Annotated in this window: 40 protein-coding genes, 1 pseudogene and 1 riboswitch (1 of these 42 running past the window's edge); of the genes and pseudogenes, 26 read left to right on the forward strand and 15 right to left on the reverse strand. The window is 59.7% G+C overall.

Features of this window, described 5'->3' with window-relative positions; genetic code table 11:
* Positions 1–497 precede the first annotated feature (497 nt).
* The 8 genes from ACI48D_RS20005 to ACI48D_RS20040 all read right to left on the reverse strand — a co-directional run bounded on the left by ACI48D_RS20005 (position 498) and on the right by ACI48D_RS20040 (position 11509).
* Positions 498–878, reverse strand: coding sequence for an HAD domain-containing protein (locus ACI48D_RS20005; RefSeq protein WP_435573099.1), 381 nt, complete (start codon positions 876–878; stop codon positions 498–500).
* Positions 796–1593, reverse strand: a complete 798-nt coding sequence (locus ACI48D_RS20010) for an ATP-dependent Clp protease proteolytic subunit (protein ID WP_435573003.1) — start codon at positions 1591–1593, stop codon at positions 796–798. The genes ACI48D_RS20005 and ACI48D_RS20010 overlap by 83 nt, the downstream gene beginning before the upstream one ends.
* Positions 1594–1605: 12 nt before the next feature.
* Positions 1606–3492 (reverse strand): TraM recognition domain-containing protein, encoded by a 1887-nt coding sequence (locus ACI48D_RS20015; RefSeq protein WP_435573004.1) that lies wholly within the window; start codon positions 3490–3492, stop codon positions 1606–1608.
* A gap of 754 nt (positions 3493–4246) precedes the next feature.
* Complete coding sequence (locus ACI48D_RS20020) at positions 4247–4483, reverse strand: hypothetical protein (RefSeq protein ID WP_435573005.1); 237 nt, start codon at positions 4481–4483, stop codon at positions 4247–4249.
* 79 nt (positions 4484–4562) lie between these two features.
* On the reverse strand, positions 4563–5009 hold the full coding sequence (locus tag ACI48D_RS20025) for a PGDYG domain-containing protein (RefSeq protein WP_435573006.1): 447 nt from the start codon (positions 5007–5009) through the stop codon (positions 4563–4565).
* A complete protein-coding gene (locus tag ACI48D_RS20030; protein ID WP_435573007.1) occupies positions 5006–6883 on the reverse strand; it encodes a hypothetical protein in 1878 nt (625 codons plus the stop codon). Before ACI48D_RS20030 ends, ACI48D_RS20025 begins: the two co-directional genes overlap by 4 nt.
* 32 nt (positions 6884–6915) lie before the next feature.
* Entirely contained in the window at positions 6916–10548 is a 3633-nt protein-coding gene (locus tag ACI48D_RS20035) for a tetratricopeptide repeat protein (protein WP_435573008.1), read from the reverse strand.
* 46 nt (positions 10549–10594) lie between these two features.
* Positions 10595–11509 carry a hypothetical protein gene (locus ACI48D_RS20040; RefSeq protein WP_435573009.1) on the reverse strand — a complete coding sequence of 305 codons (915 nt, stop codon included), beginning with the start codon at positions 11507–11509 and terminating at the stop codon, positions 10595–10597.
* A 338-nt stretch (positions 11510–11847) separates the two neighbouring features.
* Between ACI48D_RS20040 and ACI48D_RS20045 the strand changes: the two genes are divergently transcribed.
* The gene (locus tag ACI48D_RS20045; protein ID WP_435573010.1) at positions 11848–12138 is read left to right on the forward strand and encodes a hypothetical protein; all 291 of its coding nucleotides are present in this window, start codon (positions 11848–11850) and stop codon (positions 12136–12138) included.
* Positions 12139–12193: 55 nt separating this feature from the next.
* Here ACI48D_RS20045 and ACI48D_RS20050 read toward each other — a convergent pair whose 3' ends face one another.
* Entirely contained in the window at positions 12194–13504 is a 1311-nt protein-coding gene (locus ACI48D_RS20050; RefSeq protein ID WP_435573011.1) for an AAA family ATPase, read from the reverse strand.
* A gap of 236 nt (positions 13505–13740) precedes the next feature.
* On the opposite strand from ACI48D_RS20050, the gene ACI48D_RS20055 reads away from it, so the two are divergent.
* From ACI48D_RS20055 to ACI48D_RS20070, 4 genes are all read left to right on the forward strand, one after another.
* Positions 13741–14184, forward strand: a complete 444-nt coding sequence (locus ACI48D_RS20055; protein WP_435573012.1) for a hypothetical protein — start codon at positions 13741–13743, stop codon at positions 14182–14184.
* 79 nt (positions 14185–14263) lie between these two features.
* A complete protein-coding gene (locus ACI48D_RS20060; RefSeq protein WP_435573013.1) occupies positions 14264–15007 on the forward strand; it encodes a hypothetical protein in 744 nt (247 codons plus the stop codon).
* Entirely contained in the window at positions 15004–16122 is a 1119-nt protein-coding gene (locus ACI48D_RS20065) for a hypothetical protein (RefSeq protein ID WP_435573014.1), read from the forward strand. Before ACI48D_RS20060 ends, ACI48D_RS20065 begins: the two co-directional genes overlap by 4 nt.
* Entirely contained in the window at positions 16119–17492 is a 1374-nt protein-coding gene (locus tag ACI48D_RS20070) for a caspase family protein (protein WP_435573015.1), read from the forward strand. Before ACI48D_RS20065 ends, ACI48D_RS20070 begins: the two co-directional genes overlap by 4 nt.
* Before the next feature lie 31 nt (positions 17493–17523).
* Here the strand turns inward: ACI48D_RS20070 and ACI48D_RS20075 are convergent, their stop codons facing one another.
* Entirely contained in the window at positions 17524–18447 is a 924-nt protein-coding gene (locus tag ACI48D_RS20075; protein ID WP_435573016.1) for a hypothetical protein, read from the reverse strand.
* A 477-nt stretch (positions 18448–18924) separates the two neighbouring features.
* On the opposite strand from ACI48D_RS20075, the gene ACI48D_RS20080 reads away from it, so the two are divergent.
* The 6 genes from ACI48D_RS20080 to ACI48D_RS20105 all read left to right on the forward strand — a co-directional run bounded on the left by ACI48D_RS20080 (position 18925) and on the right by ACI48D_RS20105 (position 28658).
* The gene (locus ACI48D_RS20080; RefSeq protein WP_435573017.1) at positions 18925–22350 is read left to right on the forward strand and encodes a tetratricopeptide repeat protein; all 3426 of its coding nucleotides are present in this window, start codon (positions 18925–18927) and stop codon (positions 22348–22350) included.
* A gap of 241 nt (positions 22351–22591) precedes the next feature.
* On the forward strand, positions 22592–25165 hold the full coding sequence (locus ACI48D_RS20085; protein WP_435573018.1) for an AAA family ATPase: 2574 nt from the start codon (positions 22592–22594) through the stop codon (positions 25163–25165).
* A 43-nt stretch (positions 25166–25208) separates the two neighbouring features.
* Positions 25209–26093 carry a hypothetical protein gene (locus ACI48D_RS20090; RefSeq protein WP_435573019.1) on the forward strand — a complete coding sequence of 295 codons (885 nt, stop codon included), beginning with the start codon at positions 25209–25211 and terminating at the stop codon, positions 26091–26093.
* Positions 26094–26996: 903 nt separating this feature from the next.
* On the forward strand, positions 26997–27302 hold the full coding sequence (locus ACI48D_RS20095) for a hypothetical protein (RefSeq protein WP_435573020.1): 306 nt from the start codon (positions 26997–26999) through the stop codon (positions 27300–27302).
* A 169-nt stretch (positions 27303–27471) separates the two neighbouring features.
* On the forward strand, positions 27472–27786 hold the full coding sequence (locus ACI48D_RS20100) for a hypothetical protein (RefSeq protein ID WP_435573021.1): 315 nt from the start codon (positions 27472–27474) through the stop codon (positions 27784–27786).
* A gap of 359 nt (positions 27787–28145) precedes the next feature.
* The gene (locus tag ACI48D_RS20105; protein ID WP_435573022.1) at positions 28146–28658 is read left to right on the forward strand and encodes a hypothetical protein; all 513 of its coding nucleotides are present in this window, start codon (positions 28146–28148) and stop codon (positions 28656–28658) included.
* A 727-nt stretch (positions 28659–29385) separates the two neighbouring features.
* Here the strand turns inward: ACI48D_RS20105 and ACI48D_RS20110 are convergent.
* From ACI48D_RS20110 to ACI48D_RS20120, 3 genes are all read right to left on the reverse strand, one after another.
* The gene (locus tag ACI48D_RS20110; protein ID WP_435573023.1) at positions 29386–30438 is read right to left on the reverse strand and encodes a patatin-like phospholipase family protein; all 1053 of its coding nucleotides are present in this window, start codon (positions 30436–30438) and stop codon (positions 29386–29388) included.
* A gap of 521 nt (positions 30439–30959) precedes the next feature.
* Positions 30960–32051, reverse strand: a complete 1092-nt coding sequence (locus tag ACI48D_RS20115) for a cellulase family glycosylhydrolase (protein ID WP_435573024.1) — start codon at positions 32049–32051, stop codon at positions 30960–30962.
* Between the two features lie 60 nt (positions 32052–32111).
* A riboswitch (cyclic di-GMP riboswitch) is annotated at positions 32112–32192 on the reverse strand.
* A 209-nt stretch (positions 32193–32401) separates the two neighbouring features.
* Positions 32402–32584, reverse strand: a complete 183-nt coding sequence (locus ACI48D_RS20120) for a hypothetical protein (RefSeq protein ID WP_435573025.1) — start codon at positions 32582–32584, stop codon at positions 32402–32404.
* Here ACI48D_RS20120 and ACI48D_RS20125 point away from each other — a divergent pair, their 5' ends adjacent.
* The 10 genes and pseudogenes from ACI48D_RS20125 to ACI48D_RS20170 all read left to right on the forward strand — a co-directional run.
* A complete protein-coding gene (locus ACI48D_RS20125; protein ID WP_435573026.1) occupies positions 32585–33934 on the forward strand; it encodes an undecaprenyl-phosphate glucose phosphotransferase in 1350 nt (449 codons plus the stop codon).
* 57 nt (positions 33935–33991) lie between these two features.
* Positions 33992–35128 (forward strand): glycosyltransferase, encoded by a 1137-nt coding sequence (locus ACI48D_RS20130; RefSeq protein ID WP_435573027.1) that lies wholly within the window; start codon positions 33992–33994, stop codon positions 35126–35128.
* Positions 35129–35151: 23 nt separating this feature from the next.
* Positions 35152–36468 carry a lipopolysaccharide biosynthesis protein gene (locus ACI48D_RS20135; protein WP_435573028.1) on the forward strand — a complete coding sequence of 439 codons (1317 nt, stop codon included), beginning with the start codon at positions 35152–35154 and terminating at the stop codon, positions 36466–36468.
* A gap of 9 nt (positions 36469–36477) precedes the next feature.
* A complete protein-coding gene (locus ACI48D_RS20140) occupies positions 36478–37785 on the forward strand; it encodes an O-antigen ligase family protein (RefSeq protein ID WP_435573029.1) in 1308 nt (435 codons plus the stop codon).
* A gap of 29 nt (positions 37786–37814) precedes the next feature.
* Positions 37815–39101: a glycosyltransferase family 4 protein gene (locus ACI48D_RS20145; RefSeq protein ID WP_435573030.1), complete on the forward strand. Its 1287-nt coding sequence runs from the start codon at positions 37815–37817 to the stop codon at positions 39099–39101.
* Positions 39098–40543 (forward strand): chain length determinant protein EpsF, encoded by a 1446-nt coding sequence (locus tag ACI48D_RS20150; protein ID WP_435573031.1) that lies wholly within the window; start codon positions 39098–39100, stop codon positions 40541–40543. Before ACI48D_RS20145 ends, ACI48D_RS20150 begins: the two co-directional genes overlap by 4 nt.
* Positions 40540–41445, forward strand: a complete 906-nt coding sequence (locus ACI48D_RS20155) for a polysaccharide biosynthesis tyrosine autokinase (RefSeq protein ID WP_435573032.1) — start codon at positions 40540–40542, stop codon at positions 41443–41445. Before ACI48D_RS20150 ends, ACI48D_RS20155 begins: the two co-directional genes overlap by 4 nt.
* Before the next feature lie 41 nt (positions 41446–41486).
* Positions 41487–42524 (forward strand): cellulase family glycosylhydrolase, encoded by a 1038-nt coding sequence (locus ACI48D_RS20160; RefSeq protein ID WP_435573033.1) that lies wholly within the window; start codon positions 41487–41489, stop codon positions 42522–42524.
* Positions 42525–42557: 33 nt separating this feature from the next.
* On the forward strand, positions 42558–43481 hold the full coding sequence (locus ACI48D_RS20165; RefSeq protein ID WP_435573034.1) for a glycosyltransferase family 2 protein: 924 nt from the start codon (positions 42558–42560) through the stop codon (positions 43479–43481).
* A 93-nt stretch (positions 43482–43574) separates the two neighbouring features.
* Positions 43575–43924, forward strand: a pseudogene (locus ACI48D_RS20170) (cupin domain-containing protein); the annotation flags it as partial.
* A 666-nt stretch (positions 43925–44590) separates the two neighbouring features.
* On the opposite strand, the gene ACI48D_RS20175 reads toward ACI48D_RS20170, so the two are convergent.
* Complete coding sequence (locus ACI48D_RS20175; RefSeq protein ID WP_435573035.1) at positions 44591–47755, reverse strand: EAL domain-containing protein; 3165 nt, start codon at positions 47753–47755, stop codon at positions 44591–44593.
* Between the two features lie 265 nt (positions 47756–48020).
* Complete coding sequence (locus ACI48D_RS20180) at positions 48021–50726, reverse strand: ATP-binding protein (RefSeq protein WP_435573036.1); 2706 nt, start codon at positions 50724–50726, stop codon at positions 48021–48023.
* Between the two features lie 535 nt (positions 50727–51261).
* Here ACI48D_RS20180 and ACI48D_RS20185 point away from each other — a divergent pair.
* From ACI48D_RS20185 to ACI48D_RS20205, 5 genes are all read left to right on the forward strand, one after another.
* Complete coding sequence (locus tag ACI48D_RS20185) at positions 51262–52491, forward strand: aminotransferase class III-fold pyridoxal phosphate-dependent enzyme (protein WP_435573037.1); 1230 nt, start codon at positions 51262–51264, stop codon at positions 52489–52491.
* Between the two features lie 11 nt (positions 52492–52502).
* A complete protein-coding gene (locus ACI48D_RS20190; protein WP_435573038.1) occupies positions 52503–53384 on the forward strand; it encodes a class I SAM-dependent methyltransferase in 882 nt (293 codons plus the stop codon).
* A 1-nt stretch (position 53385) separates the two neighbouring features.
* Positions 53386–54564 (forward strand): ATP-grasp domain-containing protein, encoded by a 1179-nt coding sequence (locus tag ACI48D_RS20195; RefSeq protein ID WP_435573039.1) that lies wholly within the window; start codon positions 53386–53388, stop codon positions 54562–54564.
* A 389-nt stretch (positions 54565–54953) separates the two neighbouring features.
* Positions 54954–56918, forward strand: coding sequence for a DUF262 domain-containing protein (locus tag ACI48D_RS20200; RefSeq protein ID WP_435573040.1), 1965 nt, complete (start codon positions 54954–54956; stop codon positions 56916–56918).
* A gap of 177 nt (positions 56919–57095) precedes the next feature.
* Positions 57096–57671, forward strand: the 5' portion of a protein-coding gene (locus ACI48D_RS20205; RefSeq protein WP_435573041.1) for a hypothetical protein. 336 nt of this gene lie beyond the right edge of the window; only the first 576 of its 912 coding nucleotides appear in the window; its start codon is at positions 57096–57098; its stop codon lies beyond the right edge, outside the window.

The following is a 57671-nucleotide window of genomic DNA, read 5'->3' on the forward strand; positions in this document are numbered from 1 at the left end:
CTAAACTGATTCATGACCTGCCTCCTCAATTTCGGCTCTGAGCCTGGGGGTTCTCCGGAACCTCAAGCTTAATCCGCGTTGTTTGAGGTTCGGCAGGTCAATACATGATGTCTAGACGGTAGCTAGCCCTGCTGGGCGACTTTCACGATGTCACTTTGACGCCATGCCGCCACTGTTTAGTTGGAAGTCTGGGGCATATACGCAGCTAGCGTTATCCAAAGGCTTATCAACAAAATCTGTGGATGGATTTATCATTGAATAACACTCTATCGCGCGGGAGAGAGCCGAGTCGCTGGAAGACCTTCATCAATTTCGCTTGTGCGACGACGCTGTCATTGTGCCGTCAGCTTGCGGTAAAGGATCTCGCAGGCTGGCACAGTCAGTCTAGTAGCGGGATCGATGCGCACCAGGTTGGCCAGGAACGGACGGAATAGCCACGGCTGATCGTCGGCTGACACCCATGTCTCTAGTCCACGGTCGTGGGCGTTCAACCACCCCTAAATCTCGGCCTGACGGGGATATGCTGCGAGCGATGGCGCGACGTCGACGTCATACCACTTTGGCGTGCATCCGACGATACGCGGCGTGATATCGTCGCTGAAAATCGCTTGTAGCTGTCCCAGCGTACGGTTCTCGCGCAAATTGGTAGAAATGACGACATCCACCCATGGGGCGCAGCGCAGCAGTGCTTCAAGCAGGGGACGTCGACAGAGCAGGCGTGCCATGTCGACGGTGTCGGTCGGATGACGTACGCCATCAAGATCCAGAAAACAGAAGCATGGCGTCCCAGCATGTTTAAGCGACCAATCGCTGGTGTGGGGGCGATTGGGGCTGGTGAGCGGCCTGCGGCAACAAGGCCGGTACCTGATCCACGGTATCGATCAGCACCAATGCGTAAGCGTCGACCAGTTCCATCCAGTCATCCGTGGCGAATCGGCTCCGCAGAAATGCTGTATAGGGCTCGGCCGAGCGACGATCGAGGCAAGACGCCCACATGGTTTGCATGTTCTCGGCGGCGGTGAATAAACGTCCCGCTTCGAGGGCGACTTGCTGCTGGACCAGATCGTCCGCCCGTGCTTGCACTAAGCGACAACGTGCTTCCCCCTCTTCTGCCAGCGAAACGATGTCGCCGAAACCCTCCGTCAGATGGGCAACAATCGCCTGTTCGAACGCGGCATCGACCTGCGACAGCATACCGGCAAGTCGCAGTGCGCCGTCTGCTGTGATCATTTGGCCGGGCTCAATCCGTTGCCGGGAGTGGTGAAACAGCAAGGATGATTGACGCGACACGCTCCGTCGGCGCGGCTCGCCCGAGGCCAGCAGCACCGCGGCGGCGCTGCAGGCGCTGAACGACGCCACAGTGGCAAACGTAATCCCGTCCTGGCGGTGTAGGCGCATTCCGTCCAGCATGTAGCGGAGCGAGCCAACTTCGCCGCCATTCGAATTGATGTGGAGGGTGAGATGACGATGCTGGTAATATCGTACCAGCAGATCGAGCCGTTCGCGGAAATCCATCGCGGCCTCCTGGCAAATCGTACCGTTCAGTTTGAGCAGGCCAGCCCGCTCGTTGATGCTGATGACAGCGTTGGGCATGGGGTAATCCTTTCAGTGAGATGCTTGAAGGGTAGGAGGCGCTGCACGACGCAATGCCCAGGTCCCGTTCGCTTGAATCAGGTAGCCTTGGCCACAGCGAAATTCGATGGGGCGATGGACATCGACCACATGCGGTCCCGGCACAGGCGGCTCTGGCAAGACAGAGCGCAACCAGTCGAGCGTGGTCGCGTCAGTGGTGCGCATGATGATCTTGGTGGGCGTGTTGGCAAGCATGATGTCGACGGCGGTCTGCGCCGCGTTGTCGGAACCGAGCGCATGCTTGAGGGATGCCAGCGTCTGCGTGGCGTACAAGGCCAGCCCACGGTATCCCCGGCAGCGGTCCAGGTAAGCTTGTTCGCCGGTTTCCGGGTCGTTCGTGACGAAACGCTGAAACTCGTCGATCACGGTAAACACCGGCCGCTCGCGGTCTTTGCGCGCAAAGACTGCCTCATGCACTTTGCCCTTGACGGCTTTTGCGGCGATACGTGCGCTCTCCTTGTTTTCAGGCTGCATCAGAATGACCTTGCCTTCCTCCATCAGCGCGGCAATGTCGATCGCATCGCAGTCGGGATCCGGCACCGGGTCGAGCTCGACATACTTCAGCAGGCACGCATCGGTCAGCAGTCCCAAGAGTGGTGTGGCGCAAGTGACGACATACATGAACTGCATGAACGAGTCGTCGCCGCCCAGATACATGTCCAGTACCGCCTTTTCGGGTCCGGTAATGCCGAACAGATGGCAAGTGTCGTGCAAGGCGCACTTGCCCGCCTTCAGCCCCTTCGCGCCGCCCTCGCACAGACACTGCAGGATCAACTTGAGTACCACCCAGGAATTGCGCGACTGGCAGGACGGCATGCCCAGTGCCAGCGCCCATTCATTGAATAGCCGTGCTCCCGGTGCGCGCGCAGCCACCTCGGCCTGCAGGCCAAGCAGAGCGTAAATCTTGGTCATCGAGTTTTCATGCCAGTAGGCGTGACTGCCACTGGCGAGATCCTCGAACGGCAGGAAGGCCTCGATCTTCTGCCGACGATCAGCCATGCTGAGCTGGCAATCTAGTGAAAAGAAGCGCACCGGTAAGGTGTTTTCACCGAGTACCAGCAAGCGGTGCAAGGTGCCGGCCCGTCGCAGGTTTTCCTCGATGGGAGAGCGCATTTCCCGCTTTGTGTCGGTGACGACCACATTGGCGTGGCGACCATCCGCCAACCTGTAGGTAAGCGCAGCATTCAGAAAAGGAATTACCGCCGAGACCGTTTTACCTGAGCCGGTCTCTCCCAGTACTAGGACGTTGCGCAAGTCTTCCGGATGCACACGATCCAGCCCAAAGAAAGAGCCATCCTGGCCGAGCTGCAGCGGAAGATCCGTCGGCGTCCATGGGCATGGCGCGCCTTCGGTCGGACCGTCCTGCGCCTGTACAGCCGGGGGCGTGATGACGGCGCTGTGTGCCCGCAGTTCGACCGACGCTGCCGCGTCGAAGCGCCGCAGCAGCAAGAGCAGACGGTCGAACGGGATGACTTCGATCATTCGCCTGAGTGCCTCTGGCCACTGACCGCCGGCAGGCCTGGCGCGGGGCTTGCGCAAGTGCGTCTCCAGCTTTTCGAACTCTAGCAGTCCGAGGGCCGGGCGATATGCCCACTGCTCGAGCAGGTCTGCGAAGTCAGCAAGCGAAACGCCGTACAATCGCGCCTCGTTGCTCACATGGACCAGCACCCGAGTGACCAGTTGCCTGTCATCGATATTGCCTGCGCAGGCGCCAGCACGGTGAGAGAGGGGTGCTGGTGTACTCGATATGGCAATGCGCGCCGCGCGGCGGTAGGCGAGGGATCCGATCACAAGGGGAGTGTTCTCCTGACCGACGCAAAGTGCACTTGGAATACCGTGATGGTGAACGAACTTCGTCATTTGACGCTCCATAAAATTGGGTTGTTGGGTAGTGCAGGTCTTCATTCGGCCGCAGCGGCGCAGCGCCAAGGGTTTCGTCAGGTGCATCGGTCCAAACGCTCCGGACCCTGGGCTTTCAACTGGCCCGGGACGGCGATCGATTGAGGCTGCCCTTGACGAGAAAGTCGACAAGCTTTCGCAACCGCGTGAAAACAGGGCTCGATGGCGTTGTGTACGCATCCGTTTCCTATCAACGTGCAGAGGACTCAAAATCCAGGCAAAGCGCTGCCCTGCATCGCTTCAACGCGACGCATTCGTTCGGAATGGGAGTTGTGAACCGGCCTGTGGCGAGGCGGTTTTAGTGGTGACGGGGGCGTCTGCTAAAGCGCATACGGAGAGGCCCGCCGCGCAGTGATTGATGGCGACAGCGATGCGGATCGACGCGTTGCGGATTCGCCATGCTGTGGTTGGTCATGGATGCTTGCCTTGGTTGGATTTAAGTTCAATGTTATTGAAGAACTTTGATCTTGCCTAGCGAATTTTTGAGTTTGTGCGATGAACCGAATCGCACATCATCTGCGGGCGTTGACGCCCGTTGTCGATTGTTGTTCGCAGCATGTCATAGGGCTTGGTGCCGCGCGATAACGGCGCCCGCGTTAGTGCCGATCGGAGAGCACGCGTGGTTTGCGCCGTAACCTTGCACGCCGACTCGTGGTATTCCCTCGCCACGGCGGACTAAATACAAACGAATGCTTGTCCTCGAAATAATTTTGTTTTAAATGACCCAAGCACGCGAGCGACAACCGATGCCGATCCAGCACAGACAGCCGCCGCCATCAGGACGACCCCACCAAAGACTGCTTCCGGCGACCACATAGAAAAAGGTGCGCATCCCTACGCGCCTCGACGCGCATGCCAACCGCGTTATTGGCCATGCGATGAACAGGATCAGTCCAAAGGACAACGCGATGTAGGCAGCCGAAAGAATGGTGTTGATGATGGCGATTTGCATTTTTATCCTTGACGCTAGCAAAACGGCCGTGCCGCACGTGTTTTGAGTTCAAGGTGTGCGGCTTTTTCGGTGTCGCTGTCTAATGGGTGGCGTCCCCGAGCACCTCGTAGGTCTTGTCGAAAATCGCCCTGGCGACAACACCAAAGTCGCCGGGTCCGTACTGTACCAGCCAGTCGCCCGGTTCCCCATGCAACAGATCGTGCTGGTACCCGACCCGCACGTCGGCCGCTTGTGCCAGGCGCTGCGCCCATATGGTGACCGGCCTTTTGCGGTAGGCGCCGTCTGCGCCCGGCGCGAGCGGCGGTACGGGTTCATAGCTGGCCAAGAAACGCCGCGCCGGCATGGTCCAGCGTTCGCCTTCGATCCCCGTCAGTACCGGATCCCCCTCAGCAAAGGCGACAGCGCCCTCGCGGGTCTGGCACACGCCGGGCTGCGCTGCCCAATGCACTTGCACCGAGATTGGTAGCTTGCGGACGCGCACGCAGCCAGGCGTGTGTGCCAGATCGGTGGAGGAATCGACGATCATGCCGGCAACTCGCTGTCCTGTACCGCGATCAACTCACGCCAGGCTTGCGCCTCGTCCGACATCACGTACGCCGCCTGCAAGGCCGCCGCGCGCAGGTACATCGTGCGTTGCCATGGCGTGGTATGGGGCACGGCGGCAAAGCCGTTAATTACCGTCAGCATGGTTGACAGCTCAGACTCGACGCGGTGCGACAGCGAGCCGATACGTTCGATCTCGAGTTTGGTCTGGATGCCATGCAGGGCCGCCGCGAACGCCGGGAAAAACGCTGTCGCAAACAACAGGGATGGATACTCGGGCCCGTGGAACCACGGGGCGACCAAGTGGTAGACGACGGCAAGCAGCGACAAGCCGAACAGCACACGTGCAGCGTTGTGCATGGTGTGATGCAAAGCGTGCATCCGATGCACTTTGTCGCGGTGGTGCGCGATCTGTCCGCCTTTGCCGTCTCCGATGAGTTCAGCGAGCGACCCAGCCAGCGCCGTTTGGTCCACCTGATGCAGGTCATAGTGCTTGTCCTCGTTTGGTAATCCCGCGACGATCAGTGCGCGTCGTAGCAGCCAGGCTTCGACATGTTGCAGCATGAGCGCGCCTGATCTGGCGTCGGGCACGAAGGGCGCCATCGCAAAGAAGGGCGACAGTCCCAAGAAAGGCCGGGTTAGCGCCAGGTTACGCAACTGCTCGGCCATCAGGCGCTGGCCGAGCCAGCGAGCATGCCAGCGATTGGTTTGCGCACCGCGTACCAACGCTAGAATCGCTAGCAAGACTGCGGCTTCGGCGCCGGGCCAGACGAAGCTTTGCCAACCGTGGTGCGCGACGCCCAGGTGAAGTGCGCCGGCCACTGCAGCCAGGACGGCAAATGCCGACAGCAGGTAGAGCAGCCAAATGCGGCTACGGTGGCGGCCCGCGGCGATGTTGGCGCGTACGTCTGTCCATGCCAGCCGGGCACGCAAGGGCTCCGGCAGCGCCATGTTGTCGGGGGTGCTCGACCAGTGGTCCGTGGCGTCGGCCTGGAACGCTTTGGCCAGCCTGCGTCCATCACGCAGCAGCAGCGCACAGCAAACGCCGTCGATCAAGCCGGCTCGTCTTTCCCACCACCGGGGACGCGCCTTGTCCTTCGCATACATCGCCAGGGTGGCAGTCGCCTGACTGGCCGGCGCGCCGCTGCGCTGGCTCACTTGGAGCGGATCCAGCCACTGGCGGATCGTCGGCGTCAGCGGGTCCCCGATCGGTGCGCTGAAGATGCCTGCATCGTTTGCCAAGGCGTGCTCGAACACGGCATTGGTGAGTTGGAAGCGGCTGCGGCCATCGACCCGGGTGTAGTCGAGTTCGCGCAGCCTGCCCTGCAAGTCGATCCACAGCACCGGGGTGCCCACTTGGATGGCGCGCTGAATCAGTCGCACCACGCCGCCGTTGTTGCCGACTGGCGCAGCACCGTCCCATACCGCCACCAGCACGTCTGCATGGAGCAGCGCTAACTCATCGCGCATGCCGTGGGCTGAGTCATCCTGTGACAGGATATCGTCTGGACAGCCAAAGTGGACGGATACGGCGGCGTGCGCCGCAATGTCAGCCGGTTGCGCTGCGCTGACGACTTGCATGGGAAGGCCTAGTCGATGTGCCGCGAGTCGCGCATGCGCATCCACGCCATCGCAATCTCCGGTCAGCACGCACACCTGGGCAGGCGCACGATCGTAAAGATCCGGGCCGAACAGTTGATCCGCGAGCGCGACATCGCGTGCCGCGGCGAAGCGCGCTAGCACTTGATCCAGGCAAGCCAGTGCCTGGCCACCGGCGCCGGCCAGGCGCGCTTCACGGTGGCCGGCGACCAACACGCTGACAATGCGTGCCAATTTCGGGAATTCTTCAGGAGTCATGTTCATATCATTCGATGGTGATGTCGTTAACGTCAAGCAGCCTGGCTGTCCTGCAGGCGTTCCAGTTCGCTGAGGCAGGCTTGCGCGCGGTAGGCCAGGCCAGCGCTCTGGCAGGCCACCCCCAGCACTCGGAGGGATTCCAGCAGCAGCCAGTGCCGAGGCGGCAGCAGGTGCCGCGCCAGCGCCAGCGCCTCGTCGAACAGCGGCACGGCTTTTGCAGCGTTGCCTTGAGCCAGGTAAATGGCGCCGAAATTGTTCAGTGCATACAGTGAGTCCAAATGGCCTTGCGGATAGCTGGCCCGCAAGATATCCAGGGCATCGGTATAAGCGGCCTCGGCCTGTGAAAAGCGATGGCTTTTCGCATGCAATGCAGCGCAGCGCACCAAGGTATCGGCAATGTCTGGATGTCCGGCAGGTAGCGTCGCGCGCCGACGCGCCAGCACGTCGGCTTGCAGGCGCGCCGCCTCATCCCATTGCCCTTGTTTTTCGCGGATAAAGCCCAGTTGGCCTAACGCCCAGGCGATATCGGGGTGGCCGGGTGCCAATGTGGCCTGTGCCTCGGCCACCGCTTCCATGATCAAGGTCGCGGCGTGATCACGCTGGTCTAGCGCCTCGTAGCACAAACCGGTATTGATCAGCGCACGCAGGCGCGCGTCGTGGCCCGGCGGTACTGCGCGGCGCGCGATCGCCAGGCCTTCATCGAACGCAGCCTTGGCCTTGTCCAACTCCCCCAGCTCTTGGTACAGCAGGCCGAGATTGATCAGGTCCGCACCCAAGTCCAAATGGTTGGGCGCCAGCGTGGCCCGATGCAGCGTCAGCGCAGCTTCGAGCAAGGGCCGCGCCTCGGCAAAGCGACTGAGCGATCGGTACAGGTTGCCCAGGCTTGCCTGGGTCGTGGCAAGCAGTGGGTGCGACGGCGACAGCGTCCGGCGCTGGCTGGCCAAACACTGTTCGTAGCAGGCCGCGGCGCGCTCGTACTGCCCGCTGACCTTGTAAAAATCAGCCAGTTCGATCTGCGCAATTGCGAGTTCCGGGTCACCCGGGGGCAGCAGCCCGGTTCGCATCGACTGCGCTTCGAGGAGCGATACTTCGGCGTCGGCAAAGCGTCCAAGACGCGTCTGGATCACGCCCAACAGCCCAAGGGCGTTGGCGATATCCTGGTTTTCCGATGCATGGGCCCGAAGCTGCACCAAGGCTTCGCCGATGTAGTTCAGCGCTTCCTCGGAACGCCCCTGCGCTTGCAAGCTCAATGCGACACCGTAGAGTGCCGGGCCGCGCGCATCCGCGACAGCGTTCGCCTTGCTTGCGGCAAGCGCCTTGGCGGCACAGTCCTGGGCGGCATCCAGTCGACCGCTGCGGAGGTGGAGGCTGGACAGCGCATACCAACAACGCGCCAGGACTGGCGTCTTGCCGGGATCAGCGGCAGCAGCGATCTGTACGGCCGCCTCGGCCAGCGGGAGCGCGGGCACTACGAACGCCCATTCAGCCAAATGTTCGACCCACCGGCAGGTCGGGTACAGGCCCCTGGGCTCGGCATGCTGCGAACGCTTACGCCCGCCGAACTTGCCGAGCCAGGCAAACCAGCGCGAGACGCGACCGGCCTGGCTGGCCGACTGATATTCGTGTAACTGTTCAGCCCAAGAAATGCCGAGGCGGGCCGCGCGCGTGTTTGTCGACGGCGAGCCTGCACCTAGCGCGGTCAGGGCGTCACGCGCCAGTGGCAGGTCGACGTCGACCAGGCGGTACACATTGCCAATCCAAAGCAATGTGCCCATCAGCAGATCGAGGCGTTCGTGGTCCTGCGGCGCGTGTTGCACCAGACGCAGCGCCTGATACAGGCGCTCGCTGATCATGCGCTGCCCTTCGCCCTCAACGAAATAGCGGATCAGCAAAATGCGTACCGCCACTACTGCCGCCGGCGTGGCGCCGCGTTGGAGCGCCGCATGCATCAGACGTTCACGTCCTTCGTGGCGCAGCAAGTAAGGCCGCAGGATCGCTAACAAGGGACTAAGCCGCGCGGCCGGCAAGCGCGGCTTGCCTGTCCGGGGCGAGATCGGGTCGTTCGGCGCGGCTAGCAAGTCGGCCAGTTCGTTTTCATCCAGGCCATTGCGTGATAGTGCCAGGAAACCGGCAAGCCGTGATACCAGGGCGGGGTGGTTGATGTCGTCGAAGTCGCGGTCCCAGCGCTCCAGAAGGTGGCGGAATAAAGCGTCGGCATCCGGCAATGCTAACATTGTGCGGACGTCGCGCTCCAGCGTTTCATGACGCGCCTGCACCCGCAGTTCTTCCAGCACCATGTACAGAAACAGGGGGGATCCGGCGCGGTCGTCGTTCGCCAGCAGTTCAGTCAGGGCCGGGGCCAACCCTTTACGGTAGCGCGCATTAAAGGCCTCGATCATGGCTTGACGGTGCGCCGGGCTCGCCGGTGCTAGCCCGAGGGTGACGTATCCGCTCTCTGGCGTCCATTCCGGCAAGCCGCTGACAATGGCGACAACGCCTATGGGCCATGGCTGTGTGGCCAGCATGCGCAAGGCCTGGTCGGGTGCATCGAGCAGGTCGATGGCGTCGACAAGCAGGAATACAGGGCTGGCAGGGCCAGCGCCTGCGCGCCGCAACTGGTCGGCGAGGCGGTCCCAACGCGACTTGTTATCGGCGGCACTGGCCGGCTCCACTTGGCCGCCAAGGTGTTCGGTGAGATCGTCGCGCCAGAGACCAATGTCGACACCGCCATCGGCGCCGCTGTAGGACGCGAAGATGCGAGATCCTGGAACGCGGCTCGGCAGCCATACCTCGAGCGCCGCCATGAAGGCGCTCTTGCCTGCCCCGGATGGGCCAGCCAGATACACATGCTGTCGTTGCGCTGGCGCGGCGGCAAGCTGAGCTTGCAACGCGTTCGCCACCGCATCCTGCAAACTTGGCAGCGGTACATAACCAAGCCGTCGTGAGGCGGCAAAGTGCGCATGAGCGTGGGCACGGCGCTGCACTGGACTGGGCGTTGAGGCGGCCGGATAGCGCTGGTCCAGTCCGGCCAGCAGCAGCGCTCGCACGCGTTCGCCGAATTCTTCGAGCGTCCGGTAGCCATCCATATCGACCAGGCCGGTCGCTCGGATCCGCTCACGCAACAGCTGCAACTTGCCATGGCTTTCGTCGTAAAAGTTCGCGGAAGGGGCGTCGGATGCGCGCGCCAACTGCTCCGTCAATGCGCGATCGCGCAGGTAGAAACGGGCATCGGCTGCACGCGGTCCGGCGAGGTGGTCGAACACAGCGAACTGCATCTCCAGTTCGGTCACGCTGATGCGTTGTTCGAGCGCGCGTCGGATCGGGACGGCGTACGACGATCCGGCGTGGGAGTTCCAATATGCCGTCAGATCGCGTTCTTCAGGGATCCAGCCATAGCGTTCACCGAGAAAACCAATGAAGAAGGGCGGGTAATCGCGGCAGCGGTCGATCTCGGTCAAACAGATCTCGACCGTCTTGCCGTTTTTGCTTGCCTCTTCCGTCACACCCCAGCGCAAATCGATCTCGACAAACCCGACGTTGCGCTGCGCGCATTCGCGGCGTAATTCGGGGAACACGTGCTTCAGTAGATAATCGCGTTCCGCGTCCATGTCGCGAAACGTTGAAGAAAGAAAAACACGGATTTCCCTGGCAGTCTCGGCCGGCATCGATATATGTTTTCTATTAATGATTTCCGTCGTTCTAATGCCAGGCTCAGGCCTTCACGGATTCAGCGGGCTGCACATCTTTCATCTCCGCTACCAAGTAGTATCCGAGCGGGAAAAAGTCATGTTGCGTCGCTTCGCGCCGGTACAAATGCCCGACCGCGCGCAGTCGAGTTCCTTGCGCAATGCTGAAACCGAAGTCGTCGAACGGCGAACCGTTGTCGACCGCTTCGTATCCACCGGTTTGCTGTGGCATCCTTTTTTCGTACACGTGGGGCACGACCAAATACACAGGGCGGCGTTCGTTGCCCACAGTGACCGACAATTTTAAAAGGAAGCCTTGCCGTGAGGTTTCGCCGTATCCCTTGTCCTCGTTGTTAGACACCAGTCCAAAGAAACGCACGGCGATCCGATAGTTGCCCTCTTCGAGGACACCGACCACCTCGAACATGTTTTCCGTGAAAAAGACCAGATCGTTGAGCTTGACCTCGGCTGGCTTCTTCATGCCGGCCATTTTTTCCTCGATGCTCCACAGACCCTCCATCTCACCCTTCATATTGTCAGCTTCCGTGCCGACCGAGAATTTCCTGTACGGTGTGAACTTATTCGGGTGCAGAAAAACTTCAGCGACGTTAAGGCAAGGGTTCGCCGCTTTGGTTCTTTTCTCGGCCTCTTCGAGTTGGCGCTGCTTCTCCAGAATTCGTTGCCTTGCGGCCTCACGATTCTGCTCGTCCGCGGCACGCTGCGATTGATGCACTTTGATCGCTTGCTTTTTTGCGACTTTACGCCGAATGTTGTAAACGACCAGGCCAACCACGACCAGGAACGGATTGAGGGCTGCGAGGCCAGGCATGCCGATCCAGAAACACACGAGGGTGAACGCCCAACTCGCGCCAATAGCGATAATCCCTTGCTTGATCACCTGGGCGACGAAGTTAGAAGACGTGTCAGAAAAATTGGACATATAAACTCACAGAAAATAAAAAGACGGTGCCCGATTAATGTCGATATTATTCGATGAATAAAGCAGACTGATTGACGTATCGTTGAGGATAATTGTTACTGTCCGGGTCCCTGTTCTTAACAAACGCCGCACGCAGTGCTACGCTATGGCGCAGTGTACGGCCTGAGTTGCCTCAATGGCAAGTAATGTTTTTCGAAGCTCGTGTTTTGACGGAGCCGCCATGCCGACCCAAGCATCTGCGAATATCTTTGGTACTTCGGTTTGCAAGCGATGCCGCCGAGCGTATTGGTCGTCAATTTCGTTTCTCGCGCTAAAATTAATATTTGCGAAGGATAAGCATGGTTTTCTTCTGGACAGTGTGGGCGGCAGCCGTTCTGACGATTCTCGTGCTTGCGACCGTAATCGAGTTCAATGGCGGCCGTAAGGGTTTTGAAGGGGCGAATGGTATTTTTTTATTCGCCAGCGCTTACCTGACAGTCCTTTCCAGTCCGATTTTATTGATCGTGACTTGGATATGGTCCGATTTCTGGACTGCTGCCGAGGTTTACCTGATTGGGGCGGTCGCCTACGCCACGCTGTTTGCCCTCGCATTGCGACTGATGGGCAGCATCGGACGCGCTCGCACTTGATGTCATGGACCGGACCGGCACCGCGAGATACTTGGCCGCTACGCGATGCACACGTCTAACAAAACCCGATGGCCTGGCGGCGCCCGGCGGGTGCACCTGTCCAGTCCCGCTCATCGAGTGTCAGGCCCTTCGCGCCGGCTGCCATGGCGCGCAAGGCGGCATGCCCAAGCGCTTCTTGCAAGCGCAGGCGCAGGTCGCGCACCGAGCACCCGGCCAGGCGAGGTTCCCAATCGGATGGCAGGTCGCACGGTCCCTGAGGCAGGGCTTTTGTCATGTCACGCAACATCGAACGGGCGATCGCGATCAGTTGGGTATGTGATGGCATCGGAATGTCGAAGACTTTGAAGCGGCTGAGCATAGGTGCCGGCAAGGTCTCTGTCTCGTTGGCGGTGGCCAACCAGATAACATGGCTGGCATCCATTGGAAAGCCGGCATATTCGTCGCGAAAATGGCCAGCCGTGCGGGGCTCGAGCAAGGCGTACAGCGGCCCCATCGGGCTAGACCGCGCGTCCTCGTTGGTCTTGTCGATCTCATCGAGCAGAATCACAGGGGCCAAGGTCGTACCGTGCAAGAGCGCTGTGAACACCATGCCGGGGCGCGCCGATGACCAACCGCGGTCCATCCCGGCCAGCGTAAAGCCGCAGCTTTGTGAGGCCATGTTCACCACTTCGTTGTGGGTACCCAGTACCTTGGCCAGCGCTGCCGAGAAACTTGTTTTGCCGACGCCGGCAGGCCCGGTGAATAGCATAGGCGCAGGCTGAAAGGGCAGGCCGCATAAGCGCGCATAGGCAGCCTGCTCGGCCAGGAAACGAATAGGCGCGGCGAAGTTGGGAAATTGTTCTTGCAAGTCCAGCAGACGCGCCGGTTCGATGCGCGCCGGCCGCTCACGCAACAGGCCGGCGTTCATGACCTTGTCCAGGAAGCGCCCATAGTCTTTCTCGGCATCGGTCTTGTCGCTCGCCCCCCAGTTGATACGCTTGCGTTCATTGGCAAACGCCTGGACATCGACCCAAGCCTGGGCCGCGGGCTCGGCCCTGCGCGCCAATGCGAGCGTGAGCAACAAGCCAATCTGGTCAGAACAATTGCGGATAGCCGGATCCTGCGCGTCTTTCTCGAGTGTAACCAGGAACTCTTCCTGACAGGCGTCCAATACGTCCAGCGAGTCTCCGTCCAGGTAAGGTAGTTGGCTGAACAATTGGATCAGGTAGCGCTCGACTTCTGGTCCCACTGCCAGTTGCGCTTTGGCGCACAGGTCGTCCGTCAAACTGTGAGCCTGCGTCCGCGTAAAACACTCCTGCTGTGTACCCTCGTCGGACGCAAATGCGCCGCCTGCCGGCAGGCAGAGGCGGGCAAGGGCGCTGCGCATGGACGGCTTCTCGTCCTTCTTAGAGGTGGCTTGCGCTTTACAAGACATATCGACTCTCCTTTTCGCTTGGCTGCCTCTATAACGCCGCGCTTCCGGTTTTTTTATAGCGATTTCACCTCGTTCAAAAAATTTCGAAAAAATTTGCGATGTGGTGCAAAAAAGCACCGATAGCTGCGTTCTATGCACGCAAGCCCGCTGAGCGGGATCGACATCTGACAACCGATCAGGAGAACCGCATGCAAGAACTGAAATCCGCCCTCGAAGCACGCGCACGGTCGTACCAGCACATCCTGCAAGAAGAAGGATACCGGGCGCGGGATCCGGAATGGGACGCCGAGAGCAGCACCTGGGACGTGTACGTGAAGTTTGAAGGCGCAAGCCTGCTGATCGTTCTCGACCTAGACGACGCGCACTTCGTCCGTATCTTGCTGCCAAACTTTTACAAGGTCGAGCCCAGTCGCCTGGACGATGCCATGCTGGCCATCGATCTTGCGAACAAAAAGTGCAAGTGTGCCAAGGTCTACCTGAACGCGGCCCGCGACAATACCGTCGCCGCCGTGGAGTTTCTCGATCCCGGTGAGGGCGGCGATCGCGCTACGCTGCTGCGTTACCTGGCCATGGCCGTCAACGCTGCCAAGTTCTACGCGCATCACGCCGAACCCCAGTTGCAAGATACCTGAGTTAACAGACCGACTATGGTTTAAAATTACCAAAAAGAAAGATGTTCTTTTGACCATTCCAGTTTTGCCGATACCGATCATGCACAACAACAAGGAAGCGTTCAACGACAACGTCAAGATCGTCGATTACTGGAATCGGCGCGGGCCGGGACTCAGCAATGAGGAATGGCTGGATTTTTATCGCTTGCTCTTTCCAGTATTGATGCGCACTCGCCTGCCGCCCGAGTTCAACGCGGTAGCCAAACGCAAAGATCTGGTGCAGACGTTTTTCTACGACAAGGTGTACTTGAACGCGGGAACGTCGAAAGCCGGGCCCTTGCAGAAAGTGCACGCAGTGCATCTCTACCTGAAGCGCTTTGCGCTCGACGTGTTGGAGGCAGAAGGGCAAGCCGATTCCGAGAATGACGAAGAAGCAACGGCGCAGGCCCAGGCACCTACAGAAGTCGGGCATGCGCGCCTACTGCGCGAAGCGGGCATCGACATCGGCGCCGCGATGCATAGTGCTGACCAGTTCCTCGGCACCCTGGCGAGCGGCGAACGGGGCTGCCTGCGCGACAATTCCTGCGCCGATCCGTCGCGGGCCGAGCCGATTTCGCGCATTGCCGAACGCTTGAACATGGGGCCGGACTATCACCGCAAAATCAAGGAACTCGGCATCACGCGCACCAAGGGCGCCACCTATGCCGGTTATGAAAAGACCAAGATCGGACGCTGGTTGTGCGGGCTTGGCGCCTGTCTGCAGCCGGATTGGCGCGAAGAACTTGCGGCGCTGCTGATCGTCCTCTGCGAGCGGGTCCGGGTATTTCAGGAGAAAGCACCATGATGCCCTTGCTCTACCCGCCGTTGAAGCTGTTGCGCAGTGACCTGTTTGGCAAAGAGGCGCCGCTGCCGCCGGACCTGGAAACCTATCAGGACCCGGTCGCCGAGGAGGATGCGGAGACGCCTGCGCCGGTGATGCCGCCCTATCTGCTCGAATTGATACGCTTGCGCAACGCCGTCCAGACAGCCCATCCGCCAGCACCACTGGCGGTGGGGCAAGTGCGCCGGCTGGACCGGATCCCCGGCGCCGACGGGCGGGCTCTGGGCCGCTCCTGCGCGGTGCTGCTTGGCGCCAGCCTCGGCGGCAAGCGCTGGTCGGGCTGGATGGTGGCGCAAGAAGTCGACTATGCCAGTGAGCGCGACCTGGTGCTGCAGGACAGTGATGGCCTGTTCGCACCCGAGGCCGGCATGGTACAGGCGTGGAACCCGGTCGAGGTCGCGCTGCAGGGCAATGAGCCGATTCTTGGTCAACTCGGCGCGGCCGGCCTTGGCGCGGTGCTGCTGCTCGCCGACACCGACACGCCCGGCGACGAGTTCGTAGCGCCACGGCCCGGCCACATTGGCGCCTGGGACATCGCTCCGCATACCACGATCGTCTCTGGCACCCCGTTGGGTGCCGATGACGATCCGCGCCACGAATACCGGCAGTTGTACCACCAACTGGCGAACGAACTGCGCATCGCGGCCACAACCCGGGTTGCCATGTCTGCCAGCACGCGGCGCCGACGCCTGAGCGAATGGCTGCGTGGCAGTTTCGTACGGTCGGCGGTGGCATGCGCCGCGCTTGCCATCATCGCCGGGCAGGGGATCTGGATGCTGCAGCAGCGCTCCGCCGCACGGGACACTGTCTACCGGGGTAGCAGCCAGGTGGGACATGCCGAGCCTTGTGCGGTGCTGATTCGCATTGTGTTCCGGCCGGACGCTTCGTATGCTGACTTGGTCGATACCTTGCGCGCCGCCGACGCGACTCTGGTCAGCGGCCCGTCGAGCAATGGCGAACTATGGGTGTTGCCACCGCGCGGCCGCGACCCGCACGAACTGGCTGCCATGCTGCGTCAACAGTTTGTGGTCGAGCAGTCCGACGTGATCGAGCCGGATCGGCACCGGTGTGCCGAATGAGACGGCGCACCCTTGTACGCGCTCTGCTTTCGCTGTTGGTGTCCGGTTGCGCGCTCGTCCTCACGCCTACCTGGGCGGCTCCGGGCAGGGTGGCGCTGGTGATCGGCAATGAACGGTATATGGCGGCCCAAGGCTTGTCGAACGCTGGCAACGACGCACGGTTGATGGCGCGTACTCTCGGCGCCCTGGGCTTCGTGGTCACCGAACGCCATGACCTCGACCGTTCCGCCTTGGTCGCGACAGTGGCAGAATTCGCCGACCACGTGCCGGCGGATGCGACCGTGTTTGTCTATTACGCCGGGCATGGCATGCAGATCGAAGGAAACAATTTTCTGAATCCGACCGATATGGTGCTCACCAGTGAGCGCGCGAGCGCACAGCGCGCCTACCCATTGGCGACCTTGCTCGAGCGGCTGAAGCGCTCGCGCGCGGCCCTCAACGTCGTGGTCTTGGATGCCTGCCGTAACAATCCCTTTCAGCCAGCGAGCGGCGTGCGCTACCGGGGAGGTGGGGCGCTCGGCCTGTCGAAGGTGGTGGCGCCGCGCGGCACATTGATCGCTTATTCGACCGCGCCAGGCGAATTGGCGCCGGATGGCAAGGGCTCCAATAGCCTGTACACAGCAACATTGTCGAAAGTCTTGGCCGAACCTGGCCGTGAACTCGCGGAGATCTTCCAAACTGTGGGCAACGAGGTGCGGCGTCAGACCATGGATGACCAGATGCCCTGGTATGAATCGTCGCTGGGCGGCAGTTTCTTTTTTCGGCCGATCGACGGTGCCACACCGTCCGCACCGCTGGCCCAGCGCTCTGTCCAGCGTCTTGCAGGCAACGAGGGCATGCGCGGCCAGCATGCGCCCTGGTATCGCGACATGGGCCCCGCCGATTGGAGCCAGGTCGACTGGGAAATCCAGCAGCGCATGCGGCGTCTCACCCCGGACGAGATCCCCAAGCTCGAGCGCAAGGCACATGCCGGAAGTGTCGTCGCCCAGACGACCCTTGGTTTAGTGTACCGCGAAGGCATTGACCGGGCTGGCGACCAACGCGGCGGCAGCATTCTGCGCTTCAAGGCCAACAACACCACGGCGTGGCGCTGGCTGAAAAAAGCAGCGGCGGCCGGCTTTCCAGTGGCACAGGCGGAAATTGGTGAGATGTATTACGCAGCACATGGCACCGAGCGCGACCTGAAGGCAAGCCGCTATTGGCTGCAACAAGCGGCGGCGGCACACTACCCGCGCGCGCGCTTGGACTTGCTGCAGGTCGACGTCGAGCGCGATGCAGCTGGAGCCGATGGTGGCGCGGCGCTGCAATCCCTGTTCGAGAGCGTGCGGACGGCGCCGAGCCGAACGAAGTCACCGGGACGTCAGGAGTAATCGTGTTTCTGCGATGCCAAGCTTTCGCGCATTAAAACACCGCGACAACCTGCTTATTCGCGGTTTCCATCCAGGCAGAGTTCCCCACCGTTAGCAGTTGATAGGCTTGTTGTGCTGCGCTTGCCAGGCCCTCGTACTCGCACTTCACCTGCATGCGCAGCACTTGTTCGCGGATCGTGTCGAGTTCTCCTGCCAGGCGCCGGTTGTCTTCGGCATGTCGGCTAATATTTAGAAAGCCGTTGACCCCATGCAAACCACCGACAAACGCCGGGATCAGCGCAGTCAAGACGAGTAACGCAGGTTCATTCCAGACCAACTGCGCTGCGGCGCCCAGCAAGGATGTAGCAAAGGCGATGACGGTGGCGGTCTTCGTGCGTTGCAGGATCACCGTATATTCCTGGTGTTTTCGCCGGTTATAGGCCACCTGTCCATGTGGGCCGCTCAGTAGCCCAAGGATGTCGTTGATAAGAGCCTGGGAATGCATGGTAGGGGCCGTTTTGAGTTCTTCGGTTGCCTGTTGCAAGGGCTGATAGCGCAAGCGTTCAGCGTGCACTCGAGCCGCAACCCAGTTTTCCTTCCACTCGCGCGATATGATGAAAAATGCGATCGCCGGTGCACATGCAATGACCAATACACGAGCGACGCCGCACACCATCGTCAGGCCAGGATTCATCCTCAGTGCACTGGGTGCGATCATGAGTACCAGTGCCGTGACACCCAAAAAGCCGACAAAGACTCCGGCACCCCGATAGATTTCCCCAAGACTGGTCGCCCTGGCGTCTGCCACGGCGAGGACATCGCCCTCGCTGGTCACACTCGGGTTCGCGTCTAGCCAACCGTGGTCGCGAGGAGCGATCGACATCACGCGTGCATTTCCCATCACGGCCATGTACAGGCGAAAGCAGTATCGAAAGAAAACCAGGTGATTAAGTGCTTTGCTTGTTTGCTGTGCCATGAATTTCGTCCACACTTGGGCTTGTATTTGGCCATTTGAATCGAATAACTATAGCAGTTCAGGAGGTACGCAGGAAATCAACATGTCTTCATGTTGGCGGCAGCAGGCAGCGAGGGATTGGATAAAGGCCTGTTCGCCACAGTGGTTGCATGTGGCTTCTCCGAGGGCGATCGATAGCGGTGGCGTCACTATAAAGATGAAGCTCAGGTAGATGCCAATAATCTGCTACGCCAACATGGATCGAATAAATAAGGACGCGCGCCATCACGGTGCCACAAATCCCCTAGTCGACTGCATGCCAATTGACTCTGGCTTCACACCAATCGTGCAGGCGTTGAAGCAGAATGACAACGGTTCTGGCTTTCTCAATACTTGTTGATGTAATATCGTTTGTAATGTTGCTTTGACGGCATACGCATGTCGGACAAGAACGCAAATTATCGGGCCCCGGCCTGAGTCGGAACGACACTAGGACCTATGATGACACCCGCAACGCAGGCTCGCGAAATTCGTGTATTTCTTTCCTCCACCTTTAAAGATATGGAGGAAGAACGGAATTTTTTGCTAACGAACGTGTTTCCGCGACTGCGTAGAATTTGCGACGAACGCCAAGTCGTTTTTACTGAAATCGACCTGCGCTGGGGCGTTTCTGAAGAGAGCTGCAGGGATGGTCGCACTGTCGAAATATGCCTGGAAGAGATTGACCGCTGCCGAGAGTATCCGCCATTTTTTATCGGGATCCTCGGGGAACGCTACGGTTGGACACCCGAGCGCTATGAACTCGAAAAATTCTGGACCGAACGATCCGCTTCCCCCTATACACAGGTGATCGCGTCCGCGATAGAAAACGGCATAAGCGCGACCGAACTGGAGATGCAGCACGGGTTTATGACCGATCCACACGCAGCGCCACATGCTCGGATCTATCTGCGCGCCCCTGAGCTGACAGCGCGATTATTCGCTGAGCGCCAGGCTGAAAGTAGGGAGGCACCCCGCAGTGATTTCTATGACGGTGCGAACGGCAAGCTCGACGCGCTCAAACGACGCCTTCGACATACCGGGGTCGAGATCAGTGACTACGCGAACATCGAAAGCTTCGGCGAAGCCGTGTATGATTTTTTAAAAGGCGGCATCGATACTTTATTCCCAGCCGTGTCGCCGGCATCCCCATCAGCCGTCCAAGCGTGCTCACATGAACTGTATGCGTGGTCCAGGCGCAAGGATTACTTGGCCCTGCCGGTATTTCGGCGATCCGTGTTGGAGAATCTCAAGCTGGCACTCGTTGATGACGGCAAACCATATATTTGTATTCGCGGTGAAGCGGGCCTCGGTAAAAGCGCTTTTATTGCGGATCTGCAAGCCCATCTTGCCGAGCAAGGGAACATGCGGGTCTTTTCCCATTACATTGGAGCGGACGGCGACCGTTCGATAAAAGGATGGCGCGATCGCTTGCTCGATACGCTGGCAAAGACTGGTGCTATCAGTGCGCCAGCGCCGACCGACGAGCGGGAACGCTGGAATGCGCTCGAGTCGGCATTGTTCGAGGTACAGGCGGCTTTACAGCAGCCCCTCGTATTACTCCTCGATGCACTCAACCAGAGTTCCTCGCCGGATGCAGTCCATCAGCTCAAGGCACTAAAGTTACCTGGGCAGGTAGTGATCATTGCGAGCTCTACCCCAGAGCTCAGCGCACCAGGGTGGCAAGTGCTTGAGATGCCCGCGCTTGACGTTACCCAGCGCAGAGCGGCCATTGACCTGTTTCTCGCCACGTGCGGCAAGGACCTCGCACAAAGCCTGCGCGAACGGCTCGCAGAAAGCGCGTCCTGTGCCATTCCCCTATTTATGCGGTTATTGCTGGAAGAGCTGCGCTTGCATGCAAGGAATGACAACTTAGAGGAACAATTGGAGAGCCTGCTGCACACCACCACCGCTGGTGCGCTTTTCGACAAAATCGTGGCCGCGATGGATAAGGATTTTCTCGAGGTAGGCTATCTAGGGCTGGCAAGTCGGGCTATGCACTTAATCGCCGCATCCAGGCGCGGCCTACGGCGTGCAGATTTGGCGTATCTGTTGGCGACTCCCGACAGTCCAACAGAGTTGGAAACGGGACGCCGTCGTTTTCCGGACCGCTTTTTAAGCCCTCTGCTCGCCCGACTGGAGCCTTATTGTCTCAAGGACGAGGGCCGGTTTTATATGATGCACGAGAGCTTACTGGCCTCGTTGCTACAAGCACATCAGATTCCCGCGTTGCGGCAGGAGCTCGCCGAGTATGCAGCCAAGCAAGACCAACCAAACTTCGCTGAATCTATCTATCAGTTGCGGTGCCTGGAGGATACTGATGGCTTAGTCGACAAGCTGAGTGGTATTGCCTTGCCGCTGGTGCTCGCACAAGTAGAGTCTCCGCTGCTCCGCGATATCCTCAGCTGGCTAGGTGCCCATGCGGCCGTGCCAACCGTCCCGATTCGACGCCTTGGAGAGCGTTGGCGAGAAACGATCGGCTCTCTAGATGAGCTATTACTGCCTGAATTTAATGTGTTTTCCTCGTGGTTGTCCGTGAACGGGTTTCTGACGCTTCAAGAGTATTGGCTCGGCGGCATAGTGGCGTTTCTGACCAGCCGCGGGGCGAAAGCGATGTCGCGCCAATTGGTACAACCGATACACGATTTTGCGGCGCTCTATCGTCGGCTGGAACGTTGGGCTGAGGCTGAACCGCTTGCGGAGAACGCGCTGCAGCTCGCGCGCGCTCTTTTCGCTGAGAATGACCCTAGGATTGCAGATAATCTAGTAAATTTAGCCGAGGTATACAAGGACACCGGTCGACTCGACAAAGCTGAATTGCTGTACCAAGAGGCACTGGCGTTACGCAAACGGATTCTCAGGCCCGATGACCCCACCATCGCAAGCACACTCAACTGTCTGGCCTCGTTGCACCTTGATCATGGCCGTTATCTCGAGGCAGAACAGACCTACAGGGAAGTGCTGCAAATCTTTCGCCAGACCTTACCAGCAGGTCACCCCCGCATCGCCAGCGTGATCGGAAACTTGAGCCAATTATATCAACGTCAGGGCCAGTATGCTGAAGCATTGGCTCTGTCTGAAGAAGAGTTGGCGATGTTTCGAAGCGCGTTTGGCGATCACCATCACTGTGTTGGAATCAGCGTGCAAAATCTTGCAGGCGTGTATTTTTCGCTTGGAAAATTATCGAACGCTGAACAACTGCTGAGGCAAGCACTGGACATCTACCGCCGCACGTTGCCGCCGAATCATTCGGACATCGGTAATTGTTTACACGCCTTGGCGCACGTATGCATGCATGCGGGCCGCTCTGACGAAGCGCAGGTATTAGAACAGGAAGCAGCCGAGATCGACAAATTACTGCCCACTGCCAAGCGCAAGTTTCAAGATGCCCTCAACCATCACAACCAGGCCACAATCTACATGAATCAGGGGCAACCAAGCCAAGCCGAAATCCATTATCGGCAAGCGTTGATGCTGTATGAACGCGACGGACTGAATGACCCTTTTCTCGTCGACATCCTGACAAATCTTTCTGAGCTTTGCATGCAACAACGTCGGTTGGACGAAGCGGATGCATTACTTAGTCGTGCGCTCGTTCTATGTCGCCGCTTCGACCTCGGCAGTACTCCTATAGCGCATCGGGCGCTAAGATACATGGCGACAGTGCGCTGGCAACAGGGCCGACACCAGGAATGTGAAATGTTGACGCGCGAAGCAATCGTAACGTGCCATAAAGCGCTTCCTGATGCAGCGGCGGAATTAGTCAAGAATCTCGACAACATGGTAGCGATCTGCCAGAGGCAACATCGCGACGCGGAAGCAAGCGCGTTCGAGAACGAAGCGTCGCAACAGCGTCGGCAGTTTGGTCTGGCGACGAGTTCGTAACGCAGGCTTTTCTGACCCGCAGCCAATTTCCTGACATGCGAGCGCGATAGTAGATCTGTTCGGCTGTGTAATTCAGACGGAGATGCGGTAACCCGGTATGAGTAAAAGCGCCGGTTAAAAGCCAGGGCCGTAACAGGTATCTTAACTTTTTTGTATCCTCAAAATATTTAGCGAATTATAATTAAACGAGCCAATAAATAAGACGCTTTGTTCGTCTATCACCTTATACTGGACTCGTCCCATGACCATTCCCGTGATTCGCCTTTTCGTTTCTTCCACATTCGACGATTTTTGGGTCGAGCGAGAGGCTTTGCAAACCTTGGTGTTTCCTGTACTGGAAGATCTCTGTTCACAAGAAAGCCTGCAGTTTCAGGCAATTGATCTGCGCTGGGGCGTCAGTCCTGCCGATAGCGCTCGGCACGACACGATCGACATCTGCATTAACGAGCTTCGACGCTGTCAGCGGATGTCCCCCAAGCCGAACTTCATGGTCATGCTGGGCGATCGTTTTGGATGGCAACCACCACTCCCAACGATTGCGGAAGCAAGATTCGGCGATCTGTTGGCGAGGATACCTGGAGATGCTGATCGCAGTTTCCTTAGCTATTGTTATCCGGACGAACTCAAAGACGAGAACGCGGTTCCGCCGACACGGCGCTTGCGCCCGCTCAGCGGTGCCGCAGGCATGGAGGATGAAAGGCGGATACGGCAGATCCTCAGCCAGTTTTATCGCTCTGCTGATGGTAATGTGTTGGAAAAAAACTGGTTCAATCTATCGGCGACAGGACTTGAGATTCTGGTTGGCGCATTGGACGAAAATCTGTCAACTGAGGCAGTCGATAATGTGTGGTACATGGAACGCAGCATCCTTGATATGCCGGCAACATCTGAGGCGGGGCGCTATCGCGATATTCGTGACGGCACACCCGACGCCGACAGTGCCTCGTTGTTGCAGCGCCTAAAACAGAAGCTGGAACATGCCGTTTGTTCTAGTAACTATTACCACTACATTGAACGCTGGGTTGGGCCCGATCCTACGCTTGCTGGTGAGTGCGTGCCGGCGGAGCAGCAGGGAACGCGGGGCAGTGATGGCTACCAGGCAGATTTGCTCCAGCTCTTGGGTGAAGATCGATACCGCGCCTACAAGAACCGCTGGTTGGGCGATGGCGACGCCAAGGCGGATCCGCGTTTTCTGGGCCTCAATCCCGAAATAACGCATGCTCGCATCCGCGAGGTGTGCGACCGTACCTTGGCTGCGCTCGGGCGTGTCGTCCAACAACGCATTGCGGAAATCAGGGCAACGCCGTCTCATGTACGCGAGAACCACGCTCACCAGGCCTATCAAGACGCTGTCGCCGATGGCATCTTCTGCGGGGAGGAGGGCGGTTTCCTCTCGACCTACCTCGCGCGATCCAATGATGAGCCTTTACTATTGGTCTTCGGGGGCAAGGGCAGTGGTAAAACTTCCTCCCTTGCCGCAGCGATGTCACGGTATACCCGTAGCAAAGGCGCACATCGTTCCATCACGCGCTATTTAGGGGTGACGTCGACGTCAAGTGATGTTCGCGCGCTGCTATGCGGGATCTTGCACAGCCTGGGGTACGAAAACCCGTCTATCCATACGCCGCAAGTGATCCGAAGCCAATTACAAGGAGCGTTGGATCAAGTTCCTACCATCATTGTCGTCGATGGGGTGGAACAACTGTCCGAGCGCGATTTGCGGTGGCTCGTTAGGTCCTTTCCCGCCAATTTGCGTAACGGTTCACGGATCATCATCAGCACGACCTTGGACCGGGTTGACGAGATCGAGGAGGCCGACCCGGCCCTACGCTGGAAGCCCTGGGCGTTACCGATGCTTGATGATGAGGCTGCCACAACGGCCATCGAGTGGGGATTTGGTCGCCGTCCGATGGCCGGCAGAACCCTTCAACCGCAGCAAGTCGCCTGCATCCTCGCGGGGTTCCAAGGTGCGGGTCGGCTTCCTCTTTATCTGTCCGTTGCCGCGGCGCTTGCGCGAACCTGGTCATCCGACCACGTCGCGGTATTGCCAACGGACTTGAACGCGCTCATTGCAGATTATGTCGCTGCGCTTGAAAAACATGGGCCGGTCCTTGTCAAAGCCGCGCTGGGACTGTTGGCGGTAAGCCGGGCAGGACTCGCTGAACAGGAACTCCTTGAACTACTGTCGGGTGACGAGGCCGTAATGGCGGAATGTCGAAGCAACTACCCGAAAGAAGCGACGAAACTAAAGCGTTTGCCAGACATGCTCTGGTCTCGACTGTACGCCGAACTCGAAGGGTTCTTTTCGGAAGCTGAGTCAGGTGGTGTGCGGGCGCTGCGTTTCGCTCATGGGCAGTTCACTGAGGCAGTGTTGACTCACGTGATCGGAAAGGCCGATGAGCTCCTGAGACGTCAGCAAATCAGTGCTTATTTACAAAAAAAATTGGCCGCGCTGGGATGCCAAAACGTAAGCGATAAATATGCCTTATCGTATCGCCGAATTTTCTTCGAGCTTCCCTACCAGATGGCCAACGCTGGATCCTTTGATCAACTTGCGTTGCTGCTCGCGCGGCGTGACGCGATTTTGCGTATGAGCGACCCGCACCAGATTCGGCCATCTATTGGTTACGTGGTCGATAGTCTGTTTGCTGAGTTATGCCTGTACTGGGTGCGGTTGCGCGATCACGGATACCAGCCCCGAGAGTATCTGTCCAGATGGGTCGAAGCCGATGACGGCGGTCCACTCTCGGCGCCATTGGCGTTCAAGGTGAACCGTTTATTCAACGCGATTGGCGAACGCCCAATCGAAAGCTAAGCAATAAATCGATTATGTAGTTCAACGAGAACTGGGAGAATTGATGGACAATCAGACGTCGGCGTTGGATGAGGCACTGGAACCGCTGCGCAAGATCGATCAATTATTCGTGACGGCGTGCGAGATGTTGGACTTGGTGACAATCATCAAGCATGATATGGCCGAGAACGGTTTCACAAAGAGAGAGTTCAGTGACAACCTGATCGAGCACCTAAAAATAATAAAAAGCAATAAACCTTTCCTGGAAGACTTTATCGCGCAGTTTGAGCCTGGCGCGAAAAATTTCGACGCCGAGTTTCAAATGGACCAGTCGGGCGTCGTCAATTGGCTTCCCTTGGCACAAGCCTATTTCGTGCTGGAAGACTACAGCAGGTCACGTGAGATTTTCGCAGACGTCGTGCAACGGTTCGATATCAACGCAGAGTTCGAGCAACGACTGGCCGAAGTGCGCGTCGATTACGCGACTGTCCTTCGCGTCGAGGGAAAGTTCAGCGACGCCACCAAGCAGTTGTTATTGGCATTAACCTGGTTCGACACCTATTATCCGGCCGGGCATGAAGAGACTATGGCGGTGATCAAGGCACTCACGGCATCGACGGTGAATCTCGAGGACGCAAAGCTGAAAGATAAGGTGTTCGCCAAGTTGATCGATTGCCGTACCAAGCACGACCGCGGAGTAGACGATTACATCGATTCCCTCAAACTCGCCGCGCTGGTCCTGCAAAGTCATGAGGACGCTTTGGCGCAACCCTGGATCGATAAACTCCGGGCATTGGTGCTGTCGCGCACCCGTGGTTGTGTCGGAGCGCTGGCGGAAAGAAAAATGATCGATGAGGCGCGCGGCATTGCCCAATTTAGTCTTCAGTTGTACGAGCGCTTGTTTGGGGAGGATGACGAAAAAGTCGGCTGGCTCAGGAAGATGACCTGAAAACGCGGTGCGCATGTCGACGCGTGCCATCAGCGGCCAAGCATGCCGTTGATGGCGCTTCGTCGGCATGGGTAAGGCAGGGGAAAGGTTGATTGTCGTTCGAGAGAACCACCGCTGGTAAAGACCGTAGCATCGTTCGTTCGGGTGGCGTCGGTCGCGCGGCGCGGCATCTAATCGACAATGATTTGTCATGTCGATTTATGTCGGCTTCCCAGTTTTCCCGGTATGCTCCCTGGCTGAGACCGATTAACAGTCACTCGACGCCAATCACACTTCCCTCTCCATTGGTAACGCCTCCCTGACGACAACCTCATCAGGCTTTCGTCGCTCCTCGTGTCACGACCCCGGTTTGAGCACGTTCCGCGATGATTTGTCGTGGCGGCGCTGTACGCATGTACCGACGGTATTTGCAAGAATCTGCTGCGTGGCCGCTGTATCACATAGCGCCAATGATCACGTCATTCAAAAATATTTGCAAAAATTTCGATGACGGACGTTATATGGCTAGCAAACCAGAAATGTTCACCTACTGGGTCACCTGGTTTGTTCGCAGGCTTGGCACTCATGGCCAAATTGCCGCATTACATGCCTCAGTGATATTTAGTGAGACTTGGCATCCGTAAATTTGTTAGCATGTGTCATGCGTGTACTTTTAAGCAAATTTTGTACTGGGCACCGCCCACGCTCTAGATAAGCGGTACAAGTTATCTAAGTACACGAGTTCCTGGCCGCTTTCTGCGCTTGTGTACGCTGACAGGCCATGGTCGGGTGCGGCAATCGGCCAAAAAACGCGTGACACTGCTGCACAACATGAAAAGCCGTTGAGCTCAATGTACCAAGTCTGAGGTCGTACCAGACAAGAAATCGGTTCCCATCAATCTATTGTTACTTCAAGGAGTTGTTATGCAATGCCGTCCAATCGTGCTTGTACTTGCGAGCACGACATTTTTTATCTCGCTGATTTCCGGTTGTTCGACTATCGCCGAAAAAACCAATTTCATTTCCGATGACCATATCAAATCGAAGGTAGGAGGAACGCTTGGGGCTTCTCCGGAGGCGGTCACCATTCTCAGCCGCCGGACCTCGGGTACCGATACCTACGTCGAGGTGCGCTTACCTAGCAAGCGTGTGTACACCTGCACGCTTAACGGCGGCAATGCCTTGACGCTGGGCTTGGTCAATCCGCCTAGCTGCAGTCCGAAAGCCTGACAACTTGCTTCGTCAGATGCGGTTGTTGGCACAAACGGTTTGTTTATTCCCAAACTGTGGCTTGTCGAAAGGTCGCTGACGATCGTGCATGAAGTTCGCGACGGCGCCGGAAGGCACCGTGTCAACGGGCCAAGCCAAGTGGCCCATTATTTAACTATGCTGAAGACCTATGAAATCTTTTACGCCAACCACAACTCTCCTGTTCCTTGCTTTCAGCGCCACTATTCTCGCTGGTTGTGGCGGAGAACCATCGCAACACGATATCGAAACCGCAGTCGCGAAACAACAGCAAGGTGTACCAAAGGAAATGCAGGACCTTATTCCGGAAGTGAAAAATGTCAAGAAGGTAGGGTGTAAAGCCGACGGCGACAAGGCATATGTCTGCGACGTCGAGATGGAGGTTACACAGCTTGGCAAAACGCAAAAGGGGGTTGGTCCAGTGCGCTTTGTGAAGGCAAGCGATGGCTGGACGGCCACCAAGTAACAGCCGATGATTACTCTTGGTCCAACAGCGGGCGGCTAGTTCCGTTCATCGAAGAAGATATGGCGGTCTTGTGGCCCTCGGCGGGTGATGAACGTTTCTGGGCCATGGGTAATGACAGATAGGACCGCTATTCAATTAGCGCTCGCCTCTTTGCTGTAGAAGCCGACCTCCGCAGGATCAAGTTCCATCTTGGGCCATGAAAAATTCCTTATTTATTTTTACTACTCTTCTGACGCTTTCGGCTTGCGGCGACGGTCAAACTGATCAAGGCCGATGGATCGGTCGCAGCGACTACACCCTTTGTCGGAGGATCCGCAACCTTATCGGCCGCGCTTGGATGCGAGCCGATAATTGTAGAAGTGTCGAATGGAACGTTCTACGACGAAGGTCTTGATCAGACGGTAGCGATGGGCAGCATGCCGCTGCGCGCTGCACTCGGCTGTTTTAGCAGCCAAGGCAGCATGGCGGTGACCGCGCTGACGGAACTGGCCTACCGCAAACTTGGAACCGCTCGGGACCAGGCCTCAATAGACAGTGCCAACGCTTACGTGCGATCGCGTCACGCCCCGGACGTACCGTCCTTGTTCAACGTACCCACCACCGTCGGGTCGCTCACCAATGCAAAGAACGTTGGCGTGAACAGCAAACCACCCACATCCGGTGACATCCATGCGATCCGGCTGGCTGCATTTTCGGTGGTGGCCAAGATGCGCTCCATGTCAACGATGCAGTTAATCGGCAAGGCAGGTGATAATCTTGTGCAAAGGGTTCAATTGATGACGCAACCGCGGCGGATGCGCCGATCAGCTCGCTGTCGGCTGACTATCTTAACGCCATTAACGATTACACCACAAAAGTCGCTACACACATGACGAGCTTCGCGAACCGGGCCATGGCGGTTGCGAGTGGCCCGCCGGTGATGTAGCGCGTTGAGTTTGCTCGGTTGATGCGCATGCTGGTCGCTGTTCCCCGGGAATCGCGCTACGTCCTGACCCATGACAAGCCAACCGTCGAGCTGCAGTCTGTGCTTGGTGACGGGATAACCCAGGGAAGCGACACGTTGAGCCTGTCCGATGTCGACGTGTGCGTCGACGATGATTGGGGCAACATTTCTCCGGACGCAAGCAGTCTTGACACCAGATATGCAGTGTGCGGTACAGGTCCGGCTGGGCAGGCGTTTTCGAATGCAGCGACCCCACTTTTCTTCCGTCGTCCCGGGTGTTGGTCGACACCCTGAATTCACCTGACACCTTGCTGGTCGGCGGCAAGCTGAGCGTACCGGTGGCCGAGGACCGCATCATTACGGTTGAGCCTGCCGATGTGTCGGGGACGATGGCAAAAACAATGGCGTGGACAGGTGCATCAAGCTGTCCTGGCACCCGACGCCGCTTATGGCGGACCTTGATGCCGGCTGCCGTCATCAGCCGCGCCGCGCGGTTTTCACAATGCCCCCATGACCTGACAGTACGGTATGAATGGATCCAACTCCTTGTTCTGCTGCGTAGACAACCCGGGTCTTCCAGTTCTTGGCATTGCATCTTCATAAAAGCGCCATTACATCAGAACCGTTGCTGACCGATTGAACCCACCGACCGGATATCAGACACTACGGGCGACATCGGCATAAAACACCGGCGACGGATCGAGCGTCGAGTGGGACCCGAGGCCGTGCCCATGCTTGCGCAGCCATGTGTCCGCAGCCTTGACCCCCAGCTCGTGCAAGTGAAGCAGGAAGGGTATCTGTGCGTTGAACTTGCTCGACTGGCTGTACTCGCCAATATCTTCGATGCCGCTGATAAGGTGCAAGCGCAGGTCGGCGAATGTCATGTCGGCGCTGCGTTGCTCTTCGGGGACCCCGTGGGCATGCCGCAGTGCGCTGATTTCGCGCATGAAGCTAATGTTGAAGGCGATTTCATTGGAGCGGTTACTGATGTCCGCTTGACTGCGCGGGATTTCGCTGCGCGCGATCGGGTTGTTCTGTACTACGATCATGTCGCGCGGCGGCCGTGCCAGCAGCGGGGCGAGTGGAGGATTGGCAACGTAACTGCCATCCCAATAGGTTTCTCCATCCACCTCGACGCCAGCGAAGACAGTAGGCAGGCAAGCGGAGGCCACCACCTTTTGGGGATCGAGTTCCGTGCGCGTAAAAATCTTGCCGGTGCCGGTGCGGACGTTCGTTGCAGCGATGAAGAGCTCCAGCTCTTCGCAATTGCGCACCCGCTCGAAATCGACGAGTGTCGACAGCAGGTTGCGCAAGGGATTAAGCGTGGGAGCATGCTGCTTGACCGGGCCTTGCAGGGCGCCGGCCATCTCCAGCAGCATGTAGACCGGCGAGCTGCTCATGGTCCAGCGGCCGGCAAGACGGTCGAGCGGGCTGGGCTGCAGAGGACTCGCAACCGCCAGCATGCCGAGCGTTTTCCAGAAGCGTGACAAGGCTTGTTGGGCTCCGCGGCGGCCGCCTCCGTGAGCAAAACCATCAGCAAAAACGACGGCGTTGACGGCGCCTGAACTGCTGCCACTGAGACTGTCGAACATGAAACGCTCCTCGTCCAGCAAACGGTCGAGTACGCCCCAGGTGAATGCGCCGTAAGTGCCGCCGCCTTGTAACCCAAGGCTGACGGGCAGCGGCGATTGCTTGGAAACGATATGCAAGTTGTTCTCCCATAGAGTGCAGGAGGGGCCGGGTCCCCAGTACACATAGCGTAGCGGGAAAGGCTATGTTGCGACGCACCATTGCACAGTGGACATTGCCCTATCTTCAGTAGAGGATGGGAGTGACGAATTCCTCGTGCATGTGTTCCAGCCAGGGCGGTTCGTCCGTGAGCAGAAGGCGCACCGGAGGGAGGGTGCGCAGGCATTCGCCGCCGGCAACTGCGCGCCGCGGCGCTCTCGCAGGTCTGCAATGCCGAAGAGTCTGGCAACCGCTTGCACTGCACCGCCAGGTAGGGAAGCAGGTCAGCTTCCTGGAGAACGTCACCGGCGCCCGTCGGCGCAGCGGCGTGAACTGGGCCGACGCTTATGCTGCCCAGACCATTGCCGCCGATGGCGCCTCAGGTACCGGGAACCTGCTTCAGCCAGTGCTTACGCAGAGAGGTGGTCTTGCGTGCCCGAGTGCTCACACAGGTTCTGGCTGTCGGGATCATGTACGACCGTGGTACAGCCAATGGCACGGGTTACCGCGCATTTCGGTAGGCGTTGAAGGCAGGCTTGGCTGTGCCATCGCTGCGCACCATGCCGTAATAGCACTCGCTGTCGGACGAACCTGCCGCACAAAAATCCTTGAAGTTGTACCAGAACGTCGGGCCGGTCCATGTATAAGATGCCGTCAGCGCGAGTGTTTGCGTCACCATGCTGGCCTGCCGGTCTTCCGATACCGTCGTTCCCCAGATGTTCGTGCCGGAAGTAGGTGCGCCGTACTCGGTGATCCAGATTTTCTTCTTGTCGTCGCCGTACTGGTTCATGATCGACCGGAAGCTGGTCGAGGTGCTGAACATCTGTGCCCAGTTGTTGGAGCTGGAATCCAGCGGGAGTTGTGGCGCCGTGTAGGGGTGGTTGCCGACAGCGTCGAAGTAAGGCGCCGCGCCACTACCGTACAGGAGTTGCAGGAAAAGCCGGGCTTCCATGTTGCCGCCGCCAGTCGAGGGCTGGCCAAGGCCGCCACTTACGACGACCATCTTGGGATTCTGCTTTTTGATGGCGATGTAGCTTTGCTTGAGCAACTGCGCGTAGGCGGCTGGATCGGCTCCGGGGTTCCAGAATTGCACCAGGTTGGGCTCATTCCAGATCTCCCAGGCAGCCACGCCCATGCCCGCGTAACGGGCAGTCAGGAACGCCGCAAAACTCGCGAAAGTCTGGGGATTGGTCGGCGGGAAGAATTTGCTCACTTGTCCACCATTGGCCCAGCCAGGCGTGTACGCGATGAGGCCAAGTATCTTGATTTGCGCTTTCGCGAGCGCGGTGACCACCCTGTCATGATTGACCAGATTGTATGTCGTCGGGGCAGGCTGCATGACGCTCCAGTCGAAATCGAAGCGCACCCATTTGACGCCCAGTGTTTTGTAAGCTTCGATGGTCGTCGACAGTTCAGCCGGCGAGAGGCGGAACAACTCGTTGCCGTTGATGCCTTTCTGCGCATGCGCCGCGGGCGCCGTCAGTACAAGAAACAAGCTCAGTAGGACGCTGGGGAATGGCTTGAACACCCGCAGGACGAGGGCGGCGAAGGACGGAAACTGCAGGCGCAGTCGGCCGGTGATGATGTTTTTCATGAAATGCCTTATCAACTCCGCTGCTTACGCTGCGGGACAAGGCCTGCACCAGCAGGCTGGGCAGGCAACTGGCTGACTTGTGAACGACAAGCCCCTCTAGTTTTGCGTCGCCGGATTACTCCGGGTTTGCCTTTGATTACCTGCCCAATGTACGTCATAAATTTATTCTGGGCAAGATAATTAATATATTTGACGAAATGTAGATGACTGAGTGAAATATTCTAAAAACGCTCAAAATTTCCGTGTTTGAACCTAAAAAATGACGAATATGTTGTTTTTTTGTCGACCAACATGCTTTTGCTTGTAAGAATTTTCCTACATCATCATCATTGCTGCACAGCGTCATTGTTTTAACCGGGAATTTTGTTTCTCTCGCCACCGCCGAAGAATTGAGCCGACGGACCGATCGTGACGACAAGGTCGAGTGCTTGTGATCTGGCGACCGATTTAACTTTTAGACCAACTACCGTAAAAGGGCAGTCGTGCGCATAAATATCGAAAACCTCGCCGATGTAGAGCACGATATTGCTCATGTGTTTCCGGCAGCAAGCAACGTCATACGCCGCATCATTGATCCGGTGTTTGCGGCAGTGTCTTATCTCGCGCTTGCGTTCTGGATAGACGGAAGCATCACGCAACAGGATCAGGTGCTTGCGTTTATTTCTGCCCTGATTTTTTTCCCGAGTACGCCAGTAGGCGCATCGCTACGAAAATATGCGTCCACGGTGGTGCTCAGTTGGACGAAGCTTCTCGCTTGCCTGTTTGTTTTTGATCTGCTGGGACATTTCTCGGCAGGTTTCAACATGGCAGTCGTGAAGCTATGGGCCATCGTGGTGCCGGTGTCCATCATCGCCTCCCACACCTTGAGCGCGCCGTTAAAAAAACGCTTGAGTTTTTTTGGTGCTACGCAGACAGCCGTCGTGATCGGCGCCAGCGAGGTCGGCAAGCACCTGGCACATCGGCTGCAGTCAGACAGCATCCCAGGGCAGGCTTTTGTCGGCTATTTCGATGACAGGTCGGCCGCGCGCAGCGGTGCTCCCGCTGACGAGTTGCTGGGCGCGATCGACAGCGCACCGGAATTCGTCAAGCGCGAACGCATCGACCTGGTGTATGTCGCGTTGCCGATGGCATCGCAACCCCGCATCATGAAGCTGCTCGATGGCTTGCGCGATACCACCGCCACTGTCAAGTTCGTCCCGGACATGTTCATTGCCGACCTTATCCAGGCCAAGGTCGAAAATGCCGCCGGGCTACCGGTAATCGCAATTTGCGATACCCCGTTCGTTGGCTCCCATGGATTGCAAAAGCGTTGTTTCGACTTGCTTGTCTGCCTGTTGGCCTTGCCGGTCGTCGCGCCGCTGATGCTGTTGATCGCGGCATTGATCCGGGCGACGTCCGCCGGACCGGCCTTCTTCAAGCAACGCCGCTATGGCTTAAACGGGGAGGAGATCGTCGTCTGGAAGTTCCGCTCGATGAAAGTGATGGAAGACGGCGACACGGTTTACAAGCAGGCAACCCAGGACGACGACCGGATCACTGCCATCGGCAAGATTCTTCGGAAGACCTCGCTTGACGAGTTGCCTCAGCTGATCAACGTGCTGATGGGCTCAATGAGTCTGGTCGGTCCGCGTCCGCACGCCGTTGCCGTCAACGAGAATTACCGCAAGCAGATCTCCGGCTACATGGTGCGCCACAAGGTAAAGCCCGGCATCACGGGTCTTGCTCAGGTCAACGGCTACCGCGGTGGAGACGATCTGCATTCGATGAGCAAGCGTATCGAATATGACCTGATCTATTTGCGGTCGTGGAAGATCTGGCTCGACATTACCATCGTGTTCAAAACCGCGCTCATGCTGCTCAAGGGCGACCCGAAGGCATTCTGAGATCAACCTGCTGCGGCTGGCCAGCGGTGCGATTGCACCGGTGGTGCGCGGGAAATCATGACAAAAGAAATCGTACAAGTAATCGGGAACGGCGATCCCGGCGGAGGGACCACGGCCGTACTGACGCTCGCCACGCTGCTGCGTGGCGCGGGCCATCGGCCCCTCATCGTATCCCAGCATGACAGCTACCTGTTGCGGGAAGCGAAGCTGCAGGGTATCGCCGTGCACGGCATGGACTTTTCCTCGCGCGGCGGCGCCATTGGCAACTGTCGCGCGCTGGCGAGCTTCATCCGCCAGCGTCGCCCTGCCGTCGTGCATGCACACGGCAACCGCGCCGGGTTGCCGGTGGCGCTCGCCATGAAAATGCTCGGGCGGGCGGACCGGCCCCGTTTCGTCTACACCGTGCACGGTTTTCACTTCCTGACCAAGACGGGCGGTGCCTATCATTTGGCCCGGATGGCCGAAAAGTTCGCGATCGCGGAGGCAGACTGGACCAATTTCGTGTCCGATGGCGACGCGCAGATCGCGCGGTCGCGACGCCTGCTGGCGAATCCCGCCAGCACCAGCATCATTCACAATGCCGTCCTGGCGGAAGACTTTCCAGCCCGTGCCGATGCGCCGGCCGAACCGGGTATCGCGTTCATTGGGAGGCTGACATATCAGAAGAATCCGCTGATTCTCGCCGATATCGCCGCCGCGCTCAGGCCACTGGCGCCACAGATGCACGTGATCGGTGGTGGAGAAATGGACGTCGAGCTGCGTGACAGGGTCAGCGCGATGCAATTATCGGATCAGTTCGTGTTCCACGGCCAGCAGCACCGCACATCGGCACTGCAGATTGCCGCGGCGTGCACGCTGCTGTTATTGCCGTCCCGCTGGGAAGGACATCCCATTACCGTCATCGAGGCGATGCACATGGGACTGCCGGTGATTGCTTCCGATATTTCCGGAACGCGGGAAATCGTAGTGCAGGACGACACCGGATTTCTGGTACACGCGGACGCCGCTAGCGACTATGCCGCGGCCATCCGGCAGGTGCTGACCGAACCGGGCTTGGCGCAGCGGCTCGGCGCGCGCGGGCGCGACGTAGCGAACGAAAAATTTTCCGCGCAACGCATGCTCCAGGCGAATCTTGCCGCATACCGGCTGGCCTCCCATGGGACTGCGGCGACCACCGCCCCGTGCCTCGCATGAGCAATACATAGGACACAGGCGTCATGCGCATTCTCATGCTACTCGTCGGGACCGCCGGCAACGCGCTGATCGCGTTCCTGACCCACCTGCTGTTGACGCGCCATCTGCCGGTGGACGGTTACGGCCGCGTGGTCGCCGTCACCGCGGCGGTGACCATGCTTACCCCCATTGCCAGCATGTGTATCGGCTGGTTCTGGCTGGAGCTGTATGGCAGGGAAGGCGACGCCGCCGTGCGCTGGGGACCGGGAGCCAGAATGGCCAGCCTTGGTGCATTCGCCATCTCGTCCGCCGTACTGGCCGCCTACATTGCCCTGCAGGGCAGCTTCACGCTGGCGATGTTCACATGCGCCTGCATGATGCTCGCCGGGCAGTCATTTTCCGAAGCGCGCGCGGTACGCCTGCAACTCGAAGAGCGCTACATGGCCCTCGGGTTATGGCAGGCTTTGCCGCAGGCGCTGCGTTCGATCGCCGTGCTGGTCATGCTCGCGCTGTCGTCCGGCCTGTCGGAGCAGGCAGCCATGATGGCCTACGCCTTCGCGGCGTTCGTTGTCGTGGCGCTGTCGAGTACTTCAATCCAGGCGCTTACCGATGGCGGGGGGCGGATTCCGGAAGCGGCCCGGGCACACGGCTGCCCGGATGCCGGTCCGGTGCCTTCAGCTGCCGCCTGTCTGAAGGCGGCGTGGCCGTTTTCGCTGGTGACGCTGTTCTATCTCATCTATTCGACCGGCATCCTTGCGCTGCTGAATCCGCTCATCGGGTCTTCGGCGAGCGCCTATTACAACATTGGATTCCTGCTGTTCAACTCGCTGGCGATGCTACCCAGCGTCATTTATGGAAAATTTTTAGTAGGCAAACTTTTCCGGTGGTGGTCGCACGACCAGGAAAAATTCGTTGCGGTCTTTCACCTTGGCGTGGCGGCCCATCTGGGGCTTGGACTCGTGCTGGGCGCCGTGATGTGGTGGAGCGCGCCCGTCGTCGTGCCGCTGCTGTTCGGCGAACACTACGGCGCCGCAGTCCCGGTGGTGCGAATCCTGGCCCTGGCCGTGCCCGTTCGCTTCGTCCAGCACGGCTACGGCGCAGTCCTGTTTTCGAAAGAGCATATCCAGCGCAAGGTTCGCTACATGGGCCAGGCAGCGGTGCTGAGCGTTGTGATGCTGTTCATCCTGGCCTCGCGCTATGGCGTGACGGGCGCCGCAATCACATCCGTCGCATCCGAACTGGCGCTGCTCCTCTTCTACATGGGGGGCGCGGCACGCCACGTGGCGCCGATCAAGGTGGGCGAGACGCTTTCGCTACGTACTCTGAGCCTGGCCTACCACCGGCTGGCGCGCGGGGGCTGAGGGATGTCAATGTCCAACCCGAAAAGCGATGGCGCGATCACGCCTTTGACTTTGGCCGCTGCGTCCGCGCACCGGCCCGGTCCGACGCCCGCCGAGGCGCGCATGGTTATCGTCCTGCTGTGTGTCTTCTGCGCGCTGCCCTTCCTGGTGGGCGACCAGCCGACCTTCCTGACGTCCGTGAAGGAGACGGGCATCACGTCGCCGCAGGGCGACACCAATAAACAGCTCATCCTGCTGGTGATCTACGGCGTGACCGCGATCGCGCTCGCGCCGAGGCTGACGGTCGAGGGGCGCCGCGCGATCGGCTGGCCGCTGCTGCTGCTGCTGGCCTGGGCCGGGCTCTCGGCCGTCTGGGCTGACATGGCCGGGATCACGCTGCGCCGTACGGTGGCCCTGGGCGGGACGTTCACGCTGGGCATCCACATGGCGCTACGTTGGCCGCCGCGCGAACTCGCACGCTTGTTGTGCCAGGTTGCGGTGGTCGTGCTGGGCGCGTCGTTCGTCATTGCCCTGGTTCTGCCAAGCGCCGGGCTCGATCCCGAGCATCGCTTGCGTGGCGTGTTTGCGCACAAGAACTCGCTCGCTTCGTTCGCCGCGCTGGCCCTGGTGTGCGCTGCCGACGCCCTGGCCGATCCGCATAGGCGACGCGATCGCCTTCCGTGGTTCACCGCCCTGTTGAGCTTGATGGGCCTGGGCCTGGCCGCCTCGGCATCGCCGATACCCGCAGCCGCGATTGCCGTGCTGGCCGTCTTTCGGCTCAACGCCCTGAAGCCCGATTCGCGCCACCTCTTGTCGACCCGCCTGTGCGCCGGGGCCTTCGTCGCGACCGTCCTGCTGCCCTGGATTGCGCCGTCCATTGGCGAGCTCGCCCTGCTGTTCGGCCGCAACACGGATTTTTCCGGACGCACGCTCGTCTGGCGTTTCGCACTCGAGTTTTTCCAGAGAAATCCCTTGTTCGGCTACGGCTATGCTTCTTTCTGGTCCGGACCGGCGGGCCTGCTGTTTGTCAGCTATGCGCATTTTCCGGTAGCGCACGCGCATAACGGGACGATGCAGCTCTTGCTCGATTGCGGCGTGGTTGGCCTGGGCCTGTTCGCCACGATCCTGGCGCGTGCGCTGCGCGCGCTCGCCCGGGTGCTGCATGCCGGAGATCGCCGTACCAATGCCTGGATAGCAGGCTTCATGGTGCTGTACACCTTCGCCAATCTGGCGGAAACCCATCTGCTCGAACCGAACGACTTGTACACGGTCTTGTTCGCCTACGTGGTCGTGCGGATCAACCTGGCACGCGCCGCCGACACACGCGCCTTACCGTGACACCAACGCCACCCACAAGTGACCTCATCATGCGCCCACCAAAAGTAGCAATCGTCCACGAATGGCTCTCGACCTATGCCGGGTCGGAGCGCGTTCTCGAACAGCTCATCAAGCTGTATCCGGCTGCCGACATCTTCGCGGTCGTCGACTTCCTGCCGGACAGCGAACGTGGCTTCCTGCAGGGACGACCGGTCACCACATCGTTTATCCAGCGGCTGCCGTTCGCGAAAAAGCATTTTCGCCATTACCTGCCCTTGATGCCGCTGGCCGTCGAGCAGTTCGACCTCGGCGGCTACGACCTCATCCTGTCGAGCAACCATGCGGTGGCCAAGGGCGTGCTGACGGGGCCTGACCAGCTGCACGTCTCCTATGTCCACAGCCCGATCCGCTATGCCTGGGACCTGCAGAGCCAGTACCTGCGCGAATCGGGACTGCGCACCGGGCTGAAATCGTGGATCGTGCGCGCGTCCCTGCACTACATGCGCCTGTGGGACACGCGTACCGCCAGCGGCGTCGACTGCTTTGTCGCGAATTCTTCGTTCATTCGCCGGCGGATCAGCAAAGCGTACGGGCGCGACAGCAGGATCGTCTTCCCGCCAGTGGATGTCGCCGGTTTTTCCGGAGAGGCAGAGAAAGGGGATTTCTTTCTGGCCGCCGGCCGCATGGTGCCCTATAAAAAAATGCCTCTTATCGTCGAGGCATTTGCACGCATGCCGCAGCACCGTCTCGTCGTGATCGGGGAGGGGCCAGATTTCGAGCGCTGCAAGGCCCTGGCCACCCCGAATGTCACCTTGCTCGGCTATCAGCCCTTCGACGTGTTGCGTGACCACATGCTGCGCGCACGCGGCTTCGTGTTCGCCGGAGAAGAAGACTTCGGCATCATGCTGGTCGAAGCGCAGGCCGCGGGCACGCCACTGATTGCTTACGGCAATGGCGGTGCGCGGGATATCGTGCGGCCGCTCGGCGCCAGCGCGGTACCGACCGGTATGTTCTTCGAAGAACAGACCGTCGAGTCGATCGTCGATGCCGTCAGCCGTTTCGTGGCCCACGAGCCTGCGATGACGCCGCTCGCCTGCAAGAGCAATGCGCGCGCATTCAGCGCGGAACGCTTCCGTGCCGAGATGGCAGCGCTCGTCGCCGAAGAACTGGCTGCGTTCGATGGACGGCAGGCTGACACGGTGCCGCACAGCCATACGAACGCGCAGGCATGGCCGAACGGTATCGAAGCATCCGCGCGCGCGCCGTCCCGCACGCCCGTCGCGGCATCGTCGCCACGGGTTCAGTCCGAACCCGCGATTGTGCAGGAGTTGTCATGAATCCAGCCCAGTTACTAGCCGTATTGAAAGGACGCCGGCGCGAGGCGCAATTTGTTTTCGCCGCATTTGCCGCTGGCATCTTCGCCACGGCATTCATGCTGCCCGTGCAGTACACCGCGGGCGCGTCTGTTGTGCTGAACCTGAAATCGGCGGATGGATTGTCGAGCATCGCCCTTCCGGGTGGTCTGGTGTCGACCCATATCGCCACGCAGATAAATATCGTGCAGAGCGATCGCGTGCTGCAGAAGGCCGTTGACGCCCTTGGCCTGGCAAAACGGCCCGAATGGCAGCGCAAGTGGCAGGCGAGCGCGCTTGGCAAGAAGGCCTTCCAGGTTTGGGCTGGGGAAACGCTCGGGAACAAGCTGGTGGTCAAGCCGGTGCCCGACTCGAGCGTCCTGACGGTGTCCTACACGAGCAGCGATCCGGCTTTTGCCGCCGAGGTCGCCAATGCCGTGGTCCACGCGTATATGGCGACGGGCCTCGAAATGCGGCTCGAGCCCGCGCGACAATACAGCCATTATTTCGAACAGCGCGCCGCGCTGCTGCGCGTCAGCCTGGAGCAGGCGCGTGCGAAACTGCTGGATTACCAGCGCTCGAATAACCTGATCATCACGGACGAAAAAATCAATCTCGAGGCCGACCGCCTGCACGAGCTCAGCTCGAAGCTCACCGACGCCAAGGTGGCGGCATCGGAATCGTCGGCCCACCGGCGCCGTGCGGCCGGCACGCCCGACAGCGCCAAGGAAGCGCTCGGCGATCCGGTCGTTGCAGCGCTCTCGGAAGAAGCGTCGCGCCAGGAAGCCAACTTCGCCGAACAGTCCATGCGCCTCGGCGCCAACCATCCGCAGGTCGTCGAACTGGCGGCCCGGATCGCCGCGCTGAAACAGCGCCGCGATGCCGCGATCCGGAAAACGCTTGGCAGCCTCGACGTCGCCGACAAGGTCAATCAGACACAGCTGCAGGACCTCGAGAAAGATCTCAGCGCCCAGCGGACGCATGTACTCGATCTGGAGGCGCGCCGGGTCGAGGCTGGCCTGCTCGAGCGGGAAATTGCGAACACGCAGCGCGCCTATGATGCCGTGCTCGAAAAGGCCAGCCAGGCCGAGCTGCAAAGTGGCGACAACCAGTCCGAGATTTCGATCCTTGGCACGGCTTCGCTTCCGCTAGACCGCCCGCTCATACGCCTGCTTAAATACCTTGGCCTTGCCTGCGGTGGCGCGGCATTGGCAGCGCTCGCTTTTGTGCTCGTCCGCGAGCGCTTTGACCGCAGGATCCGGACTGCCGACGACATTACCGCCGATCTCGGCCAGCACTTGTTGGCGACGCTGCAGCCGCCGGCCGGGGCCAGGCCGGGCGCCCATCCGCTGTTTTCGCTTTCCCGTGCCAAGGCCGAAGCCTCGTCCTCTGGATCCGCCGAACTGAAGGGAGCAGTACCGAAATGAACGATATGACGCATCTCCTGCGGGAACAGGAGCGGAAGTCCACGGCGCGCCCGGCTGAGGAGCCCCAGCCGATCGGCCGCATGCTGCAGACACTGCGCGGCCTGTCCGACCAGCAAATCGAGGAAATCGTCGAGTACCAGCGCGTCCACGGCATGCGGTTCGGCGAGGCCGCGGTCGCGCTGCGCCTGGCAAGCGATGGCGATATCGTCGAACTGATTTCCCGGCAGTTTCATTACCCTTACGATTCGAATCCTGACGCGTCGTCGGCGCTGCCGGCCGAACTCGTGGTGGCGAAAAATCCGTTTTCCGACGGTGCGGAAATCATCCGCGACCTGCGCACCCAGCTGCTCATGGGCATGACCGGCGTCGAGGGACAGCGGCTTACGCTCGCGGTCACGAGCGCACAGACGGGCGACGGCAAAACCTTCGTCGCAACCAACCTCGCCGCCGCCTTCAGCCAGCTCGGCACGCGTACACTGCTGATCGATGCCAACATGCGCAAGCCACGGGCCGGTTCCGTCTTTGGTGTGCCTGACGGCAGTCCCGGGCTCAGCACCATCCTGTCCGGACGGGTGCTGAAATACGCACTCCATCAGGTTGCGCCGTTGCCCAACCTGTTCATCCTCGCGGCCGGCCCGGTGCCGCCAAATCCGCAGGAATTGCTGCAAGGGGCAAGCTTCGAATTGCTGCTCGACGAATTGCAAAAAGAATTCGACCACATCGTCATCGACACATCCGCGAGCGAGAGTGGGTCGGACTTTCGCATGGTGGCCGCCCGCACGGCCGCCACGCTGGTGGTGGCGCGTCAGGGCAGCACGTCCTACAACGCACTTGCCGCGGTTGTGCAAACCCTCGCGCGCAGTTCGACCACACTGGCCGGCGTCGTCATGAATAGCTATTGATGGCCAACACCGCGTTTTCTCGATCGCGATTGGGACACAGCATGGCGCTGTCCTCGCGCCTTGGCGCCCGCGTGCTGGCGTGCCTCCTTGCGTTCGGCGCAGCGACGCCCGCGCTTGCGCAGAAAGGCATCAACGGCAACGAACTCTACACGCTCACCGGGCAGGAGCTGGCTGCGACGATCGCGGACTACCGGCAGCTCGGGGTAAAGTGGGTGCGTTTCGATTTCGACTGGAGCGTCATCGAACCGACGCCGGGACACTATGTATTCGAACGCTACGATCTGGTGGTCGAGCGGCTGGCGAGAGCCGACATGCACGTGCTTGGTTTGGTTGCCTACACGCCTGCGTGGGCCAATGGCGGCAAGCCCGGAAAATACCATCCACCACGCGACCCGGCCGCGTTTGCCAGGTTCGCTGCCCGGCTGGCGGGACGCTATGCCGCCAAGGGCGTCCATGCCTGGGAAGTATGGAACGAGCCGAATCTCGGACAATTCTGGGGTAACGCGCCGGATCCCGTCGCATACACCGCATTGCTCAAGCTCACCTATACGGCGGTCAAGAAGGCGGATCCGCAGGCGTTCGTCGTCTCTGGCGGTCTCGCACAACCCGCGACGACCGCCACATCGATCGAATCGCTGGCGTTTTTGACTGCGATGTACCGAAACGGCGCGCAAGGACATTTCGACGCACTGGGAAACCATCCATACACTTCGCCCAGAATACCGGGTGAATGGATGGCCTATAACTGGCGCAAGATGACCTCGACATCGCCCAGCGTCCTGTCGATCATGAAACAGTATGGCGACGCGGACAAGAAAATCTGGATTACTGAATTTGGCGCGCCCACGGGCGGGAAGAGTCCCTGGGGCACCGTGATCAGCGAGGAGCAACAGGCCACGATGGTCGAGCGAACCCTGGCTGCGGCTTCGTCCGCGCCATGGGCCGGTCCTGTCTTCTGGTACAACTATCGCGATTTCTGCCGGTATCAAGCTGATGCCGATTCCGAATGTTTTTATGGCCTGAGGCGTTTCGATGGATCGCCGAAACCGGCTTTCGACAAATTCCGCGCAAGTCCGTAGCCAGGACGTTGCGGCTCATCGCAAGGAAATGCAATGAATCCCCTAGTTAGCGTGGTCATCCCGACCTTCAATCGAAAAGCGCTCGTGTTCCAGGCGCTCGACAGCGTTGTGCGGCAAACCTGCCGACCGCTCGAAGTGATCGTCGTCGACGACTGCTCGTCCGACGGCACGGCCGAGGCCATTCGCGCGGCCAGCTACCCTTTTTCCGTCGAAGTCGTGTCCCTGCCGACCAACCAGGGGCCTGCGGCTGCACGCAATGCCGGGATCCTGAAAGCCGCTGGACAATATATCGCGTTCCTCGACAGCGACGATGCCTGGCTCCCGGAAAAGCTCGAGCGCCAGCTCGCACTGTTCGAATCCTTGCCCGACCCGCACCGTACGGTCCTCTATGCCCAGGTACGGCTGCAAAGGCGGCACGAGGTCCTGGTGCGGCCCGTGCGTGCAAAGGACGCCGGCGAGTCCATCGCGGACTATGTGTTCGCGAACGGCGGCTATCTCGACCAGAACACGGTCATGCTGCCCACGCTGCTGGCACGCGCGGTGATGTATCGCACTGACATGCGGCTGCATGAGGATTGGGATTTCTACATGCGGCTGGAAGAGCAGGGGGCGGCGTTCGTCATGCTCGGCATGCCGCTTGGCGTTACCTATGACAACAGTGACTCTGGCAGGGCAAGCGCGGCTCAGCCGGCGCGTTCGATGGCCCTGCTCGAAGAATGGCGTCCGCGGATCTCCCGGCGCGCCTATTTCGGCCTGCGGGCAAGGATCGCGCCCCAGCTGCGCGGACAGGCGCCGATGCGCGCATGCTGGTTCGTCCTGGACGCCTACAGGAGGGGCGCGATTTCGCACTGGATGGCGCTTGTGCTGATCGGCCGCCTCGTCCATCCCGACCTGCGACAGCTTGCGTACTATCTCCGCGGCAAGCTCGCCCGCACTACGCCGGCTGGCGTTCGATGATGTCGTTCAGAATGCGATCGATGATATGAAAATCTATCCAGTCATCCTCTCCGGCGGCGCCGGTACCCGCCTGTCTACCTGGACGGCGTCAGCAACTCGCTGGTGCGCGCCGAGAGCCGCATCGTGGCTGTGGTCGGGGTGAAAGACCTGGTCGTGGTCGAGACTGCGGACGCGGTGCTGGTGGCGCACAAGGACCAGGTCCAGCGGGTCAAGAACATCACCGTGCCGAGCACTGGGTGGTCGTGTCGGGCACCGCGCGCGTGACCTGTGGCGACAGCGTCAAGCTGCTGGCCGAGAAAGAGTCGACCTACATCCCGATCGGCATGACGCACCGCCTGGAAAACCCGGGCAAGCTGCCGCTGCACCTGATCGAAGTACAGTCGGGCAGCTACCTGGGCGAGGATGACATCGTGCGTTTCGAGGACGTCTACCAGCGAGCGTGATCCCTACAGAGCCCATCGTGAAGGTCCGGCACGGGCAAGACGAGCGGGGTCGCCGGCAAGATCAGTACGATATACCCGCCGCGCCGCAAGATGAGCTACACGGCCGCTGTCTGGCGCGACGGGCAGGATTAGGTGAATGCCGACGCGGCACATGAACGGCGCCGCTATGACGCGCGGAGCGTTCGCCCGACTGGAGGAGATCGGCGATGCCTCTAGGCAGGTAGCCCTTCGGCACAAATGCTTCCGTCGGTTTCACATTTGTCCGTAGCAAAGAATAATAAAGCCGTTAGCTGCGACGGTAGCAAGGGTTTTTCCGTATCGACATCGGAGAATGGATCTGCACGTTTGCTTTTCCGTCATGCGGGATAGGGATGGGTCACTGTGCGGACAGACACCATGCTGATCCTCATCACGAGCGCGATTGCTCATGTCGCATCGACGGTCACCAGTACCCTTGCGTCACCACTGCAGTAGTGTGTGAAACACCCGGCAGCGCTAACTGGCGTGACGTTACCAGCGCGGCATTTTGCTGTGTCACCTGGTCCATCTGACGGATTGCCGCGTTCACTTGCAGGATGCCTTCGCTCTGTTCCTGCGACGCGGTTGCGATCTCCGCAAGCTCGGAAACGGTAACAGAACAGTAGGTAAGTTGATGGGTCTGCCTGATCACCTGATGGTGGCGCCCTTGAGTTCGCACTGCAGGAATCTGTCGAACTCTTTGAGCGGCAGAGGCCTGGAAAACAAATACCCCTGGCCTTCATTGCAGGCGGCCTGGCGCAGGGTCTCCATGACCTCTTCCGTTTCGATTCCCTCTGCCACGACGACCAGGCCCAGCGCATGGGCCATGTCAATGACGGCCTTCACGAACTCCCTGTTGCCGTTATCGAACGACTGCTCATCAAGGAAGGAGCGGTCCAGCTTCAGGACGTCGACCGGAAATCGCTTGAGGTAGGACAGGCTCGAATAGCCGGTGCCAAAGTCATCGAGTGACAAGGTAATGCCAAGGCGCTTGAGGCGCCGGAGCACATCCGCGGAGTGCTCGGTGTCGTCGATCAGTGCGCTTTCCGTAAGTTCGAGTTCGAGCGCGTCAGGGGGGAGACCGGACGCCTGGAGGGCATGCCCCACCTCGGCAATCAGGTCGGTACCGTGCAACTGCCGAGCCGAGACGTTGACCGACACCTGCAGGGTGACCCCATACTTCTCACGGATGCGCTTTGCCTCGCGACAAGCTTCATGCAGCACCCATGTGCCGATCGCGGCAATGTGACCGCGCTCCTCCGCGATGGGGATGAAGTGGAGCGGTGGGACCTGGCCGAACTCGGGGTGGTTCCAGCGTAGCAAGGCCTCCATGCCGCGCGTCTGCATGGTCCGCAAATCAATACGCGGTTGGTAATGGAGTTCGAACTGTCCGAGCTCCAGTGCACGCCGCAGCGCCATCTCGAGTTGCAGCGTGCGCTTCACTTCCACGCTCATCGCAGGTTCGAAGAACTGGTAAGTGTTGTCGCCGGCGGCCTTCGCCCTGTACATCGCGGTATCGGCATTCTGGAACAACAGTTCCGGGCTGCTGATCTCATGGTCCGACAGGCTGATGCCAATCGACGCGCCAACGCAGATCTCCAGCCGATCGAGCTGGAACGGCACCGTCAAGGCCGTCAGCAGGCGCTGCGCAATCGCGGCGGCGGCATCCCGGCCCTGGCAGTTCGCGGCCACGACGAATTCGTCGCCGCCGAGCCGCGCCACGACATCACCCGGGCGCATGCACGATTGAAGGCGCTGGCTGACCTGTTGCAGCAAATGGTCGCCGGCAGCGTGCCCCATCGAGTCGTTCACTTCCTTAAAACGGTTCAGGTCGATGAACAGTACGGTCGTCGCCACCTGGTCCGGGGCCGCGGCCAGCATGCCCTTGAGGTGTTGGTTCAGCCAGGCGCGGTTCGGCAGGCCCGTCAGGGCGTCCCGCGTGGCAAGCTGTTCGAGTCGCGCCTCGGTATGCTTGCGTTCCGTGATGTCCGTGACGAACGCACTCAGCGACAACAGCTCGCCCCGATCGTCGCGCGTGATCGTCTGGTTCACCAGCACATGCATCGTGCGTCCCTGCTTGTGCCGGAGCGTGGTTTCGATTGCATGGTCCTGGTTCCCCGACTGGCCGATGTGCAGGGCCATGTTGCGGTCTTCGGAGAACAGGATGTCGATGATGCTTGTTCCGATCAGCTCGTCGCGGGCATAGCCGGAGAGCTGGCAAAGGGCGGGATTGACTTCCTGGATGATGCCGTCGGCACTGGTCAGTACATAGCCGGCCGGCGTGATCGCAATCATTTCCCGGAGACGCTTTTCGCTATCGTGCACGGCCAGGTCGCGCCGCACGCGTTCTGAAATATCATGGAAAAATACCGACAGGCCGTCATCGCGCGCATAGATGCGCGTACTGATCCACGCGCCGGCCGGCTCATAGAAGATGTCGAACGACGTGTTCTCGCGCCGGTCCATTGCACGTCGGTAGATCGCGGCAGCCGGCGACTCTCCCAGACCCTCCGCCACATCCCAGAGCACCTTGTTGATGGGCTCGTCGCGACCGAGCCCGACGAAGGCGGCGGCAAGCGTGTTGGCATAGGTGATTTCCCACTTCGCGTTCACAGAAAAAAAGCCGTCGTCGATGCTTTCCAGGATAGCGCGCACGTGCGCATGCGCCTCTTGCAGTGCCAGCTGGGTCAGGTGCTTTTCCGTCACATCCCTCGCCGTTGCATAGATCAGGTCGCTGCCGGACGGTCTGCGCAGGCTCCAGTCCAGCTGGAGCGCCCGCCCATCCTTGCGCAAGCAGGGCACATTCGAGGACAGGTAGCCCTCCTCATGCGCCAGCGTCATCAAGTCGTGGGTTGCTCCGGCCCGCCCTTCGGGACTGACATAGTTCATCGCATCGCGGCCGATGAGCTCCTCTGGTTGGTAACCCAAGGTCTGCTGGAGGACTTTGTTAACGTGAAGGATGTTTCCTTCAAGATCCAGCAACATGATGATGTCAGGCGAGTTTTCGATGAGCGCGCTGTTCTGCTCGGCCATGCGCTCCAGCCGGGTGAGCATTTCCTTCTCGCGCCTGATGTCACGCGACACGAGCACGGCGCCGATAACGGCGCCGGTAACGGGCTCGGTCACTTTGCAGATCTTGGTTCCCAGGGCGATGTACTCTCCGTTCCGTTGGCGCTTGCGGACCTCGAGCACATCGGGCATGTGCTCGCCGCCGACCATCCCGGTGAACATCTCGCGTGCGCCAGCCTGGTCATCCGGATGCAGGAATGCACTCGGGAACTGACCGATCATCTCGGTGCCCTTCCATCCAAGGACCCGCGTGTACGAAGATGAAACATGGATATACCTGCCGTCCGATCCACAGTACGCGATCAGGTCGGTGCTGGTGTCGAGGATGCTCCGGAATTCCTCCTCGCTTCGCCGTGCCTGCTCGAGGCAGCTGGTCTGTTCGGTGACGTCGACGATCGCCCCGGTGAACCCATCGAACTCCCCGGACTCGCCAAAACGGGGCCGGCCGGTGGTGATCACCCAGCGGGTACAGTCATCCGTACACACCATTCTGTGCTCGTGACGGAATGGCTCGCGCCGCGCCATCGCGCCGGCGATCGCCTCGGCAGCGGACAGACCGTCAGTCGGGTGCGTTGAACAGAGCCATTCAAGAAAAAGGACTTCACCCATCGGGGGCAATACGCCAGGCACATGTTCGGCCATCGTGCTGGCACCGCAAGCGTCCGTGGTCCAGAAACTGCCAATGATCGGTTTGTATTGTTGTGGCATGGCGATGGGCAATTCAAGACTGAAAAAAAGGTGCACGGCTTCAATCCGCACTGCCGAAAAAACGCGCGTGATGGTCGGCGCTCAGAAAGCAGCCGAGTGACGGCAAGGGCATTATGGCGATAATGCATATCGAATAGATTTGCCGCTACGCAAAATCGGCATCGCGTTGTCCTTACGCAACATGTTCGCGTTCACGCCACAACCCGGTGCCGGGGACCTGGCCCGGACTGTGCATAAGAAAAAAGCGCCGTGATCCGGGCGGAAAGCCGGCTGATGATGCCGGTGCCATGTATTGCGCTGGTCAATCGAGGCGCGACCTTGCAGACCTGCGTTGCAATAGACCGATGAGGCGGTCGAGGTTGACGGGCTTGACCAGGTGTTCATCGAAGCCGGCGAGCAGGGACTCCGCCTCATCTTCCTTGCGGCCGCGCCCGGTCAACGCAATCAGGTAAGGCCTCGGGGCAGCCTGCATCAGTTCCCGTGCAACCTCGAGGCCGTCGACACGCGGCATGCCGAGATCCAGGATGACGGTATCCGCTGGCTCGCCGTAAAAGCGCTGCAGCGCCTGTTCGCCGTCATATGCGACGCTTACGCGGGCGCCCCGGGCGCGCAGCAGCATCGCCAGGGACTCCGCTGCGTCGACATTGTCGTCGGCCACCAATATGGTAGTGTCGAGCCCGGCCAAAGTGGCATCGGCGACAGATGTGGCCGAGGCGTCGGGCCGGCCGGCCGCCAGCGGCAGGCGCATCGTGAAGGCGGAGCCCCGGTCCTTGCCATCGCTCGTAGCGGTGAGCGTGCCGCCATGCAGTTCCGCCAGACCCCGCGCCAGGGACAGGCCGATGCCCAGGCCGCCCTGGGCCAGGTGGCGGGCGCTTCCTACCTGAACAAACGCTTCGAAAACATGCGGGAGCATATCGGGCTCGATGCCGATCCCGTTATCGCTGACGGTGAATACTGCGTACGGTTCCGACACCGTCATCACGACGTCGATACGGCCGTCCGGCGGCGTGTACTTGGCCGCGTTATTCAAGAGGTTCGACATGATCTGCGCAAGCCGGACCGGATCGGCATCGACCCACACGGGACCGTCCGGCAGAACGACCTCGACATGATGGCGCGCGGCCTCGATCAGCGGCATGCTGACCTGGAGCGCTTCATGCACCAGCCCAGTCAACTCCAGCAATTCCTTGCGCAACTCGACCTTTCCACGCCCGATGCGCGATACGTCGAGCAGGTCGTCGAGCAGCCGCCCCATCCGGGAACTCTGCCGGCTGATCATCGCCGCCAGCCACTCGACGCGCTCCTGCTCCGCACGCTGGCTTACCAGCAGGGATGCCGCGTTGGCGATCGGTGCCAGCGGATTACGTAATTCGTGGGCGAGCGTGGCGATGAAGACGTCTTTTCGCAGGTCGGCTTCCTTCAGTTGCTCCATTGCCTGCTTGCGTTCGGTGACATCGAGCGCGAGGGAAAATACCGTGTCGATTTCTCCTTTTTCGTTGCGCAGGGCCGAGTTATGCCATTCGCACTCGAGGACGCGCCGGTCTCGGGTAATGTTGCGGTTTTCGCTCTTGATATACGTGACGTCGCTGCCGACCAGTGCATCCATCATGGCGTCGACGGCGTGGGTGTCGTCCGGGTGGATCAGCCCAAGGGCATCAATGGGCTTGCCGAGCACGTCGCTTGCCGGCCAGCCGAACAGTTCCTCCGCACGCTTGCTCCACCTGCGCACGATGCGATCGCTGCCCCACTCGATGGCTGCCAGTGGCGTGTTCTCCAGAAGTGCATGGAGCCGTTCGAGATACTGTTGCAGCGCCTTGTCCGCCCGGATCCGCTCGGTGACGTCGCTCACGACCACGACTCTTGCGGCCAGCTTGCCTTCGCCGGTGCGGATTGGCGCTGCGCTGACGGAAAAGACACGCTGCTCTCTGGCCTCGATGTTTTCCACCACCTCATGTTCGAAGGCGCCCTGCGCGGCCGCCCGGTTGGCCTGCGCGGTGACCATCTCCATCACGCCGCCACCGCCACCGATCAGTGCCATGCCGCGTTCGTTGATGATCGAGCGCTGCTCATCGTCGTCGAAGATGAATACGCCTTCGGGCAGTTGGCGCAACACGGCAGCGATCAGCTCGTTCGACTTTTCGCGGACGCGCGCCTCGATCATGCCGTCGAATGCCGAGCGCAGACGCGCATGGACGTTGAGATTCTCGGCCCCCAGGACACCGAGCAGGAACAGGGAACCTAGCAGACCGCACAGGCGGCCAGCATAGAATCCGGTGTCGAATGACTGATTGTTGAAGGATGCCGCGAGTGCAATGTCGACGGTCCACGTCAGCATTGCAACGCTCAGCCACAAGTCGAGCAAGGTCCTCGGCCGCTTTTGCAAGACTGCGGCAAATGCCAGGACGGAGACCGATAGCGCGGCGCATATCCCGGTGTAGTAGACGCCGCCCATGCGACGGTCCGCTTCGAGGGAGGGCACGACGGTATCGAGGCCGGAGCGAAGACCGATCACGATGAAAAGCGCAACGCACAGCAGGAACGCTAGCTGGTGGTGAAGCACGACAGCTGAGGGTTTCCGGCTCGTCAGTGCGTACCCGAGGACGCACATCGAGAAGACGCCGTGCCAGCCAAGGTAAAGCCAGTCGTTGGCCTGACTGTTGTTTATCGAAGCAAAAAGGCTGATCAGCTCCGGGAAAAGCAGCGTGTAGGCGCAGGCGGCGAGTGAAGAAAACAGGTAGCCCAGAGAAAGAAGCAACAGCGCAAAAGAGCGGCGCATTTGCAGTTGGGCTATCAACAACAGTGCCGTGAGCAGATTGGTAACAGCAAGCCCGGCACTATGAATGGCGACGATTCCCACTGCTGCGCTGACTGGTGCTTCGGCAAAAGGGGATACGCCAATAAAGAAAGCAATGCCAATCAGCAGTACAAACAGGACAAGGCGCCATTGGCTTGTGCTGGGAGCGCGATTTGCAAGTTCTGTGAGTTTTGGCTGAACGCTGAAGGACATGTCCGTTTCATGGTGGATGACAGCGTATTGATACTACTAGGAGATCATGACCTTGAATACAGTGCAACTAATTTTTCCTTGTTGTTGAGAAACTAGATGAGCGTCAGCGCGGAATCCAGCGACCGTGAAGCCACTGGCGAAAGGCTTGATGGTGCCGCGCTCGGGATCCGTGCTCGCTACGCGGCCTGACGTCTGAATATGGATTGGTTGCGCCGAAAGAATTGGTTCATCTGCGAGCAGGGATCTTCTCGTTGGCTGGACGAGCTCGACAACGGACTAGGCTTGTTGCGCCGATTTTACGAGCTCACCGCTGTCGTACAACGAGGAAAAGTGATTTCATGTAAATTAATATGAGGTCGAGTTACAACGAGTAATAGACCAAAAACACAACGCTCAGCCATGCTCGGCTGTGATTGTGGCTTTTGGCGAGCGATCAAGTATTCTCATAGCGATGTTTAGCCGTGCCGCTTCGTACTTGGGGCTGCCCGGGGCAGGGAGCCCGCTCCGTAGTCTGGGGGAATATTAAGGCGGAAACATGACCGAAGGACGATTTCCCTCTTCACAGGCGTGGCTCGAGCGCGCTCAGTGCGTCATTCCCGGCGCCCACCATCTGTCGGGGCGGGTGCTCACGACGCCCGAGCGCTCGCCAATGTATATCGAGCGAGGCTCTGGTTGCCGGATCACGGATGTCGACGGGCACGAATACATCGACTATCTGATGGCCTTCGGTGCGTTCCTGCTCGGCTACGCGGACCCTGAAGTGGACGCGGCGGCGCGCGAGGAGCTCGAGCGCGGCTCGCTGTTGTCCATGAATCGTCCGCAGCACGTGCTGTTCGCCGAAGCGCTGGTCGGGCAGTTCGATGCGGCCGACATGGCCGTGGTGCTCAAGACGGGGAGCGAAGCGACGACCGCCGCCCTGCGCATTGCCCGGCGCGCGACGGGGCGCCGCCGTGTCGCACGGGCGGGGTATCACGGCTGGCACGACTGGTGTCTGCCGCTAGAGAATTCAGTTCCCGCCGGTCTCGACGCACAGGTTCTGGAGTTCAACGCCAACGATCCACATTCGCTCGAGGCCCTGTTCACCGTTTTTTCTGGCGAAATCGCCGGCGTCATCCTGGCGCCGGAGATGGTATTGCCGCCAACGCGGGAGCGGTTTCAAGCCCTGCAAGACCTCACGCATCGCCACGGCGCGCTGTTCATTCTCGATGAGGTGAAGACAGCATTTCGTACTGCCCCCGGCTCCGTGCAGGCCCGCTTCGAACTCAAACCCGATCTGACCACCGTCAGCAAGGGCCTCAGCAACGGCTGGCCGATCGCGGCGGTGGTGGGGCGGCGCGATGTCATGACCAGCGCCGCGGGAATGCATCTGTCCGGAACCTTCCACGGCGATACCGCGGCCATGGCCGCCGCCTTGACCACCTTACGTATCATTCGGGAACGCGACGTTGCCAGCCATGTATGGGCGCTGGGCCAGCGGCTGATCGACGGCCTGAACGCCATCGTGCGCGAGTTCGATGTGCCCGCGCTGAGCTACGGCGAGCCTTTCCCGCCGATGCCCTTTCTGCGGTTTGATCACCCGGCACCCCACATCAACGATGCGATGCGGACAGTGTTCTACGAGGCGATGCTCGAGCGCGGCGTCCTCCTGCATCCCCGTCACATGTGGTTTATCAGCCATGCCCACGAGCAGGATGACATCGATATGACGCTCGAGCATGCGCGCAGCGCGATGCGGATCGCCAGCCAGCATTGTCGGGCTTCCTGAACGGGGCAGTGATGGACCATCGAACCGCCAGCATTCAGCGAATCGTCGACCGCTATCTGCGTGCCGAGGCTACGGTGTCCATGATCGTGATGGAGCTCGTGCAGCAGACGGAGGATACGTCGGCACTGGCCCGCATCTTACCCACGCTCACCGGCGACCCGGCGAAGCTTCGCGCGCTGGCGCAGCACCTCGCCGACAATGAGCCAGGCTGCAGTACCATCGTCAGCATGATCCGCCAGCGCCTCGATTTCTCGGAACCTGCCAGCGACACCGAAGAGGGCATCGAGCGATGCCGACGGTTGTTCAATGCGTCCGTGGCGCAGAGCGAGGAGTCGAGCGTGGCGCTTTACTCACTTGGAAACCCCGTGTTGCTGTCTGCGGCGACGGACGAGGTCATTGGCGTGATGGACGACTGGGGCGTCTTGAAGCCAGACCGGGATGCCATCGAGCTGGGCTGCGGCATCGGGCGCTTGATGGCGCCCCTTTCCTGGCGCCTGCGGTCCGTGACCGGCACCGATGTCTCGCCTGGCATGATCGCGGCGGCTACGCGCCGGCTCGCAGCTTGTTCGAATGCTTCCCTGCTGCTGACTGACGGTAAAGACCTGTCGTCGTGGGGGGCGGCTTCGGTGGACCTCGTCTACAGTGTCGATACCTTCCCTTACCTCGTGCTTTCCGGGCGGGCGTTGGTCGAGCGCCATTTTGAAGAGGTGCGGCGTGTATTGCGCCCCGGGGGGGATTTTGTCCTTTTCAATTACGCTTACGGTCGCTCACGCGAGGAGAACAATAGCGAGGTGCTCGGCTTAGCGCAGCAGGCGCAATTGCAGGTCATCCGTGCCGATGCATCGCCATTTCAAATCTGGAATGGCGTCGGCTGGCAATTGAGGAAAGCCTAGCGTGCGAATTCTTTACCTGTCGCCAGGTTTCCCGCCGAACTCGCATCTGTTCTGCGTCGCTGCGCGAGCGCGCGGCGCGAACGTCCTTGCGGTAGGCGATATGCCCGCGCAAGATCTGCCGCCGGAAGCGCGCCAGGCATTTGACGCGTACGTGTTTGAACCGCGTATGGGAGAGTACGAGTGCTTGCTCGGCGTCGTACAGTCCCTGATCGCGCTGCATGGTCCCATCGACTTTGTCGAATCGAATGGCGAGCACTGGCTCGAAGTGGAGGGCCGCCTGCGCGACGACCTTTGCATCGAAGGCCTCTCGGCGCAAGACGTCAAACGCCTGCGCAGCAAGCTGGACATGGCACGGGCCTTCGAGACAGCGGGCGTGCCCCACCCGCCGGGCATCCGCTGCGTGTCTCCCGAGGTCGTCAGGGACTTTGCCGCAACGCACGGCCTGCCACTCGTCTTCAAGCCCGATAGCGGCTCCGGCGCGACGTCCACCTTTCGCGTATCGACAGAGGTCGAACTCGACGCCGCTCTGCTTCTACCCCTCGATAATCACATTGTCCAGCCCTTTGTCGATGGCGTCATCGTCACCTTCGACGGCCTGGTCAACCGCGAAGGCGGCGTGGTCTTCTGCACCTCGCATGTCTACGATAGCGGGATCATGGAAGTGAGAACTGGCGGGCTCGATGGCTATTATTATTCGCTGCGCAGCATTCCCCCTGCGCTCGAGGACGTCGGCCGGCGTGCGCTGGCGGGGTTCAGCCTGCGCCGGCGCTTCTTTCACCTTGAATTCTTCTGTCGTCCCGACGGGTCCTACGTCGCGCTGGAGATGAATGTGCGCCCGCCAGGCGGCTACACCACCGACATGATGAACCACGCCTGCGACTTCGACGTATATGCACTATGGGCCGCGGTCATGATGGGTGATTTGCTGGAGGACTATCGGTACGAACGCAAGTTTCACACGGCCCACGCAGGACGGCGTCACGAACGCGCCTATGCCGTGTCACCCGCGACGCTGAAGGAGCAACTTGGGGACACCCTCGTCCTCGTCCAGTCAGTTCCTGACGCGTTCGCAACAACAATGGGCAATACGATGTACATGCTGCGGCACCGGCAACTGGCGCCGCTGCTTGACGCTATCAAATTAGTGCAACTGCCAGTGGCCGAAGGTAAAAATGATTGAGCGGCTGACTGGTGCTCTTGCAGCATAGCAGCTGATCGTTCGCGATACCATGCGCGTAATGCTCAGCGGCGGGAATAGTAGTCACAGCACTGTGAAATCAAAGTAAGGCCCGTCATTGCCGGGTGAAGGTACTGTGACCTTGGTATGGTATCGCGAATGGTACCGGCCGGAGGAAGCCTAAAATGCCAGGCAATTCATGGGCTTGCCTCAGCCATTGATCATCGAGCGGGAGTGAGGGTGTTTTTAAGTATCTGATTTTTAAGTAAATCTGGCGAGCCGTTGATCTTTCGAACCGAATGATCAACGGCTTTTTTTGTTTCCTCCTACGATCTCGTTTATAAGTTGCCTTGAGGTATTATTGAGGGGATTATCACATCGCGGAGCACGACATGAAGTTGGAGTCATTGGCAGAGTTATTCTCGCGCCATACGTTTGAAACCCCGGATTATCAGCGCGGGTATGCATGGCAGGAGGAGAATGTTCTCGAGTTTTGGTCGGACCTGGAATGTATCGCGGTGAATAACCCGCGCCATTTCATGGGTACCTTAATCCTTGAGGTGGCCGGAGCCGGCAATCGCGCCCTTGTAGTAGACGGCCAGCAACGCTTGACGACGACGGTATTGCTGATTTCGGCGCTGGCCGATGCGCTTCATGTCGGTGGGCTTTCTGAGGTCGAGCAAGAGGTACGGACCCGCTTTCTCGGATCCGCCGAGCAACCGAAATTCAGGTATGGAAGCACGCACGACGCGTGGCCCTACCTTGCTTTCCATGTCTTCAAGGACGCTGCGTATGTCGCGCGAGCAGCTGAATTCGACAGCGCCTATACCCAAAATCTTTCAGGCGCCCTGGAAGCCCTTAGGGACAGGGTCAATCGTCTTTCGCCTGCCGCGCTCCTTCAACTGCGTGACAAGATTGAAAACAAGCTCCTGTTCAACGTTGTCCAAGTGGACCCGGCCCAGTTCAACATTCACGTAGCCTTTGAGTCCATCAATCATCGGGGCCGCCCCCTCACTTGTCTGGAACTGCTGAAAAACCGTCTGATTTACCTGACGACTATGATTCAGAGCGCCGCCATCGATGAAGAAACCGGTGAGCAATACCGGACAGGGCTGCGAACGGCTGTCAACTCAACCTGGAGTGATATCTACAACTGGCTCGGGCGCTGCGGTAAGACACCGTTGGACGAGGATGAGTTTCTGCGAACTCACAGTATCGTCTATTTCAAGGCCGATACTTCCGAAGGGGGATGGCTCGAAAATCTGCTTTTTAAAACAAAGTTCAGCGTCGCCAGCGCTACCGGCGGCAAGCTCACCGCCGAGGAGTTGACCAGATACCTGAACAGCATGCGGCTTGCCGCACTCCTGTGGTCACACATTCGTCGCCCCCGCGATATGCCGGAAAAACAGATGCTGTGGCTGGAGCGAATCGAACATGTTCACCGGCCGGTATTCGACCCGCTTATCCTTGCCGCCTACATGCGCATGGTCGAGGGAAAACAGGTGGCGATTGATTTACGCAAGACCGAGGGCGAGGACGAGCAACTGGTTGATTTGCTGGTCGAGATCGAACGCTTCATTGTGCTGATTTATTTGATCAGTGGCCGGCGTGGCCATACCGGCCGCAAAGATTTCTATCGGCTCGCCCATCTGTTATACGAAGGGAACTTGCGCGATGACGGCGTGCCGATGGGTACTGCCGACTCGCTTGTGTATGCAGCGCGGCATGTGAAAGCATCGGCTGACAATTTCGGGCAGTGGCTGAATGGCGAATGGACTTATGAAGACAACGAGTTCGGCTGGTATGGTTGGATCAATCTCGAGGCCTTCGCGACACAAATGAAGCGCGAATTGCAGTCGGGCGACGGCTATTACGGGCTTTCGCTGACCAAGGTTCTGCTATACGAGTACGAGGATTACTTGCGCAGCACCCACAAGGGCGACCGCAAGGTCAAGTGGGGATCCGTCGGCAACGAAACCATCGAACATATTTATCCTCAGGATTCGACCCAATGGACGAAGTTCAATGAGAAGTTGGGCACCCGTAACAAGAAGGGAAAGCGCAACAGCTATTGTCATTCGCTGGGAAATCTCCTGCTCCTGTCGAGAGGGAAGAACGCCTCGCTTCAGAACAACCCGTATAAAGGTAGGCATGAGGATAACGCGAAGCGGGCCCGGTTTGCGAACGGCAGCTTCTCCGAGACCGAGGTCGCGGCAGAGTACTCGGACTGGTTGCCCTCGCATATCGAAAAACGAGGTCAAAAGCTGCTGCGTTTTGCAGAACAAAGGTGGAATTTTTCGTTTGATAAATGGGATATCGATGACCTGAAGGAAATCCTCGTGTTTAACAAGGACTGAGCCCGTCCGCAACGATGCGTTGACGACGAGCAGTGTGGCGGGCCTTATCGGCGCGACATGCTTTGTCGCGTCCCCACATTATCCTATCGGTCTCTTCAACGCAAAACGGAGAATCGATGACAATCACGTCCACTGCCCGGACCTTGCGCGGCTGCCCTGCCGTTTGCAGGAAAACGAATGGTCTTTAACAAGCACGTTCGTCTGGTCGTGGCCGCGGAACTGGGCGCGGCGCTGCAGCGCGGGTTCCTGGATGGCATCGACCAGGCCGCGGTCCCGCCGCAGCTGTTGTACGTCCTTGCCAATGGCGAGCAACTGCGCGACGCCGTCGAGAACGGCGCGTGGCCAGCGCCCGATGTCCGTTTCGCCGGCCTTGCTGCCCTCGACGCGTATGCGCTTCCGCTGCTGGATGCCTTTATCGACGAGCGCCGCAGCCGCGAGCCGGGTACGCCGCAGTGCCGCTTCGGGGACGAACTGGCGAATGGCCTTCACCCGGTCGGCAGTCACTTCGAGCGCTATGTCGTGCGCATGTTCGATGGCGTGGGCGCGGCCTTGAGCCACGGCGAGGGCCGGGGCCCGTATGCAGTGGGCCTGCGCACCCCGGACCTCGATGTAGAGGATCCTTCCACATCACGGTCGGCAGGGCGGCGGGGGTTTACGCTCCTTGGTGCCATCTACGACGCGGCCACCCAGCGTGCCGTCATGGACGCCATTTTCACGTTTTTTGAAAGCTTTTATGTGCACGCCTGCGAGCGC

This window comes from Massilia sp. LXY-6 (genome assembly GCF_051233485.1).
Taxonomy (GTDB): Bacteria; Pseudomonadota; Gammaproteobacteria; order Burkholderiales; family Burkholderiaceae_D; genus Telluria.

Bases quoted from the DNA above. Each gene is read 5' to 3' on its own strand.
- ACI48D_RS20010 (WP_435573003.1), bottom strand. From the start codon at position 1,593: ATGCCCAACGCTGTCATCAGCATCAACGAGCGGGCTGGCCTGCTCAAA.
- ACI48D_RS20015 (WP_435573004.1), bottom strand. From the start codon at position 3,492: ATGACGAAGTTCGTTCACCATCACGGTATTCCAAGTGCACTTTGCGTC.
- ACI48D_RS20020 (WP_435573005.1), bottom strand. From the start codon at position 4,483: ATGCAAATCGCCATCATCAACACCATTCTTTCGGCTGCCTACATCGCG.
- ACI48D_RS20025 (WP_435573006.1), bottom strand. From the start codon at position 5,009: ATGATCGTCGATTCCTCCACCGATCTGGCACACACGCCTGGCTGCGTG.
- ACI48D_RS20030 (WP_435573007.1), bottom strand. From the start codon at position 6,883: ATGACTCCTGAAGAATTCCCGAAATTGGCACGCATTGTCAGCGTGTTG.
- ACI48D_RS20035 (WP_435573008.1), bottom strand. From the start codon at position 10,548: ATGCCGGCCGAGACTGCCAGGGAAATCCGTGTTTTTCTTTCTTCAACG.
- ACI48D_RS20040 (WP_435573009.1), bottom strand. From the start codon at position 11,509: ATGTCCAATTTTTCTGACACGTCTTCTAACTTCGTCGCCCAGGTGATC.
- ACI48D_RS20045 (WP_435573010.1), top strand. From the start codon at position 11,848: ATGGTTTTCTTCTGGACAGTGTGGGCGGCAGCCGTTCTGACGATTCTC.
- ACI48D_RS20050 (WP_435573011.1), bottom strand. From the start codon at position 13,504: ATGCGCAGCGCCCTTGCCCGCCTCTGCCTGCCGGCAGGCGGCGCATTT.
- ACI48D_RS20055 (WP_435573012.1), top strand. From the start codon at position 13,741: ATGCAAGAACTGAAATCCGCCCTCGAAGCACGCGCACGGTCGTACCAG.
- ACI48D_RS20060 (WP_435573013.1), top strand. From the start codon at position 14,264: ATGCACAACAACAAGGAAGCGTTCAACGACAACGTCAAGATCGTCGAT.
- ACI48D_RS20065 (WP_435573014.1), top strand. From the start codon at position 15,004: ATGATGCCCTTGCTCTACCCGCCGTTGAAGCTGTTGCGCAGTGACCTG.
- ACI48D_RS20070 (WP_435573015.1), top strand. From the start codon at position 16,119: ATGAGACGGCGCACCCTTGTACGCGCTCTGCTTTCGCTGTTGGTGTCC.
- ACI48D_RS20075 (WP_435573016.1), bottom strand. From the start codon at position 18,447: ATGGCACAGCAAACAAGCAAAGCACTTAATCACCTGGTTTTCTTTCGA.
- ACI48D_RS20080 (WP_435573017.1), top strand. From the start codon at position 18,925: ATGATGACACCCGCAACGCAGGCTCGCGAAATTCGTGTATTTCTTTCC.
- ACI48D_RS20085 (WP_435573018.1), top strand. From the start codon at position 22,592: ATGACCATTCCCGTGATTCGCCTTTTCGTTTCTTCCACATTCGACGAT.
- ACI48D_RS20090 (WP_435573019.1), top strand. From the start codon at position 25,209: ATGGACAATCAGACGTCGGCGTTGGATGAGGCACTGGAACCGCTGCGC.
- ACI48D_RS20095 (WP_435573020.1), top strand. From the start codon at position 26,997: ATGCAATGCCGTCCAATCGTGCTTGTACTTGCGAGCACGACATTTTTT.
- ACI48D_RS20100 (WP_435573021.1), top strand. From the start codon at position 27,472: ATGAAATCTTTTACGCCAACCACAACTCTCCTGTTCCTTGCTTTCAGC.
- ACI48D_RS20115 (WP_435573024.1), bottom strand. From the start codon at position 32,051: ATGAAAAACATCATCACCGGCCGACTGCGCCTGCAGTTTCCGTCCTTC.
- ACI48D_RS20120 (WP_435573025.1), bottom strand. From the start codon at position 32,584: ATGAGCAATATCGTGCTCTACATCGGCGAGGTTTTCGATATTTATGCG.
- ACI48D_RS20130 (WP_435573027.1), top strand. From the start codon at position 33,992: ATGACAAAAGAAATCGTACAAGTAATCGGGAACGGCGATCCCGGCGGA.
- ACI48D_RS20135 (WP_435573028.1), top strand. From the start codon at position 35,152: ATGCGCATTCTCATGCTACTCGTCGGGACCGCCGGCAACGCGCTGATC.
- ACI48D_RS20140 (WP_435573029.1), top strand. From the start codon at position 36,478: ATGTCCAACCCGAAAAGCGATGGCGCGATCACGCCTTTGACTTTGGCC.
- ACI48D_RS20145 (WP_435573030.1), top strand. From the start codon at position 37,815: ATGCGCCCACCAAAAGTAGCAATCGTCCACGAATGGCTCTCGACCTAT.
- ACI48D_RS20150 (WP_435573031.1), top strand. From the start codon at position 39,098: ATGAATCCAGCCCAGTTACTAGCCGTATTGAAAGGACGCCGGCGCGAG.
- ACI48D_RS20155 (WP_435573032.1), top strand. From the start codon at position 40,540: ATGAACGATATGACGCATCTCCTGCGGGAACAGGAGCGGAAGTCCACG.
- ACI48D_RS20160 (WP_435573033.1), top strand. From the start codon at position 41,487: ATGGCGCTGTCCTCGCGCCTTGGCGCCCGCGTGCTGGCGTGCCTCCTT.
- ACI48D_RS20165 (WP_435573034.1), top strand. From the start codon at position 42,558: ATGAATCCCCTAGTTAGCGTGGTCATCCCGACCTTCAATCGAAAAGCG.
- ACI48D_RS20180 (WP_435573036.1), bottom strand. From the start codon at position 50,726: ATGTCCTTCAGCGTTCAGCCAAAACTCACAGAACTTGCAAATCGCGCT.
- ACI48D_RS20185 (WP_435573037.1), top strand. From the start codon at position 51,262: ATGACCGAAGGACGATTTCCCTCTTCACAGGCGTGGCTCGAGCGCGCT.
- ACI48D_RS20190 (WP_435573038.1), top strand. From the start codon at position 52,503: ATGGACCATCGAACCGCCAGCATTCAGCGAATCGTCGACCGCTATCTG.
- ACI48D_RS20200 (WP_435573040.1), top strand. From the start codon at position 54,954: ATGAAGTTGGAGTCATTGGCAGAGTTATTCTCGCGCCATACGTTTGAA.